Source organism: Bacillus sp. LB7, assembly GCF_030449715.1.
Taxonomy (GTDB): Bacteria; Bacillota; Bacilli; order Bacillales; family Bacillaceae; genus Bacillus; species Bacillus paralicheniformis.
Map to the genome: position 1 here is coordinate 52680 of NZ_JASGCA010000012.1, position 57671 is coordinate 110350.

Below are 57671 nucleotides of genomic sequence, written 5' to 3' on the forward strand. Positions count from 1 at the left end.
TCCCTTAAAGTCTGTCCTGTTGATACGATATCAACGATTCGGCCGGCAAGCCCGATCAAGGGAGCGAGTTCAATCGAACCGTTGAGCTTGATGATTTCCACTTGTTCTCCCTGCTCCCTGAAGTAGCTTGACGCGACATTTGGATACTTGGTCGCAACCCGGGGTGCAACGCTGTCGGCCGCCGTCTCTGCCAAGCCGGCTACGGCAAGACGGCATTTGCTGATGTTTAAATCAAGCACCTCGTAGACATCGCGTTCTTCTTCCAGCAGGACATCTTTGCCGGCGATTCCGACATCGGCCACCCCGTGCTCGACATATGTTGTGACATCCATCGGCTTGGCGAGGATAAAGCGAAGGTTCTCTTCAGGCACTTGAATGATCAGCTTTCTCGAATCGTCGAATTCTTCAGGGAGCTGATAGCCTGCTTTTCGAAGCATATCGGCAGCTTCCTCAAATATCCGCCCTTTCGGCATCGCAATCGTCAATTCCTTACCCATGCTTCTCTTCCTTTCTGGCCCCGATAAAATAGGTCACGTTTTGAAAAGACTTTGTCATTTGGTCAATATCTCCGATTCCCGCTAAGTCCTGTATGACGACTTTTTTGCCTTTTCTTCGCTCTTCTTCGGCAAAGCTGATCGCCTCTTTTCTCTGTTCCGTGCTGAAGATGACGACATCGATTTTTTCTTGCTCTTCCGCCGGCTTCAATGCTTCCAGCAGCCTGTCAGTCCTGATGCCGAAACCGGTTGCCGGAGCGGGTGAGTCGAAGCGGCCGAGAAGCTGGTCATATCTGCCGCCGTTTCCGATCGGAAAGCCGACGTTTTCAGCATAGATTTCAAACAAAACGCCGGTATAGTAGCTCATATGGCTGACCATGCCTAAATCGAGCTTAATGTCGTCCGTGCAACCATAGTCGCCGAGCGTCTCCCAAAGCGTCTTCAGTTCTGAAACCGCGCGTTTTCCTTTTTCAGAATCGATGATCGATGCCGCCTTGCCGCACGTTTCAATACCGCCTCTCAACTCCAAAAGCTCGAGCAGCCTGCTTTTATCAATTGAGGATAAATTGAGGGATTTTACATGCTCCCGGTAGCCGACATAGTTCTTTTCGTATAAATAGCGCCGCAGGACATGAGCCCTTTCTTCATTTCCTAAAACCTCCACAAACAGAGCGTCTGAAATTCCGACATGGCCGATCGAGATTTCAAATGAAGTCAGGCCGGCTTTTTTAAGCGAAAAAATGACCAGCGCAATCACTTCTGCGTCAGCGCTTGTAGATCCATCGCCGATCAGTTCGACGCCAACTTGCTCAAATTCGGCGGCACGTCCGCCTTCACGCTCCTGTGCCCTGAACACATTTGCAGCATAGCCCACTCTGAGCGGGTGATCATCTTTATGAAGCTTTGAGGCCGCCACCCTTGCGATCGGAGCCGTCATATCAGGTCTTAACACGAGCGTCTGCCCCTCCTGATCAAGGAGTTTAAACAACTGCTGATCCAATATGGCCGACTGCACACCGACCGTATCATAAAATTCAAGGGCCGGTGTCTCCATGAACTGATACCCCCACAAAGCCATCACCTCTGTTAATGAAGAGCGCACCTTTTTCTTTGTTTCGTAAAGCACAGGCAGCGTATCCCGCATGCCATGCGGTTTTTCAAACATAAACATCTACACTTGCACCCCCATAACCGTTTGAAGGAAAATTCCGAATCCTTTAGTTCGCTAATATGATAATATGCTAACAGATAAAAGAATCAAAATCAACAGCCGCTCTTAAAATAGACTCCGGACCGTATGGGAAATGATAACTTTTATGTCATGAACATCTTGATGTTATAATGTATACGATCGCAAATCTTTGCCTTAACCAAACCAGCAAAGAGAAGACAGGAGACTTAGAATGAAATTTTTCAAAAATCTTTTTTTTATTTTTTTCGTAGCAGCTCTTATGACCACCGTTCTTATACTGTTTTCTAAAGATGCGTTAAGCCCGTTAGCCGAAATGCTGCACAGCAGCCATAAGAATGCTGCTGACAATAAAGAAGTACGTCAGCCGCTTGACGTCCCGCTGATCAACCAAATGGACTCGCCGAAGCTTTATAACGGCTGTGAAGTCGCCAGCCTGGCGATGATCTTAAACTACAGCGGATATAATGTCACAAAAAATGAGCTTGCCAATGAGGTGAAAAAAGTGCCTCTGCACTATGAAAACGGCTTAAAGGGAAATCCTAACGACGGCTTTGTCGGAGATATGGAAAACGGACCCGGACTGAGTGTCTACCATGGACCGATTTACGATTTGGCCTATTCATACGCAGGTACTAAAGCTGTCGATTTGACGGGAAGTGAGCCGGAGAAAATATATGAACAGCTGAATCAGGGAAGACCGGTTTGGGTGATCACCACTGTACATTTCACCCCAGTCAACGATATGGAAACATGGAATACACCGTCAGGCAAAGTCGATGTGACGTACAGCGTTCACAGTGTTGCCGTGACAGGCTATGATGAGGATTACGTTTATGTGAATGATCCGTACGGATATAAAAACAGAAAAACAGACAGAGAACATTTTGAAAAGTCATGGAAACAAATGGGCAGTCAGGCGATCGTGATCGCCGCCTAAAAAGGCAGTTAACCCCTGCCTTTTTTTAGTTCTTTCAACCCCTATTAAAATAAGACGCTTTACCCTTTCGTCACATCCAAAATACAGAAAACAACCCCATTTCACGTGTTTAATTTACTGTTTTTTCATAATATTCAAATTATTTGTTTACATTTCAGTAAACTCGCATATATGATAGTACCGAAATAGGTGTCTCATCTTATTGCAAATGGACCAGAAACTGCTTTCATCTACGGGAGACAAATCTGTTTTGAACAATATGTCATGAGGAGGATGAAAATGATGAAGAGATTAGCAGGTACGGTTATTTTGTCAGGTTTGCTCGTCTGCGGGTTTGGACAGGCTCTGTCCGAAAAAGCCTCAGCCGCCGAGGTCGTTCACCAAACGATCGTAGTCGAAAAAGGACAAACGTATGACGGGAAAGGCAAGCGGCTGATTGCAGGTCCGGAGCTGGGAGACGGCAGCCAGCGCGAAGATCAAAAACCGATTTTTAAAGTGGAGAATGGTGCAACGCTCAAAAATGTCGTGCTTGGCGCTCCTGCTGCTGATGGTGTTCACACTTATGGTAACGCTTCCATAAACAATGTTGTTTGGGAAGATGTCGGCGAAGATGCCCTGACTGTCAAAAGCGAAGGAAGTGTCACGATTAACGGAGGATCAGCCCGGCTTGCCGCGGACAAAATCTTTCAGATTAATAAAGCGAGCACATTTACCGTGAAAAATTTTACTGCCGATCAAGGAGGCAAATTCATTCGCCAGCTCGGAGGCTCGACATTTAAGGCCGTGGTCAATATTGATAACTGTACGATTACAAACATGAAAGAGGCGATCTTCAGAACCGACAGCAGTACAAGTTCCGTTACGATGACAAATACAAGGTACTCAAAAGTCGGAAAGAAGTGGATCGGTGTGAAGCATATTACGGAAAGGAACAATCATGAATTTTAACGCTGATTGCAAATAAAGGCCCCCGTTCCTTATTCAGCGGGGGTCTCCAATCTTTTTTCCATTTCTTCTTTTGTATAGATCAGCCGCATCGGATTGCCGCCGACAAAAGCGCCCGAAGGCACATCTTTATGAACGAGCGTACCGGCGGAAATGACGGCGCCGTCTCCGATTTCGACGCCTGGAAGGATCGTTGTATTGGCTCCGATCATGACTTCATCGCCGATGACAACCTCGCCGAGCCGATATTCTTTTATTAAATACTCGTGCGCCAAAATGGTCGTATTGTAGCCGATCACGGTGTTACGCCCGACGGAGATTTTTTCAGGAAACATGATATCCGGCATGACCATTAAAGCAAACGAGCATTTCTCTCCGATTTTCATCCGCAAAAACGTCCGGTACATCCAATTTTTCATTCCAAGAAACGGCGTATAGCGCGCCGCCTGAATGACGATAAAGTTTTTAACCACTTTAAAAAACGGAACCGTCTGATAGATGTGCCATAAGGAATTGGGACCGGACACCGGATAGCGCTTCGTTTTTCTCAAGCTTTCTCCACCTCAAGAATGCGAAGGAGATCGCTCATTTGCTGAAGCATAAAATCAGGCTCGTGTTTGGCAAGGCTTTCTTCTCCTTTAATCGTCCACGCAACGCCTGCTGTTTTCGTTCCGGCATTCTTCCCTGCTAATATATCGTGGTAATTGTCACCGATCATGATCGCTTCTTCCGGACGGCTGCCAAGCTTGGAAAGGGCGAGCAAAACAGGCTCGGGATCAGGCTTCGGCCGCTTAACGTCATCCAGCGTCACAACCGTCTCGAAAAAGGCATCAAGCCCGGTCAGTTTAAGCCCCATGGTGACGGTGTCCCGCAGCTTTGTCGTGACGATGCCGAGCTTATACCCTTCTTCCGCAAGACGTTCAAGCGTCTCGTAAACCGTCTCATACTCGGTTACCAGTTCATCATGCTTCTGATGATTAAATGTCCGGTACATGGTGATCATTTCTTCAGCCTTATCCTTTTGAATGCTTGAGAACGTTTCATAAAGGGAAGGTCCGATGAAAGCAAGGACATCCTCCCGTTTATAGCGTCCCGGTGCATAATGTTCGAGCGTGTGCAAAAATGAGGCAATAATCAGCTCATTTGTATTGATGAGCGTTCCATCCAAATCAAATAAAACCGTATTAACTTTCATACAAAGCTTCCTTTCTGCGAACGGAATAACCCGGCTTTCTCCAGAAGCGCGAAATCGCGATCGTCAGCAGGACCGCGGTCACAAGCCTGATCAACAAAAGAGGCCAGACCGGAATGCCGAGCGGGATAAATACCAATGTGTCTTCAACAACCGCGTGGCACGCGACGAGAAAAATAAACGCGAGCGTTACATCTCTTTTGCTGACACCGTCTTCTTCGACCGCTTTGATCATGACACCGGCCCCGTATGCAAGGCCGATCGTCAGCCCGGCAACCATCGTCATTGAGGTGTTCTCCTTCATTCCGAGCATTCTCGTCAGCGGTGCAAACCACTTTGAAAAAGTATGCAGCCAGCCGAGGTCTCTCATATATTGAATGATGATCATCAGCGGTATCACGATGGCTGCAAGCTGAAGGACACCAAGGCCCGCCTTGGTGACGGCTTCAAGCGCAATTTCAAGCCAGCCGGAAGGAGCGGCGCTTTTCGCAGAGATCAAGCCGTATTTAGCCGCATCCTGACCGCCGTTCCAGACAAGGTTAATGATAAAAGCCGAAAAAACGGCGAGACCGATGCGCACGAGCAATATAAGCCATATTTTAATTCCGACCCTTGAAGCAACGGTCGATTCGATAATCAAATTGTGGCAAAACGACAGCATCACCGCTAAAATAAACACTTCTTTAACCGTCAAATCAAGCGTTAAAATCCCCGCAATTCCGGCATACAAGTTCAGCATATTGCCGAGCACAAGCGGTATCGCCGCTTCCCCTGACAACCCGAAAATCTTCATCGCCGGCGTGATCAGTTTGATCAACCAGTCCATCACCGGTGTATGCTGAAGCAGGCTGACAATCAGCGTGACAGGAAAAATCACTTTTCCGAGCGTCCACGTCGTTTTCAGCCCCGCCACAGCGCCGGCTTTTAAAGTTCCCTTCATTGCTGTCTCCCCTTTGTAAAATCGCTACATCTCCTGATACCGTTTAATCTCTCTGCCTTTGAAACGTCTGTAGGCTATCAGCGCAGCCGCACAGAGGATCAGGACGATCGAAATCACCTGTGCGATGCGAAGGTTCGCCGTCAGCATCAGACTGTCCGTTCTAAGGCCTTCGATATAGTAGCGTCCCATCGAATACCAAATGACATAGATTAAGAACAGCTCGCCTCGCTTTAAATTCGCTTTTCTTAAAAGAAGCAGAACGACGACTCCCGTAAAGCTCCACAGCGATTCATACAAAAAGGTAGGCTGATAGTACTGTCCGTCGATATACATTTGATTAATGATAAAATCAGGCAGGTGGAGGTTTTCTAAAAACGCTCTTGACACCGCTCCACCGTGCGCTTCCTGGTTCATAAAGTTTCCCCAGCGGCCGATCGCCTGACCGAGCAGGATGCTTGGAGCAGCGATATCAGCCAGCTTCCAAAACGAAAGCCCTTTGACCTTCGCATAAATGATTCCCGTCAGCACGGCGCCGATCAGACCGCCGTGGATCGCAAGGCCGCCGTTCCATATTTGAATAATCTGGTCCGGGTGTTCACTGTAATAGCCCCATTGAAAAATGACATAGTACGCCCTTGCGCATAAAATCGCAATCGGGATCGCAAAAAGCACCAAATCGACAAAGGTGTCCTTATGCAGTCCCCTCCGTTCGCCTTCCCTGACCGCCAGCCACAAGCCCAGCAAAGCGCCAAGGCCGATGATAATGCCGTACCAGTGGACAGCAATCGGCCCCAGGTGAAAAGCAATCGGATTTAAAGGTTCAATCGTTTCATTCATATTGTCAGCTCCTATTCTTCAAGCTCACCATCTTCAATCACATCCGCAAGCTTATGGGTAAATTGCTCAGCGGCATTCAGCCCCATTCTCTTCAGTCTGAAGTTCATTGCGGCCACTTCGATGATAACGGCAAGGTTTCTTCCCGGACGAACCGGAATTGTCAGCTTCGGAACGTCTGTATCAATAATTTTCATCGTGTCTTCTTCAAGCCCTAAGCGGTCATACTGCTTTCCTTGCTCCCAAAGCTCCAGACTCATGACAAGAGTAATCCGTTTAAAGCTTCTGACCGCCCCCGCGCCAAATAACGTCATGACATTGATAATGCCAAGGCCTCTGATTTCCAGGAGATGCTCAATTAATTCAGGCGCGCTTCCGATCAATGTATCCTGGTCTTCCTGTCTGATCTCAACGCAGTCATCCGCCACAAGGCGATGGCCTCTTTTGACAAGCTCCAAAGCCGTTTCGCTTTTTCCGACGCCGCTCTTTCCGATAATCAGCACCCCGACGCCGTAAACATCGACGAGGACGCCGTGAATCGCAGTTGTCGGAGCCAGCTGGCTTTCAAGAAAATTCGTCAGGCGGCTCGTCAGGCGCGTCGTCTTCAACGGGGACCGAAGCACAGGCACGCCGTTTTCTTCGGAAGCCTCGACGAGTTCAGGCGGAATCGGCAAATCACGGGAAAGGATGATCGCCGGTGTAATTTCCGTACATAACGACAACATCCGCTGCTTTTTTTCTTCCTCTGGAAGCTTTTCAAAAAAGGTAATCTCGGTCTTCCCCAGCAGCTGAACCCTCTCTTTAGGATAGTATGTAAAATAACCAGCCATTTCAAGGCCCGGTCTTGATAAATCGCTCATCGTAATCGGGCGGTTGATCCCTTCTTCTCCGCTGATGAGCTCAAGCTTAAATTTATCCATCACATCTTTTGTTCGAACTTTCGGCACGATTGATGCACCCTCCTCTTCTCAGATGAAGAACTAGACATTCAGCTTTATTCTATCACTTTCAAAATGAACCTAAAACATTTTTTGAAAATGGCCGCCTTGACACTTTGATGAAGTGCTTTCTTTCAAAGCGAAAAATCAGTAGTATGTAAAGAGGAACGCAAAAAGGAAGTGAAGAACCGTTGAAATACAATATCCATGATACAACCGTGCTGAACGAAGACATTTTGACCCCGGAAGAAAAAGAGACATGGGTTCTTTATATGAAAGTACTGACCGCTGCCGGCCTGGGGGATGTCTCCGAATGGATGAAGCTCGATCTCAGCATGCCGCAAATGAAGGTTTTAATGCTTCTGAACAACCACGGCACACTGAAAGTCTCCGAAATCGCTGAAAAAATGGGCGCTTCCCTTTCAAATATGACAGGACTGCTCAGCCGCCTTGAACAAGCGAACTTCGTCAAAAGAACACATTCCGAGCAAGATCGGAGAACGATTGTTGTTGAACTAACCGAAGATGCAAAGGGGATTTTTCGAAGCCTTTACAAAAAAGGCCACGAAAAGCTCAAAAAAGCGCTCCAGAAGCTGAATGAACAGGAAAAAATCAAAGTGAATGAAGGCCTTACCATTCTTGAAAAAGCGTTAAAAGCTGACGATGAATAGACAAGCTGCCCGGAAACCGGCGCAGCTTTTTTTGTTGAAAAATTTCTTTTGACAAAACGTGTTTTTTTAAGGATGATTAAAATAGTTCACTCAAAGTGAATTATTAATTTTGAATTAATAAAAAGGAGGATAAATGGTGTGAACCAAAAGTGGGCCGTTTTATTATTTACGATCGGCGTGTTTATGGCTGCTTTAGACAATGGCATCATTTCAGCCGCACTGACGACAATCAACGATTCGTTTCAAGTATCCCCCTCATGGGGAGCTTGGGGCATCACGCTTTATACGCTCGGTTTGGCAGTCAGCGTCCCGATCGTCGGAAAGCTGTCTGACCGGTATGGACGAAAAAAGCTGTTTATCATCGAAGTCTTGCTGTTTGGCGCCGGTTCGCTGCTGGTTGCATTGAGCCAAAACTTCCCGATGTTTTTATTGGCGAGGCTGATTCAGTCGCTTGGCGGCGGCGGAATCTTCATTATCGGAAGCTCGCATATTCTCACTGCGCTGCCTAAAGAAAAACAGGGAACCGCACTGGGGCTTTTAGGTGCGATGAATGGGATCGCGGCAGTACTCGGTCCGAATATCGGCAGCTTTATTTTGGATATGACCGGAAGCTGGCACTGGCTGTTTTTGATCAACCTTCCGATTGCAGCAGCGCTGATCATTCTCATCGTTCCATTGATGAAGGAAACAAAAGGCGGAACACAGAAGCCGCTCGATCTGGCCGGAACTGTGCTGTTGTCTCTTGCGATTTTAGCTGTGATGTACGGAATAACGAATATAAACGGACAGCACATGTCTGCCGCCCTGTCCGACCCAAAAGTATACTGTTTTCTTCTGATCGGCTGCGCGCTGTTTGCGGGACTCATCTTTTACGAAAAACGCGTAGAACTGAAAGGCGGCGACCCGATACTTGCCTACAGCTTATTAAAAAACAAGGTGTTTCAATGGACGCTTTTTATCGGATTTTTATCCGGCGGACTCTTGGCAGCCGTTATTTTCATTCCTGCATATGCGGAACAATATTTGCATGTCGCTCCTGAAAAAGCGGGGTATTGGATGACGCCTCTGGCGCTGGCTTCGGGAATAGGAGCAGGGCTCGGCGGAATGCTCGCCGATCGAAAAGGACCGGTAAAGGCGGCATGGCTTTCGGGAATCATTTCGTTCGCCGGGTTTTTACTCTTATCCGTCTGGGTGACAGAGAAGTGGGAATTTGTTTTGGCAAGCATTATCGCAGGGATCGGTTTTGGTTTTCTGTTAGGCGCGCCGTTAAATATGCTTGTATCAGAGGCAGCAAAACAGGATTACGGGACAGCGCTCGGCACATTATCGCTCGTCAGGCAGATGGGGATGACCTTGGCGCCCGCGTTGTATGCAGGATATATAACGGCCGGCTACGAAAATATCGGCACACATATCAAACAAAAACTGAATGATACAGGGACGCCTTTAAAAGAATTTACAGGCGGCGAGACGGACGTATCGCGTCTGAACGAGTCACTCAGCCAGATTCCCGACCCAAAAGTCAATGACATCATAAGCGAAGCGATCCATGAAAGTGTGGGAACGGGATTTTTCAACCTCTACTTCACAACCGCCGTTCTTTCCCTTGCCGTCATCGCCTCTGTCAGCATTTTATCGCTTTATAGAAAAAAACAAACCGACACGGCAACCCATCTGGAAAAAGATGTGACAAACTAAAAAGCATTTGCTCCCCTTAGGAAAACAAATGCTTTTTACGTTCACAAATGAATACCGCCGCCAGCCAAAAGCCGATTACAGCAATTGGGAGATTTTTTATACTTGACGGCTCAAGTGTCGCTTGCTTTACCATCATGCCGGCCGGCGGAAGGCTCCCCCACAATTGCCGCCGGGCTGATGCCGGCCCGGCTGTTTGATCTATCAAAAAGGATTTCATGCCGTCATCTTTTGTCGTCAATTTCCACATCTGAGACCTGCTTTTGCCGCCGTATTGATCAGAAGCTGCAGCGTACCAGAAATAGGTTGTATTCGGCTGTAAATCCTTCCATGTCACTGAAGCCGTCCTTCCGCTTTTTACCGTTTTTGCTTTCCCAATTTCCTTGTTCGAAAAGACATTCAGCTCAAAATAATCGGTTTTAACCTTTTTCTTCCGCGGTTTCAGATCCGTTTTGATGTTGAACTCGTCTTTCGGGCCGAATTGGTGCGGATCATAAAAATTATAGTCGTCAAGATATGGCGAATACGTTTTGACATGGATCGTGTCATGCTTCGGATCCACATGAAGAATTCTTAAATAACCTTGGCCTCCTTCAGGACCGCCCTGATAGTCGGCAAGCATTTGATACACTTTGCGATCCGGCTTGCCGTCTCCGTTATCATCATGCCTGTCGACTTTTAAGTTGGAGCTGTGATAATGGCCGCTCAACACGGCGATCACATTCGGATTCCGCTTGATGATCTGTTCAAATATTTTCTCCCCGATTGGACTTCTGCTTCCGCTGACAAGCAAAAACTCGTGAAATGACAAAATCGCTTTTCGGTCGGGATGGCGTTTCAGAACATCATCTATCCACTGCAGTTCTTTTTTTCCGATTCCCCACCCCATCGACACCATGATATAGTCGTTTCCTCCGCTGGAAATGAGGTCGTAATGCCCTTTGTTATTCTGATAAGACCCGCCGAAATGCGGTTTTTGTTTAAAACGTCTTTCCCCGAAGTACTTGCTGAATTTCAAATAAGACCGGTCTTTATGGCTGACATCGTGATTGCCCGCCAGCACGCCGTAAGGAACTTGATTGTCGTCGAGAACTTTCATGAACTGGTCGGCACGCTTCCATTGCAGCGGCTGATCCGCTTCATCCACAAGATCCCCCGTATGAAAGACGTACTGAATGTTCAGCTTGTCCTTTTGTTCGGCGATCCACTTGACCTGACGTTCAAAAATGTGCGGATAGCTTTCCGAATAATATTGCGTATCAGACATCCACACAAATGTATAGTCATGTTGCGAAAGCTGAATTTGATCCTGAATGATGATGCTCGCCTTGGATTGTCGGACATAATCGGCAGCTTTTATGTTTCCTTTGAGGGTAAAAGGTTTGTCATCCTTTGCAACATGGAATGTCAGCGTCTCCCATCTCTTGCTGGTCCAATTCCAGGCGAACATGGAGACTTTTCTGCCCGGAAGCGAACTCCCGCGCCACCGCACTTCCACCTTGTCGTTCGGCCCCGTATTTTCATCCACTTTGACATCAAAGCGATGGTACGGAAACTTTGTTGTTGATGACGTTTCAAAACCTTTTCCGTCAAGTGCGGACATGCCGCTGCGCTCTTCTTTTGTCAGCGCCTTTTCCCCGCTGACCGCAAAGCTTTGCGGAGGTTCCGTCACGCTTTCGTTCGCTGACACATCAACATGCTCTTCGTCTTTTACAGTGTACTGAAACCCTTGATGGAATGACACTTTCATCTTATCTTTTGTCGGGTCCTTGACGCGGACGGCCAGCTTAGCCTGTGTGCTGCCGGGGGAATTTTTGACTTGGGCGGGCTTGTCCGGCTTTTCCTCTTTAATATAAAATGCCTTTTTCACGATTGACAGGTTGCCGGCGCTGTCCTCCGCTTTTATTTTCAGTTCGTGCTTTCCCGCATCCAGGCCGGCAGAAGATATAAAATAGGGAAGCGCTATTTTTTTGCCGTCAAGAACGGCTTTTATGCTTTTCACACCGCTCCATTTATCGTGTGCGGCCGCATTGATCTTAAACGAACCTTTATACGTCCTGCCGTCTTTTAATGACGTTTTGATCTCAGGGCCTGTGTTATCGACCGTCACCCTGCGGATGAGCCTTTCTTGGCCATTTTCCGCTTCAACGATGTGCGGCCCTTCATCCCAGGCGCGTGTATGCCATTGATTGGCAAGCGATGTAAACTTGGCTTCCGGAATCGAAAAACGGAATTCATACCATTCGCGCGCCCCTGGACCGTCTCCGGCCGGAAGCTCGGCTTTCGGATCGTCATACCGCTCATCGCGGATGATGGTTCCATCCGCTAAGATAAGGCGGGGGTTCTTGAGGACAAAATCATCCCTGTTTTCTTCTGCAGACTGTTCAAATGGGGTTGACTTTGTGCCTGAACGAACTTTAATCGCAAACGGCTTTCCTTTTTTAAATTCCTCCGGAGAAACCGGAACCGTAATTGTCGTATACCGGCGGCGCGAATCGTCAAAAACTTTTTGAACCCTCCTGCCGATCGTTACAGCATTTTTAAAATACAGATTTGTTTGATTGACATCGAAGGCAAAGTAGGCTTTTTTTTCAAGCGCCGATTCACCTTTTTTTTGTTCAATTCCGTCAATCCGAATTGTCGTTTCAGAAGGCGGCTTTTCTGATGTGGCTTTCAGCAGCATTTTTCCGGAAACGGTTCCGCCTTCGCTTACATTCAGCCTGAGCCCCTTCAAAATCCGCTGATCAAGCGGTATCGTTTTCTTTTCAGTCGCGGTAACGTTTGATCCATCACCAGCCCGCATATAGTACTCCACTTTTTCTTTGCCAATGAGCTCGGCAAAATAGATATTGTGACGGTACAGGCCGTCATTGCGGCTTTTTTCAACACGGACTTCAGTAAACGGCTCATCATCATTCATACGGTAGAAAAACTGCGCCTGTTTCACTTGCCGATTGTCTTTCATGTCAGCTAAGAGCTGGATCGTTTCACCCGGTTTTACCGCTTGATGATCCGTCATATCATGGATCTCCGGCTTTTCTCTGTCGGGCATAACCGTCACCGTCTGTGAAGGAACCTGCGCCTTCAGGAGCGAACCAGGAGACGGTTTTTCTTCCCCGGCCGATATCATTTTCATATGCTTCGTTCCGTCCAGCGGATATCGATAAAGAAGCGCTTTATTTTTAGTGACATCGGTTTTATCCGGCTCGTTTTGATAACGGGCGGATGCGACCTCTTCCCCGCTGTTTGTAGAGATGATCACTTCCCTCGGCCCGGTATTCGCCAGGCCGCTCCCTTTGAGAACAGAAAGCGTTTTGCCTTCACGAAGGTGAACACCGTAATGCTGATTGAAGTCATCTTCCGTCAAATGCCCGTTTGAGCGGTTTTTTACCCAAAACACGTGTGTTTGACCGGAAGGAATCATCACATCATCGTGTTCAAAAGGCCAGGTGGTGTCTGATTCCTTGCCCTTTTCAGGATGTCTGTATTTCATTTTGTAGCTGTTCAGATGAACAGCTTTATTGGTATTGTTATAAACTTCAACAAATTCATAGCCGTCCTTTGCACCGGTGTTTGACGTGTCAACAGCCATTTCCGTGATCAATAGTTCCGGAAGCTTTTGTATATCCGTACGCATGCCTTTCAGGGCGACAGTATACACATCCGTCTTCACAGAGGAACGACCGGCTTGAGCTTCAATGTAATACTGGACTTTGTCGGATGCTATGGATTCGCTTTCCAATTTGGCAATATAGCCGTTCTGTTTGCCCGGCTCCACTTCCATCGGAATCGCCCGATACGGCAATTCGTCATGCTGCTTGTAATACAGAATGACTGTGTCGGCGGCCGCCTCCGCGGAAAAATACAAGTCGTCTCCTTTTTTTACTTGTTCAACAGAAGTATGCCTGATGGCTGGTGAACCAGGCTGAATGTGTTCTTTTCCCGCCGCGGACGAAATCGGCATCTGTAAGGCAAAAAGCAAAACTGCGGCCAGAAACAAAAGGGTTTGGCGATTTCTGTACTTTTTCATCGTCTACCTCCCTTTCGTATTTTGCCTTTACAGATCATTTTTATGAAAGAGACATCCGTGCAAAAAAAAGAAGCCTGATGATTCATCAGACTTCAGTTTATTTTTTGGACATCGGTTCGATAATTGCTTTTTGAATGAGCAAGTGGAAAACCGACAGGACGATCGACGCAAAAATGGCTGTCCCAAAGCCGTCAAGGTCAAAACTGTCCCCCATAATGGACGCGGTCATATAAAGAGTAATCGCATTGATGATAAACAAAAATAAACCTAACGTAATCACTGTGACAGGCAGCGTCAAAATCACGAGCACCGGCTTCACAAACATATTTAAGATCGACAAAATCACGCTTGCCGTAATGGCTGCCCCGATGCTTCTGACGTGAACCGCATCAAAGTAACCGGCAATGACGATTAATAATAAGGCATTGACAAGAACGTTTATGATCCATTTCATCATCTGTCGACTTCCCCTTCATTCGGCACTAGGAATACCCAAACTATATAAATCAGCAGGACGGGAAATCCGGTCGAAAATATAAATAATAGAACCGTAATGATTCTCAGCAACGACGCATCCATATTTAAATACTCAGCAAGACCCCCGACGACCCCGGCAATCTTTCTGTCTGTTTCGGATCGAAATAGCCTTTTCATTGTATCACTCCTGTGTATGGTTTAAATGGATCGATCCTGTCTTCGATTCCAAAAAAACAGTCATGCTATGATCATGATTTTGATTTGCTTTTAGATACATTTCTTTCTGGATTGTCTCGTTTTTTTCTTTTAAAATTTCCGCATCTGACAGATCATGAGACAGAGAACCGAGATTGCTTTTCAGCTCCGCTGTTACAGCGCAGTCCCGGGGAACATTCAGCTCTACGCTTCCAGTCGTTGTTTTCACATATGCCGTCCGGCAGTGCGGATTTTTGACTGTTGCAGCAATATTGCCGTTAAAGCTCTGCAGGTCAAGCGCATCGCATGAACCTTTAAGATCGATCAATCCATTTATGGTTTCCGCTTCAATCTCTCCGCAAGTATGGTCGGCGAGTTTGATTTGTCCATTTGCAGTTTCCAATGAAGCTTTTCCTGCCGTGAGAGCAGAGAACGACAGCACACCGTTCGTCGTTTTGGCGGACAGCTCTTTTACGTTTAAATGTTCCCCTCTGACCGGGCCGTTAAACAGCTTAAAGCGGATTTTGCCGTACTCTTTGTCCGGTATATAGACGGTAAGGTTGGTCTTCATTGTTTTTTTCTCCGTACGGATCGTGAACTTATCGCCTTCCACACCGCAGTCGATATGCTGAAGAAAAGCCTGCCTTGCTTCATCCTGATTTTCGGCGCGGTACACTTTTGCCTGGCATTCGACTCTGATGTCGGAATCGCTCCATGGTACAAGGTTGACGCTGCCGTTGGCAAGCTGAATATCCAGAGTCGAAAAATCGGAGTCTTTGAACTGAAATATATGCTGAACCTCGAACGAGTGCCCAAAATTCAAATCCAGGTCTGCTTCTTTCACTTTTTTTACAGCGGTATCAATCCATTCGAACAGTTTGGAACCGATCGATGGCTTCGGTTCTTTTTTCTTTTCGCTGTAGAAGTCCTCCGAATCAATGACATTTTCAGACAGAGCTGTCACCTTGCTCTCTGTTTCCCTGTAGTCTTCTTCAAGTTTTTCGATCAGGATCAGCGCCTCTTTCGCAGACAGCTTTCCTTCCTCGACCAATTTTAAAATTCGCTCTTTCTCCTGTTTCATGAAAAGCTCCCCCGTTCTCCTTCTTTTAGGCCTGAGTCAGCATTTTAATCCCTTGGACAACGTTCCAGACCACAATAATCAAACTGATGATCCCGAAAAAAACGAAACCTCCGATCATGAAAATGACCGCCAAATAACCGCCATCATTAAAGATAAGCGTACCGCTGATTGCGCCTGCTGCCAATATGACTACGCTTATAAACGGAATAATATGCGAAATAAGCGAACGCATCGCATGCTTTTTTGTTTCTTGATCATCTGTTATAAAATACGCAGCGATTGGCAAAATAAGCGGGGCAAAAAAAACGCTAAAATAACAAATTGCAGAAATCAGTGCGTTGTTTCTCGTCATACAAAACACTCCTTATCGATGTAAAGCGTTCTTGTGAGTCTAATGTACAGTGACCTTATACTCAGTTTACGTGTATCATGGCCTTTAAGTTTCATTTTCATTCGATCGGCGTGCGTCAAACTTCGCGAATTGATTTTTTTAGATTTTATGAATAGATTCTTTTTTTATAACCCTTTAAAATATGTGGCAAAGCCAATGAAAAGGAGCGAGCGTTATGAAACAGAAATCGGAAGTACACGCCTCATCCGCCTCCCAGCTTCTTAGTCTGATTCAAGAACAAAAAAGGATGAATCAGGAAATCGTGAACCGATTGGAAGCGATCAATTCGGCTCCTCCGCTTTCCAGCGAAATCCGCTATTTAAAGGTTCTGCTGAACAGCAGCAGCACACACATTTTAAACAGTATGATTGAATCGGCCAAACACATCAGCCGGACTGAACGTTAAACGTTCTCATGAAGTTCGTTTGATATTTCAAGCAGATTTCCGTCGGGATCTCTGATATAAACCGAAATGATCGGTCCTTCAGCGCCTGTCCGCTCTGCGGGGCCTTCTTCAATCTGAATGGACAGCCCTTTCAGATGACGGATCACATCATCAATGCCTGTATTTGTGATGAAACACAGGTCCAGGGAGCCCGGCACCGGGTGCTGTGCCTTCGGCTCAAATTCTTTTCCGGCTTCGTGGAGGTTTATTTTTTGCCTGCCGAATGTCAGCGCTTTTCTTCCTTCTCTAAAAGTGACCGCATCCATTTCCAACACACGGCTGTAAAATTCGCATGTCGCATCAATGTCTTTTACCGTCAGGACCAGATGATCCATCCGATCGATCTTCATCACCCCATCCCCCTTTATGGTTTGTTTTTTTACGTTATAACAGCTATTGAATAAAAGAGCAATGAAAATCTTTTGAACAAAGCTTGCCGCTGATCATTCGCCCATTGAAAAAGCTGCCGACGTGACATCGGCAGCATGTTATTTACGGTCTGACAGCTTCTTTTTCCTGAAGCCGCCTTTTCATTCTGTTTTTGTCACGTTCAATGATCGGTTTTAAATAGCGGCCGGTATATGACCCTTCGACTTTCATGACTTCTTCGGGCGGTCCGGAGGCCACGATCGTCCCCCCGCCGTCTCCTCCTTCAGGGCCCAAATCGATCAAATAATCAGCTGCTTTTATAATATCGAGATTGTGTTCGATTACAAGCACGGTATCTCCATTATCGACCAGGCGCTGCAGAACGGCCAAAAGCCTTGCGATATCATCGACATGCAGTCCTGTCGTCGGCTCGTCCAAGATATAAAGTGATCTTCCCGTTGAACGTCGATGAAGTTCAGATGCCAATTTGACCCGCTGCGCTTCTCCCCCGGAAAGCGTTGTAGCCGGCTGTCCGAGCGTAATATAGCCAAGACCGACATCATAGAGGGTCTGCAGCTTGCGCTTGATTTTCGGGATGTTCTCAAAAAATTGAACGGCATTTTCGACTGTCATCTCAAGCACATCAGAAATGTTTTTACCTTTGTATGTGACCTGAAGCGTTTCACGGTTGTACCTCTTTCCGTGGCAAACCTCACAAGGAACGTATACATCTGGCAGGAAGTGCATTTCGATTTTGATAATTCCGTCGCCTTTACAGGCTTCACAGCGTCCGCCTTTGACGTTAAAGCTGAAGCGCCCTTTTTTGTATCCTCTGACTTTCGCTTCATTCGTCTGGGCAAACACGTCACGGATATCATCGAACACGCCGGTATATGTGGCCGGGTTTGACCTCGGCGTCCGGCCGATCGGAGACTGGTCGATGTCGATCACTTTATCGAGGTGCTCGATTCCTTTTATTTCTTTGTACTCTCCCGGTTTTGCCTTCGCCCGATGCAGCTTCTGAGCCAGCGTTTTGTGGAGAATTTCATTGACGAGCGTGCTTTTCCCTGATCCCGATACCCCGGTGACAGCTGTGAACACGCCGAGCGGAAACTTCACGGAAACATTTTTCAAGTTGTTTTCCTTTGCGCCTTTTACCTCGATAAAACGGTTGTCAGGCTTCCTTCTCTCGGCAGGAAGAGGAATGAATTTTTTCCCTGAGAGGTACTGCCCTGTCAGCGATTGATCATCGTTCATCACTTCTTCCGGTGTTCCGGCGGAGATCACTTCTCCCCCGTGTACGCCCGCGCCGGGTCCGATATCAATTAAATAATCGGCGGCAAGCATCGTATCCTCGTCATGCTCGACGACGATCAAGGTGTTTCCGATATCCCTCATATTTTTGAGCGTATCAATCAAGCGGTCGTTATCGCGCTGATGAAGACCGATTGACGGCTCATCAAGGATGTAGAGGACACCGGTCAGCCTTGAGCCGATTTGCGTTGCAAGCCTGATCCGCTGCGCTTCTCCTCCCGACAGAGTGCCGGCTGCGCGGCTGAGCGTCAAATAGTCAAGCCCGACATTGTTCAAAAATCCAAGGCGCTCTTCAATCTCCCGCAAAATGAGGTTGGCGATCTTCATGTCTTTTTCCGAAAGTTCAAGTTCACGGAAAAATTGAAGGGCGTTAGAAACCGACATTTCGGTTATCTTGCCGATGTGAAGGCCGTTTATCAGCACGGCGAGGGATTCCTTTTTCAGACGGTAGCCTTTGCATGAAGGGCACGGCTGATTGGCCATGTATTTTTCCATCAGTTCCCGAACGTAATCCGAGCTCGTTTCTTTATAGCGCCTTTCGATATTGCGGATGACGCCTTCGAATTCAATGTAGTTTTCCCGGACCTGTCCGAAGTCGTTTTCATATCTGAAGTAAATCTGCTCGTCTCCGCTGCCGTAAAGGATCTTTTCAAGCTGGTGCTTCGGCAGCTCCCTGACCGGAACATCCATATCGATTCCATAATGGCTGCATACCGCTTCAAGCAGCTTCGGATAATACTGGGAGCTCTGCGGTTCCCAAGGTGCAATCGCATTTTCCTTTAGCGACAGCTCATCGTTTGGAATGACGAGCTCTACATCGACTTCCAGCTTGGACCCGAGGCCGTCGCAGCTTGGACACGCGCCGAAAGGGCTGTTGAAAGAGAACATTCTCGGCTCCAGCTCGCCGATTGAAAAACCGCAATGCGGACAGGCATGATGTTCGCTGAAAAGCAGCTCTTCCTGTCCGATCACATCGATGATCACGCGGCCTTCACCGAGGCGGAGCGCCGTTTCGAGCGAGTCTGTGAGACGGGCTGTTACGCCTTCTTTTATGACGATACGGTCGACGACGACTTCAATCGAATGCTTTTTATTCTTTTCAAGCTCGATGTCTTCTGAGAGATCGTTCATTTCGCCGTCGATCCGGACTCTCACATAGCCTTGTTTTCTGATTTGATCGAGCACTTTCACGTGCGAACCTTTTCTTCCCGAGACGATCGGCGCGAGCACCTGGAGCTTCGTGCGCTCGGGATATTCCAAAATTCTGTCCGTCATCTGTTCGATCGTTTGCGAGGTAATTTCAATGCCGTGAACCGGGCAGACCGGCTTTCCGATTCTGGCAAACAGCAGCCGGAGATAATCGTAGATTTCCGTCACCGTTCCGACTGTCGACCGGGGGTTCCGGCTCGTCGTTTTCTGGTCGATGCTGATCGCCGGCGACAGACCTTCGATCGCATCGACGTCGGGTTTGTCCATCTGTCCTAAAAACTGGCGGGCATATGCGGAAAGAGACTCGACATAGCGCCGCTGCCCCTCTGCATATATCGTATCGAACGCAAGGGATGATTTCCCTGATCCCGAAAGACCTGTCAGCACGACAAGCTGGTCCCTCGGAATAGAGACATCGATATTTTTCAGGTTGTGGGCCCTTGCACCTTTCACCTCAATTCGTTTCGTTGCCATTCTCTATTCATCCTTCCGATTTTAACTCTAGGAGCAAGTCGCGAAGCTCAGCGGCACGTTCAAAGTCAAGCGCTTTTGCGGCTTCCTTCATGTCGTTTTCCATTTGAGCGATCACTTTTTCCCGCTCTTTCTTCGTCATCTTCGAAAGCTTCGGCTCCTCTTTTACTTGATATTCTTCCTGCTCTTCAGCAGCATGAGTTGCCCGGATGACGTCCCTGATCTTCTTGTTGATCGTTTTCGGCGTAATGCCGTGTTTTTCATTATAGGCCTCCTGCTGTTCGCGGCGGCGCTTCGTTTCATTGATTGCGATTTCCATCGAATTGGTGATCTTGTCGGCATACATGATCACGCGGCCTTCGGCATTTCTGGCGGCGCGGCCGATCGTTTGGATGAGCGAACGCTCAGACCGCAAAAAGCCTTCTTTGTCTGCGTCAAGGATGGCGACAAGTGAAACCTCGGGAATATCGAGTCCTTCCCTCAGCAGGTTGATGCCGATGAGAACGTCATGCTTGCCGAGGCGAAGATCGCGGATAATCTCGATCCGCTCCAGCGTTTTAATCTCGGAATGCAGGTACGTGACCTTGATTCCGATTTCCTTCAGATAATCCGTCAAATCCTCGGACATTTTTTTCGTCAGCGTAGTGACGAGGACGCGTTCATTCCGCTCGATTCTCTGCTGGATTTCTCCGATCAGATCATCGATCTGCCCTTCAATCGGCCTTACCTCAATGATCGGATCGAGGAGCCCTGTCGGCCGGATGATCTGCTCTACCATTTCAGGCGTATGCTCAAGTTCATAAGGGCCCGGCGTAGCCGACACATACACGATGTTGTGAATGTGCTTTTCAAACTCTTCAAACCTGAGCGGGCGGTTATCCAAAGCGGAAGGGAGCCTGAATCCGTGATCGACGAGAACCTGTTTTCTCGCCTGGTCTCCGTTGTACATTCCTCTGATCTGCGGCATGGTGACATGCGACTCGTCTATGACCATCAGGAAATCGTCCGGAAAGTAATCGATCAGCGTATATGGAGTCGAACCTGCCGGACGAAGCGTCAAATGTCTTGAATAGTTTTCGATGCCCGAGCAAAAGCCCATTTCGCGCATCATTTCCAAATCGTATCTCGTCCGCTGTTCCAGACGCTGTGCTTCAAGGAGCTTGCCTTCTTCACGAAGCGCTTTAAGGCGCTCTTCCAGCTCCTCTTCAATGTTTATGATCGCTTTCTTCATCTTTTCTTCCCGTGTGACGAAGTGGGAAGCCGGGAAGATCGCGACGTGTTCCCTCTCCCCTAAAATTTCGCCTGTCAGGGCATCCACTTCCCTGATCCGTTCGATTTCGTCCCCGAAAAATTCAACCCGGATGCAGTGCTCATCCCTTGAAGCCGGGAAAATCTCGACGACATCGCCGCGCACCCTGAATGTTCCGCGCTGAAAGTCGATATCATTCCGTGCATATTGGATGTCAACGAGCTTTCTGAGCAGCTCATTCCGCTCGATTTCCATTTCCGCTCTGAGCGAGAGCACCATTTCCCTGTATTCCTCAGGAGAACCCAAGCCGTAAATACAAGAGACACTCGCCACAATGATCACATCTTTGCGTTCAAAAAGAGCAGACGTGGCAGAGTGCCTTAATTTATCAATCTCATCGTTAATGCTGGCATCTTTTTCGATAAATGTATCAGTCTGAGGCACGTAAGCTTCAGGCTGGTAATAGTCATAATAGCTGACAAAATATTCGACTGCGTTGTTTGGGAAAAATTCCTTAAACTCGCTGTACAGCTGTCCGGCGAGTGTTTTGTTGTGGGCGATGACGAGAGTCGGTTTGTTGACTTCTTTAATCACGTTTGACATCGTAAACGTCTTTCCTGTACCGGTCGCCCCCAAAAGCGTCTGATGCTTTCTGCCTTCATTAATTCCTTTGACAAGCTGATCAATCGCTTTCGGCTGATCCCCCTGGGGCTGATAATTCGAGACTAATTCAAAGCGGTCTTTCACAAAAAAGCCTCCGTTTCTTTACGAAATCTTCCTGCTTATTATTTTAACACACCCGAAGTAAAAATACGAACTAAAGTTCGGTTTCTGTGTTTTCCCACAAAAGCCGGTCCTTCCTGATCTATCAAAAAACCCCTCCTTTTTGTCATCAAAAGCAGGGCTTCACGGCAATCATTCTTACGGTTTCTATGAGTCTTCCTTCTTTTCGCCCGCCTTTTTCGCCGCATAGAGCGAACCGGCTACGAGCGATACAATATCAAGTCCTACAATAAAAAAGGTTTCCGTATAACCTTTTAAATATGAAGCAAACAACAGCGCTGCGGTCAGCGCAATCCCGACGTAATGGTTATAGGTCACCCTTGTAAAAAACAAGACAAGTAGGAAAGGAAATATCAGTGCAAAAACGGCTTTTGTAAACACAAAAACCCTCCTCACGTTTCTTGATCTTATTCGATTATATTAAAGAACAAAGAAACGGACAAACATAGACACTCATTCATTTTGTCCATCATCATGCCGCGTTATTCGGAATCAGACGTTAAAAGGCGAAAAAGAACGAGATTCCGGCGGCCAGGAGGTTCGGCATGGCAAAAACGGCGAACGTGTTTGCCAGTTTGCCGTTCCACTCCCTGTGCTCTTTCGTTTCCGAATCGTGATTTCCCCTGAACCGGTCACCGCTGACAAATACGCCGGAACATAAAGCAGACAGCAGAATCGTGCCTAGTCCAGCGGCTCCCGAAACTTTGAAAATCAATGTCCAATCCCCGGCCACAGCCGAAATCAATACAGCTATCAAACAAACAAAAACACCGGCGAGAAAAGCCTTTTTCATCAATCATTCTCCTTCAATCAGTTCTATCCATCATCCTAGCGGAACGTTTTGTAAAAGACAACCCAAAATTTCCCCAAAAGGAAAAGCAAAAGCGCCCGAAAAAGCGGCGCTTTATTAACATCAATTATTCTGTTTCTTGTGAGGCGGCTGCCTCAGCATGCTTCATCGCCGCATCCTCTTCTTTTACAAAGATGATGCCAAGCTCATGATGCTCTCCTTCATATGAAGCTCTTTGTTCAAAACGAATTTCATTGTTTAAACCGACGACTTCAAGTTTGAAGAAAGCACGGTTCTTCTGAAGCGCTTCGTAGAAATCCGCCGCATTTTTCACTGCAATCCCGTTGACCTTCGTGATGATTTCGCCGATCTTGAGACCGAGATCGGCTGCCGGCGTGTTCGGAATAACCCCGAGCACCACGAGCCCCTGGTCTCTCTTTGAAAAATGGAAAGGGGCGGAATTATCGTTCATCCGCTGTTTCCATGATAAAAAGGCCCTTCCTGCGATCGCCGTTCCGGCGGCAAGGGCGGCAAGCGGCGTCCACCATACGCTTCCGGCCGCGACCAGCAGAATGATGATACCAAGCACGCTGATGCGCTTCGCTGTAATTTTAATGCTTTCAATCGGAAGCGATCCTTGAACTCTTTGGCCGAAGCCGATGAAATAAGGAATCCACAGGAGCTCAAAGCCGCCGTTAAATGACAGAACGGGCCACCACGGAACCGATGATTCGATCGCATGTCCCGGAATGAGAATAAACAACGGCAAAAGCCAGGTTCTGCCCGCAATCTGCTGGCCGATCGGGAGCCCCCTTTTGCTCATGACGATCGCAGGGGAAGTTTTGATATGTGCCGTTTTGTAGACGAGCACTCCTTCCGCTACCAACAGAAGTCCGAGCAGGACGGCAGCAGCCGGCCAATTCGCGAGGGGCAGCTGCGGAAGAAATGCGTCAAGCGCTCCGAAACCGGTGTATTCAATACATAAACCGGCGACGATGCTCACGCCCAGCGTATATGCCGCTGACAGCAGACTCTGTCTGAAAGTTAAAGCTGCGGCAACGCTGACCGCCGCTATTAAAACCAGCATACCCATCGGGAGAGACAGCCCTAAGCCGAACGAAACAATGGACAGCACGAGTCCTGCCAAGAGTCCTTTGGAATATGTAAACTTAAACTCGTCATAAATATCTTCAATACGCGTATGAAACGTCTTTCTTTCACGTTTGATCCGGGCATAGCCGTAAGCAAGACTCATGATCATCATAAAATAGAAGAGCGGGTGCAGAAAAAACAATCCTGCTCCTTTTAAAAGTTCAATTAAGCTTTCTTCAACTGACAAGGGAACGTTCACCGCCTCAGCCAAGCATTTCAGGCCGCCTTAAATACAGCAGCTTTTTAACGTTGGATATTTTAGGGAAACCCAGCTTGTCTAAAGCGTCGGCTCGAGGAAATGACGGGCGGCCGTTCAGGCGGGATGCCTGAGCCGTCAGCCGCTGAAACTTTCGTCATGATGCTTTAACGCCGGTGCTTTTCAAGCGCATTCGTGACGACAAATGCTGGCACCTTTAGGCAAGCTGGTGCATTTTATTATTATTCTAACAAATAATAAAATGCTTGGGTATGGTAAACGTGAGGTTTATTTCTCCTGGCTCATCCAAAGCGTCACATTCGACAAAGAAAAGTCTTTCAGGTAATGATTGACTTCGACATCTAGAATATCTCCTATCAGCTGCATTGACCGCTTGATATCGGTCAGATTGATGCCGAGCCGCTTGTGGTTGTCCATCAAGTAGTTGAAATAAAGTTCCGCGCAATCCTCATTGATATCCTCCACACTTTCGACCGAAGTGTAGTTTACGAGGTATCTGCTGAACAGCATAAGCAATCCTACTGCCTTTGTAGCGGAAAACGTAACGTCTTGTGATCGAACTTTTAACTGCTCCACTAATTCATAGTATTTTTTCTCTCTCACAATACTTGCCCTTTTCAATCGTGTACCCCCATTTATTATTTATATATAAGAAAAGCGCAAGCGTCAGACGACTCCACCAACAGAGACGAAGAACGCAAACAGCGCTAACATTCTCCGCAAAAAAAATGCACACATTATAATTCTTGAAAAAGCTTTGGTTCTATTTTAAAAAGTTTTCCTTAGTTATACAACTTGCAAAAGTTACATTTTTACTGCATCTTTACATCCTTATAAAGTCTCCCATACACTTATGTTATCGGGTCAATTCTATTCATTATGAATGTTTTTTTTATGAAAAAACAAAAATTTTAGGTAAAAAGGTTGAGAATTTACTTTCTGAGAATAAAAAAAGTGAGGACATCCTGTATCCTCACTTTTTGTTAAACAGCATTTTTAATGCGGTTTGCAGCTGAAGGTCGTTCTTTTCTTTCATCTTTTTCTCTTCAATCCGCAGGTTCATTGTATTTGCCGTTTTTTGGTCAATAATGCCCGTTTGTTTCAGCTTGTTTTCTGCCTGAAACGCCATGACAGCTTTTTTTGTGCCTTCACTGTAATAGCCGTCTTCCCTGCCAGGGACAAACCCGAGGCCTTTCAGGAGGTGCTGCGCCCGCTTAATTTCATTGTTGTTCATATCCGGCTTGAGAGGCTCCTTCAACTGTACAGGCCCCACTGAGAAATATGCGGGCTGGGCGACTGGAACGGTCGGCTGAATTCCCTGCTTATGGATCCAATTTCCTTTAGGTGTCAGCCATTTGTACAGCGTCAGCTTAATATTGCTTCCGTCTCCCATCGGAACCGCCTGCTGGACGGTCCCCTTTCCAAAGGAAGGATCGCCCACCACGTCGTAGCCCTCGGCTTCTTTTAATGCACCAGCAAGAATTTCCGACGCTGAAGCGCTGCCCTTGTCCGTAATCACGCTCACAGGATATGGTTTTTTCTCTTTTAATTTTGAGAAGTATTGTTTTTTATTTCCGTTTCTTTCGGCGATTTGTATATACGGATGATCTTTTGTCACAAAATGTTTTAAAATGTCTTCAACGCTTTGCAAGTACCCGCCCGGATTGCCTCTTACATCCAAAACGAGCCCTTTTATTCCCTTTTTCTCAAGCTTTTTCAGTTCAGCAGTAAAATCTTTTGCCGTATGTTCGGAAAAGGAAGATATTGCGATATAGCCGACAGGTTTGTCCTGTACTTTTTTAATGGAAGCAAATACCGTTTCCAGCGGAATTTCATCGCGCTTAATCGTAAATGTCAGCTGATCTCTCATGCCGGGGCGGTGAACTTTCAGCGTAACCGTCGATCCCTTTTTGCCCCTGATCTTTAATACGACGTCATTCAAATCCATTCCGGCCATGGAATCGCCGTCGATGCTGATGATTTCATCGTTCGGCTTTAATCCGGCTTTCTCTGCCGGAGACTGTTTAAAAGGAGAAACGATAATGATTTTTCTGTCTTCCATTCCGATTTCTGCGCCGATTCCTTCAAAAGAGGAATCAAGGGAATCTGAAAACCGCTTTGCCGTCTGTTTATCCATATAAACCGAGTATGGGTCATTCAATGTTGAAAGCATGCCCTGTATGGCTCCTTCCAACAGCTTTTCCCTGTCGACCTGCTCCACATATTCATTTGAAATCAGGTCATATGCTTTCTCAATTTTCTCCAATTCGTTTCTGGCGGCAGCCGCTGATACTTTTGGAACGACATCATGAAACGGAATCGGGCCGGCGCCTGTTACCAAGCCGCATAACAGGCTGAGCGCAATGATGAGCCGTGCAATCTTCTGATTCATCCTATACCTCCTCTTCTGCCTGCACTATGTTTTGTTGCTTGAAGTAGTATGCGCCAAAACCGCCCGTATCATGTAATCGTTTTTCCATTCACAGCAAAAAAAATGCCGGATTAACCGAGACCTTTTGCTTATATGGACCTCACCCGCTTGATGATTTCTTCTGTCACTTCATCCGTCGTACTTGAACCGCCGATATCAGGCGTCAAGTAACCGCTTTTTAGAACGTCTTCGATCACGTCAAGCAAGCTGGCACCGAGTTCTTCTTCTCCAAAATGATCAAGCATCATTTTAGCCGTCCAGATTTGGCCGACCGGGTTTGCAATTCCTTTGCCGATAATATCCGGAGCAGAGCCGTGCACAGGCTCAAACATGGACGGATATTTGCCGTTTACATTGATATTGGCGGCCGGCGCCACGCCTATGCTTCCCATAATCGCCGCCCCGATATCGGTCAAAATATCGCCGAATAAGTTGCTGGCAACAATGACGTCAAGCTTCTCTGGCTTCGTTACAAAAAAGGCCGACAGGGCGTCAATGTGCTGCGAATCAGCGGTAATATCGGGGTAGTCTTTTGCAGTGTTCTCAAAGACTTCATCCCAAAAAGGCATTGAATAAACGATTCCGTTCGATTTTGTTGCGCTTGTAACATGCTTTTTCCGTTTAGCCGCCAACTCAAACGCAAAGCGCATCGCCCTCTCCGCCCCTTTTCTTGAAAAAACGGCATTTTGAATGGCGATTTCATCTTCCTCTCTGAAAATTCTGCCTCCGATCGAGCTGTATTCCCCTTCACTGTTTTCCCTGACGACAAGCAGATCGAAATCTTTTGGATTGGCCAGCGGAGACTTGATACCTTGCAAATATTTCGCAGGTCTAATGTTGATGACCTGTTCAAATTCGCGGCGGATTTTAATGAGCAGCCCCCATAGGGAAATATGGTCGGGGACAAACTTGCTGTTTCCTACCGCCCCAAGGAAGATGCTGTCGAACTCTTTCAGCTGCTCCAAGCCGTCATCAGGCATCATTTCCCCGTGTTCCAAATAATACTCACAGCTGTATGGAAACTCCGCAAATCGAAATGAGAGTCCCCCGTGAACATCCGAAACCGCTTTCAAAACTCGTTGTGCAGCAGGCACGACTTCTTTTCCTACACCGTCACCGGGTATGCTGGCAATGTTGAATACTTTCATTGGATCATCCCCCATTTAAATAGTCGACTGTCGACAGATGTCACTTTCATTCTATACCTTGTGTTATTTTCTGACAAGATGATTTTAAGAGAGTAAAGGAGGGGATTGTTTATTTTCAGTGTAACAATAGCTTTGTTGGCCTTCACTGGATGTACACGCAGCCTTGGATGGTGAAGAAATACCATAAAAACACGAAATAAAAAAAAGCTGCACTCTTATCGCAATGCAGCTGCATGAGGCTGGAAAAGGTACACGTTTTCAAGTCTCACTTCAATACCATGACCCCAGCCTTATTAAAAAGCCCAATTAATCGTCTGTCATCGTCTTCTTAAAACAAACATACATAAACAGGGCTGCGCCTAGAACCCAAACAGCTATAATACCGAGCGGCAGCCAGGAGTTGGTTTCGTGTATTTCAATCGCTTGCATAATTGGAAAAGTATCGGCAACTTTGATGATGATACTGTCTTTATCCAAGCCAAGAAATTCAATCATCGGTGTAAACCCGAACAGAAACATCACTGGCATGATATATGCAGACGTTGCAGCGATTGACTTGGAAAATAGGCCTATACCAATGCCAAGCAATAAAAAGTATGAGAACAATAAGATCAACCCAAGAAGCGCTCTGACATTAAGGAACGGGTCAAAACCAACGATGATGAGTGATACGACAAGGGAAATCACAGTCATCAATCCGATCACAAGACTTTTGCCGACAATGATATCCAGAAACGACGCTGGTGACTGAATCAGACCGCGTAATGTCTTCTTTTCATTTTCCTCCGCCATCATTGTCATCATGCCGCTTGAAGTAACCGATGTATACGTTACCCCTACAATGATATACATGACAAAAATAGGGAGCTCTTTACCACCACTCATCCGCCCATATAAAAGCGATAATATAATCGGGATTACCGGCATCATCAATAGCATCATATTTTTCATAAAATCTTTTATATCTTTTTCAAAGATGGCACTTATACGTTGAATATTCATTACACCAACTCCTCCCCAGTCACTTTCAAAAAGATTTGACCCAGCGTCGGATGGTCCGTATGCATTGATTTCACTCGATTGTTGATCATCAATTCCTTAATATGATCCGCATTCTCTGGTTTATTTTTGATGACGATCTGTTCTCCATCAAATGTTTCAACATGAAATGCGTGCGTCGAGTACTTGTAACGGATTTCATCCGGACGATCCAGTTCCACTATTTCACCTTTGTGCAAAAACGCAACACGGTCACACAATTGATTCGCTTCTTCCATATTGTGAGTTGTCAGGAAAATGGTTGTTCCCGCTTCATTCAGCTTCTTTAGTCCCCGGTGAATGTGCGCCATATTTCCCGGGTCCAATGCAGATGTTGGTTCATCCAGAAATACCAGTTCAGGTTTATGAATAAGTGCTTTAGCCAGTAGTACACGCTGTTTCATCCCTTTTGACAACTTCGAGACCGTTTTCGTTCGCTGATCGTGCAGGTTAACCTCACGCAAAATCACATCGATTTGACTTAACGGAGCATGGTACAATTTACAAAATAATTTCAGATTATCATAGATCGTCAGGCGCTCATATAGTGAACTGTTATCAGATAATATCCCGACCTTGGATTTAAAATCGGCTGTTCCAATCCGGGATGAATCCATCCCGAGTACCTTAACTTTACCCGCCGATTGTCCAAGTTCTCCCGTTAAGATTTTAATCGTTGTTGTTTTGCCAGATCCGCTTGGTCCAAGCAATCCAAAAATTTCACCCTTTTTCACATGAAAACTGACATCTTTTATAGCTGTGTGTCGTCCAAACGATTTCCGCATTCCTGTTACTTTCATTGCATATTCCAACTGAAAACCCCCTTCGATTAGCTGCTCTCATCGTAACGGATATAACCAGCTGATGCCGTAATATGAGAACGGAATGTACCATCACGAATGTAAACTGTACCTGTCTTCAGTTGTAAAATACGTGCAAATGCTGTTTGTTTGGGGTGAACGGTACCTATTTCAGACTGAATTTTTCCTGAATGTCTTGTATTTTCGTTCGTGACAAAGGAATCGTCGACTGGGATTTGTTATCGATTCGCAGTGAATATGTATTTTTAGACCATGTAATGATTTCACGGACTTTTTGTAAATTGACGATATATGAACGATGACATCGATAAAATCCATAAACCGCTAATTTTTTCTCGATTTCTGCCAGTGTGGAATCCATCGCATATGATTCATCCTGAACAACGATCATCGCTTTGCCATCCTGACTTTCGATGTAGTCAATCTCCAAGGGATCAAATAATATCATCTTGTCATCGACTTTTGCCGGAACCTTGAAAAAATTTGCAGTCGCCGCTGTTCCAATGTTTTTAGCTTCCGACGCACTTTCTTCTGCTTCGATGATTTCGATTTGCTGTATACCATTTTTCTGAAGTTTGTATGCGATATCCCCAAGCAGCAGAGCGTGCTCCATATTGGATACTAAGATCATGACAGGTATGTGATGATCCCTCAATTTTTGCAGCATGTTCATAAAAGTATTCATTGTTCTGACATCAGCGCCATGGATCGGCTCGCGGAAAATCATCGGCTGAACACCGCTCATGAAATACTTTGCAAAATAGACACGGCGAATGTCAGATTCCGAACATTTATGCAGCGTTTTTTTGGCACAGTTTTGTAATTCAAACAGCACAAGAATTTCAGGCAATGGCGTTTCACAGCCGAACCATTTATGAAAAAAAGTGATATTCTCCTCCACCGTCAGGCGCTGATACAAACCTTCCTGTTGATCAAAAACGGTCCATTTGCCATTGTTTTCGAGCACCTTTACCAGTTCGGCCTGCATCTCCGTATCACTATATACTGTCGCGGCATACGTATCCTCGATCGTAAGCGTAAATGGCGGTAGCGACTCGCTGTTTATCATCTCTTCATGAATTGTAAATTGTGTCATCATGTAAACTCCTGTTCAAACAGATCTTCTTTTTTAAGATTAATTTAGTATACCATGAAGTGCTTTGGAGTTTATTCTACTTTTTGGCTTAATGATTCCATAGCAAAATCTCCAGAAAAAAAGATGAAGCCACTTTTTAAATGACAAAAAGCCGATTCGGTCCATTTCCGGACGAATCGGCTTTCATTTTTAAAGCGGTATATAATTGGCCGGGTCAACAGCATTGGATTTCGCGTTGTTCCAAAGGCCTTTATGCATTTCAAAGTGAAGATGCTGCCCGTAGGATTGGCCTGTATTTCCCATCGTTCCAATCACTTGCCCCTGTTCAACACGCTGGCCTGTCTGCACTTTAATTGAAGACATGTGAGCGTAGACCGTCTGATATGTTTGCCCGTTGATGTTATGGGTAATAAACACAACATTGCCGTAGCTGGACGAGTAATGGGCGTTATAGACCGTTCCGGCGGCTGCCGCATAAATTGGAACACCTGAACCGTGCTTGGCAATATCTACGCCGAAGTGATTCCCGAGCGAACGATTCCCGAACCCGGAAGTAAATGTGCCGGAAGCAGGACGGATAAAGCCTGAGCTGCTTGGTGCCGACGGTTTAGATGAAGAGGCTTCCGATTGGCCGCTTGAAGCCCGGCGGCTCGCTTCCGCTTCCTGCTTTTTCCGATGCGCCTCTTCGGCTTTGATCGCTTCATTCTGACGCTTTAAAATTTCTGCTTCATTTTCAAGTGAACCAAGTTCTTCATGTGCGTGATCTTTATCTTGCTTCACTTTTTTCATGACGTTTGCTTTTTCTTTTTGCTGCTTGTCGAGCGTCTTTTTTAAATCTTCCAGGTCTTTAAGCGCTTTTTCAAGGCTTTCAAGGTCCTTGCTCAGCTTTGTTTCCTTTTCCTCAACAAGCTGAAGATCGCGCTTTTGTTCTTCCATCAGATCTTTATCAGCTTCAACAATTGTCGAAACCGCACCCGCGCGGCTGATGAAATCCCCAAAGCTTTTCGAGCCGAGAAGCACGTCTATGTATTGAACGGAACCGCCGTTTTCCTGCATGGAGCGAACCCGGTCTTTCAATATTTTATTGCGTTTCTCAATCTTTTCTTTAAGCTTTTTGATTTGCTTTTTCAGCTCTTCGATGCTTTTCTTTGTTTGATCGATTTCTTCATTTTTCTTTTCCAGCTTTTCATTCGTGTCCGTCATCTGACGGTCGATTTTCTCGATCTCGCTTTTCAGGCTTGCTTCCTTTGATTCAAGCTCTGAAAGCTCCTGTTTCTTTTTTTCGAGCTTTGATTCGTTTTCAGATTTTTTGCTTTGAACGTCGCTCTTTTTTTTCTCCAAGTCTTCATAAGCTAAAGCATGGTTGCTTTTTAGGGGGATCAGCAATGCCGACGATCCGAGCACAGCGGTCAGCCCCAGCGTCATAAGCTTTTTTTTCAACCTTGGTTCCTCCTTGCCTTTAGAATCAAGGGAGCCCGGCGCTTTGCAGGCATCCCAGCTTTAAACATGATACAACCGGCGAAAACGCCGGTTTAAACTTTTAAGAATTTGCGAATCGACATCAAGCTTCCCCATACACCGATAACGGCTCCGATCAGCACCAAGATCGCTGAAATCTGAAAGACGAACGGATTGTACGGCAAGAGCTGTATGAATGTGCCCTGAACTTTCGGAGCGATCCACTGAACGGCATGATGATACGTTCCGAGCAAAATAGCGATCGGAATGATAGAACCGCATACGCCCAAGAGCAGACCTTCAATGAAGAATGGCCAGCGAATGAACCAGTTTGTTGCGCCTACAAGTTTCATAATCTCGATTTCTTTGCGTCTTGCAAAAATCGTGATTTTGATCGTATTAGAGATTAAAAACATCGCCGTAAACAGCAGGCCGACAACCAATGCAATCCCGATTACTTTGGTGACACCGCTGATTTTAAATAAGCGGTCTACCTGCTCCTGCCCGTATGTCACTTTATAGACGTTGGTCAGCTTCTCTAGCTTCTTGGCAGCTTTCGGCGTGTCTTGAGGGTCTGTTGTCTTTACGACAAACGCATCGTTCAGCGGGTTTTCCTGCTCGAACATCGCAAAGAATTTCCCGTCTTCGCCAAAGCTGTCTTTCAGGTTTTTCAGCTCTTCATCTTTAGATGAGTATTTGACACTGCTGATTTCCGGTATTTGTTTAATTTCTTTTTCCAATGTATTTTTTTGATCCTGGTTGGCCGTCAAGTCAACAAGCACTTTGACTTCGACTTCCTGTTCGGCTTTTAATGTCATATTGTATACGTTCAGCATGATGACCATGAACACGCCGACCAAGATAAGTGTAACAGTTACAGCACTGATGGATGCGAAAGTCATCCACGCGTTTCTCCCGAGAGATTTTAAGCTCTCGCGCAAATGCCGTCCGAGAGTTCTAATCATAAGAACCATACTCCCCTCTAGCTTCATCACGCACAATGACCCCGTCTTCGATTGCGATGACCCGTTTCTTCATGGTGTTTACGATTTCTTTGTTATGAGTCGCCATAACGACTGTTGTTCCGCGGTTGTTGATTTCCTCGAGCGTCTTCATGATTTCCCAAGACGTCTCAGGGTCAAGGTTTCCCGTCGGCTCGTCAGCGATCACGACATCAGGATCGTTGACGATTGACCGTGCAATTGAAACCCGCTGCTGTTCTCCTCCGGACAGCTGATCAGGGAATTGCCTTGCTTTGTGCTTCAGCTGAACAAGGTCAAGCACTTCAAGCACTTTTTTTCTGATCGCCTCTGGGCGCTCCCCGATGACCTCTAAAGCAAATGCAACATTTTCAAACACGGTCAGCTTCGGCAGCAGTTTAAAGTCTTGGAATACAACGCCGATTTTCCTTCTGATGAAAGGAATCTCTTTTTCTTTGAGGTCCGCCAAATTTTTATTGTTTATGACAATCTTTCCTTTGGAAGGCTTTTCTTCGCGGTATATCATTTTAATGAAGGTTGATTTACCTGCTCCGCTTGGTCCTACAACATAAACAAATTCTCCGGGATATATAGAGATGCTTATTCCGTTCAGCGCTGATACCCCGTTGGAATAAGTCTTATATACATCTTTTATTTCGATCATGTAATCACCTAATCTTTTATGTATGTTTATACGGTCATACTCTTCGAAAGGGCATGTCGTTTTGTGTCCCTGCCAAATTCACGGTAAGTAATATAATACAAGCCCTTTTTCAACAACACCCATTATACGTCAAGATTAGACAAAATGATATTACAGTTTTGTTTCAATGCCGACATAAGTTATAGGAAAAACGTAAAATCAGACAAAAAATTTGTACTTTGGGCCTTTTCCGAGATATAAGAACTTGTTTTTCTTCGTTTTTCAATAGGTATAAAGGCCTTTTCAACAAAAAAAGAACCTTTTTCACCCGAATGTGAAGAAGGTTCTCATCGCCTCCTGACTGGCAAGGCATTCTTATTTTTTCTCTGAAAGCCACTTCGCGACCGCCTCAGCTTCTTTTTCGTCTACAAGATTGCCAGGCATTCCGCCGCGGCCGTTGACTACGATGTCCTTAATTTCGCCTTCCTTATACTTGCCGCCAACTTCTTTCAAGCTCGGGGCCGAACCGCCGGCCAAATCCTTACCATGGCAGCCTGTGCAGTTTTGCTGGTAAATCTCTTCCCCGTCCGTTGCAGTTGCTTGCCCGCCTGTGTTTTTCTCTTTGCTTTCGTTGTTATTGCCGCCGCAGGCAGCCAGAACAAAAGAAACAGCCATAAACAGAGTAAACAGCTTCATTTTCATTTTTTTAAGTCAGCTCCTTTAACAAGTCAACCTTTATTATAACCTCGATTACGCGCGTTTAAAACCCTCGCCAAGCACCTCTGAAGCATCCATCGCAATGACAAATGCAGACTCATCAATGTGTTTCACAAGTTGTTTCAGCTTTGTGAACTCGGTCTGGCCGACCACGCACATCAGAATTGGCCGCTCATCATCTGTATAGCCTCCGACCGCTGATATTTTCGTAATCCCTCTGTCAATTTTATTCAGTACCGCATGTCGAACTTCCTCTTCCCGGTTGGTAATGATCATCGCCATTTTGGAACGGTTCAGCCCGACCTGGATGACATCGATGGTTTTGCTTGATATATAAACGCCAAGCATAGCATACAGTCCCTGTTCGATGTTAAAAACAAACATCGCCGACAGGACGATCGTTCCGTCGATCAGCGCCAAACATTTGCCTTGCGAAAGCCCGGTGTACTTATGAATGATTTGCGCAGCCAGCGCAGTCCCGCCAGTCGAACCCCTTCCGAGAAAGACCATCCCGATTCCGACTCCGATGCCGACACCGCCGAAAATGGCGGCTAAGAGCGGATTCTCTGTCGCCGAAGCAATGTCCCGTGTCATATATACGACAAACGGGAGAAAAACAGACCCGACAAGCGTCTTAATGCCGAATTTTCCTCCGAGTATGAGAACCCCGGCAATAAATAAAGGAATATTAAATGCCCATTGCACATAGGCGGCTTCAAAGCCGAACGATTGCAAAATGGTGCTGATGCCGCTGACGCCGCCGGCTGCAATCCGGTTGGGAAGCAGAAACATATTAAATGTCACAGCGACGACGGCTGATCCAAACAGGATATAGCCGTAGTCACGCAGCGCCGTAAACAATTGATATCTCGTTTTGTTCATCTTCATGTCTGTCATCCTCCGCACGATTCGTTACCAATCGAGAGTATAGCATTTAGCTTATTGTAAGTAAATAACAGCCAAATAACGTATTAATCGGATAAAGCGGCAGAGGGACAAAGCTTCTTACGGCTTAGGCTGCACATATCCAGGAGGATTTACCCGCAAAAAAAAAGACACATCTCACAATATGGATGTGTCTTTCTTCAATTTAGGAAAGCTTGGAACGCAAATATGCGTCGATGAAAGAGTCAATGTCTCCGTCCATAACCGCCTGCACGTTCCCCATTTCCGTGTTGGTTCTATGATCCTTCACTAGGGAATACGGATGGAAAACGTATGAGCGGATCTGGCTTCCCCAGCCGATTTCTTTTTGTTCGCCGCGAATTTCGTCAAGCTGTGCCTGCTGCTCTTCGATTCTGCGCTGATACAGCTTCGACTTCAGCATTTTCATGGCACGTTCGCGGTTTTTAATTTGGGAGCGCTCCGTTTGGCAAGTGACAATGACGCCTGTCGGCAGGTGGGTGATTCTGACGGCGGAGTCTGTCGTATTAACGTGCTGGCCGCCGGCGCCGCTTGCCCTGTACGTATCGACTTTAATATCTTCCGTGCGGATCTCAATGTCGATTTCTTCGTTAAATTCAGGCATGACATCACAAGACACAAACGACGTGTGCCTGCGCCCTGATGAGTCGAACGGAGAAATTCTGACGAGCCTGTGCACGCCTTTCTCGGCTTTTAAATAGCCGTAGGCATTGTGGCCTTTGATCAGGAGAGTGACAGACTTGATTCCCGCTTCATCCCCTGGGAGGTAATCAAGGGTTTCCACCTTAAATCCGCGGCGCTCTGCCCACCTGGTGTACATTCTCAGAAGCATTGAACCCCAATCCTGTGATTCGGTGCCGCCGGCTCCCGGGTGAAGCTCAAGGATCGCATTGTTTTTATCATACGGCTCGCTTAACAACAGCTGCAGCTCAAATTCGTTAAACTGCTTTGTTAAGCTTTTCAGCTCGCTGACCAGTTCATTTTGCAGGTCTTGGTCAGGATCTTCTTTTAAAAGATCGTGCGTCATTTGTAATTCTTCATGAGATTCGCTCAATTTGTTGTACGTGTTGACATAGTCTTTTAACGCATTCGCTTCATTAATGATCGTCTGCGCTTTTTGCTGATCTCCCCAAAAATCAGGGTCAGCCATCTGCTCGTCTAGTTCGCTGATTCTTGCTTCCTTTGTTTCGAGGTCAAAGAGACCCCCTGAAGTCCGCTAACCGAGTAGCCATATTTTCAAGTTCCTGTCTGATTTCTGCCAATTCCATTATTCTTTCACCTCATCATATATTTCAGCCGGTTCAAAATAAAAAGAGGCTAAGCACCTCTTTTTATTCTGTTCTTCCGCAGCAGTTTTTATATTTTTTTCCGCTTCCGCAGTAGCAAGGATCATTGCGTCCGATATCCACCGCTTTGCGGACCGGTTTTTTCTTCGCTTGTTTTTCCTCATCGCCTTCTTTCGGCTGATGAGCTGTTGTCTGTCCTTGAATGACCTCTTCGCGCTCAAGGTTGTTTTCGATTTCAGCCTTCATGACGAATTTGGCTACATCATCTTCGATGGCCGCGATCATGTTTTCAAACATTGCAAAGCCTTCCATCTGATACTCGCGGAGCGGGTTTGTCTGAGCGTAAGCGCGCAGATGAATTCCTTGACGCAGCTGATCCATCGCATCGATGTGATCCATCCATTTCGTATCCACTTCGCGGAGAACGATGACTTTCTCAAATTCGCGCATTTGTTCAGAGCCGTAGCGCTCTTCTTTCTCATCGTATTTCGTCTTGATGCGGTCGTAAATGAGCTCTGTGATTTCCTCAGGCTCTTTTCCGAAAATATCGCTTTTCTCCACTCCGCCCTCATCAAGGAAATTCGCATTTACAAGCTCGACAAGGCCGTCAAGATTCCACTCTTCAGGCAGATCTTCCTTTGGCGTGTATGAAGCAACAGCCCTCTCAAGTGAAGCTTTAATCATAGTTTCGACGATGGAGCGGAGGTTGTCGGAATCGATGACCTCAAAGCGCTGTTTATAGATGACTTCACGCTGCTGGCGGAGCACGTCATCGTATTGCAGAAGCTGCTTACGGGCATCAAAGTTGTTGCCTTCCACACGCTTCTGTGAAGATTCGACCGCTCTTGAAACCATCTTGCTCTGAATCGGCGTCGAATCGTCCATTCCGAAGCGGTCAAGCATCGCCATCGTCCGTTCTGCGCCGAAGCGTTTCATTAATTCATCTTCCATGGAAAGATAAAATTGGGTGATACCAGGGTCCCCCTGACGGCCTGAACGTCCGCGCAGCTGGTTGTCAATCCGCCGTGATTCATGGCGCTCAGTACCGATGACGGCCAGTCCGCCAAGCTCTTTTACGCCTTCGCCAAGCTTGATGTCCGTACCGCGGCCCGCCATGTTCGTCGCGATGGTCACCGCTCCTTTTTGCCCGGCATCTTCGATAATCTGGGCTTCCCGCTCGTGGTTTTTCGCGTTTAATACCTGATGCGGAATTCCTTTATTTTTAAGCAGCTTTGAGATCAATTCAGATGTTTCCACCGCAACCGTACCGACAAGAACCGGCTGGCCGACCATATAGCGCTGGGCGACATCCTCTGCAACAGCTTTAAATTTCCCTTCCATAGTCCGGTAAATTAAATCCGGGCGGTCATCGCGGGCGATCGGCTTGTTGGTCGGAATCGATACAACCTGCATGTTGTATATATTGCGGAATTCTTCTTCTTCCGTTTTTGCCGTACCCGTCATTCCGGCTAATTTTTCATACATGCGGAAGTAGTTCTGGAAGGTGATCGTCGCGAGCGTCATGCTCTCATTTTGGATCTCAAGCCCTTCCTTCGCTTCAATGGCCTGGTGGAGCCCGTCGCTGTAGCGGCGGCCTTTCATCAGACGGCCTGTGAAAGAGTCGACGATAACGACCTGGCCGTCTTCGACGACGTAGTCGACGTCTTTATGCATCGCCGCATGGGCTTTGAGCGCCTGGCCAATATGATGGTTTAAGGCGACATGGCGGACATCAAACAAGTTTTCGATGCCGAATGCCTTTTCGGCTTTTGTCATCCCTTCTTCAGTCAGCTGAACGCCTTTTGTTTTCACATCGTATGTGTAGTCCTGATCCGCTTTTAATGTGCGGACAAACGCATTGGCCTGAACGTACAGTTTTGTGGATTTGGCCGCTTGTCCGGAAATGATGAGCGGCGTTCTTGCTTCATCGATCAAAATCGAGTCGACTTCATCGATGACCGCAAAATGCAGCGGACGCTGAACCATCTGCTCTTTATAAAGCACCATGTTGTCGCGCAGGTAGTCAAAGCCAAGCTCATTATTCGTAGAGTACGTAATATCGGCTGCATAGGCTTCACGCTTCTCGTCTTTTGAAAGGCTGTTCAGGTTTAAGCCGACAGTCAGCCCGAGAAATTCATAGATTTTTCCCATCTCTTCAGCATCGCGGCTCGCCAGGTATTCGTTGACCGTCACGATGTGAACGCCTTTCCCTGACAAGGCATTCAAATAAACGGGCATTGTGGAAGTCAGCGTTTTACCTTCCCCGGTTTTCATTTCGGCGATATTCCCTTCATGAAGGGCAACGCCCCCCATCAGCTGAACCTTAAACGGGAACATGCCTGTCACACGCCGGGAAGCTTCCCTGACAACGGCAAACGCTTCAGTCAAAAGATCGTCAACTGTTTCGCCTTTTTCGAGGCGCTCTTTGAACTCGATTGTCTTTTGTTTCAAAGCTTCGTCTGAAAGCTTCTCTATATCTGCCTTGAGCGCATCAATCTCGTTCGCTTTCTTTTCATAACGGCTGAGCGTGCGTTTTGTCGGATCAAACACTTTATTTAAAATTCCAAGCATAGAATAACGCTCCTCTTTAATTTCCTTGTTTAAGTATGAGTAAACAGTAATTTTTATATATGCAATATCATATCATACCTTTTGTCATTTCCAAACAATTTACCGCGGGGAAACGGAAAAAATCCCCTCTGCGGAAGATCCGGGAGGGGACTTGATATATTTATTCGTTCGGCTCGATCAAACCGTATTTTCCGTCGTTTCTTCGGTAGACCACATTGGTCAGATTGGTTTCGGCGTTCGTGAATACAAAGAAGCTGTGTCCAAGCATATTCATTTGTAAAATCGCTTCTTCATTATCCATCGGTTTTAAATTAAAGCGCTTTTGACGGACAACCTGCGGCTGTTCATCCTCAGTGTCATCCTGCACGGCCGTTCCGATGCCGTTTCCTTCGGCAAAAACATACTTCGGAGAACCTTTTTCGCGGAATTTCCGGTTCACTTTTGTTTTGTGCTTGCGAATTTGACGTTCCAGTTTGTTCGTTGCGAGATCGATTGCATTGTACATATCTTCGTGGTGAACTTCCGCACGGAGAGAGAGGTCTGTCATTGGAATTGTCACTTCCACCTTAGATTCCTGATCGTTGTAGAATTTCAAGTTAACGTGAACAATCGCATCAACGTTATTTTCAAAATAACGCTCAAGCTTTCCAATTTTTTTCTCGACGTGTTCTCTTAACGCTGGTGTTACCTCAATGTTTTCTCCTCTGACGTTGTACTCCATCAAAAGAACGCCTCCTTTATATTAAGGATATGTAAATACATTTCGTCTTTTCCCTGCTGAATTCCTGCATAAACGTAAAAATTATGTGAAAAATCCGTGAATTTTGACGAAGATTGTCTCCTGTCATCTGAACCCCTTTATTAAATCTTAAATATATTCACATGCGCATAAAATCAGAACGCATTTTTGCTTTATAAAAAAATATGGCATACACCTGCGGAAGCCGGTCCGGTGTATGCCGTCAATGGATAACGTAAGGTCTCATACATTGTTGGATCGTTTTCATCCATTCCCGATAAAGCGGTAAAAAATGATGGGTTAAGTCATGCTGAAACTCAGCAGACGGATAATTGTAATAAATCAGACTGTCAAACTCATGGAAGACTCTGTCAAAAAAACGGATCGAAGATTTGGCACAGCTTGTCTCCAAAATCGACAGCAATACAGCGTGCGACGAATCCAACTGAAAAAAAGCATAGATTAAATCGTTAAAAATCCGCTCTCCTTCTGTCTTCTCCAAATCTTGATTCGCTTCTATTAAATAGCAAAACCCCTCTTCAATCGTAAACAAAAGCTGATAATAAGTCGTTAAGAGCATGTAATCGTCGGTGCTTGTCAAAGCGATCACCTATTTGCGCTTGTCATAATATGTGCCGTCAATCGTCATGTTGGCGTACGGATTGATATAGGAATGATGCATGGCACGCTTCTGCTTCACCTGAAGCAGCTCCTGTTTGACAGACTGCTGCAGCCTTTTCAGTTCGGCCATGAGCAATGGCTCCATATCCGTCACTTGCCGCAGCTGCTGTTTTTCTGTCTCAGAAAGAGGCGGCTTGATCTCTTTGATCAAGCCATCGCGTTTTTCAAGAAAATCTTCAATTGCCTGAACCAGCTCATCGCTTTCGGGGACGTCTTTTATTTGAGCAAGCATATGTTTTGTTTCGCTGTACAGCAGCTCAATCTTTTCCATTACGCCAGCCCGCCTGATCCGAACCGGCCCTGCCGTTCGATTTGAAGCGCCTGCTTCCAGGCATCGCGTAAATCTTTGACATACCCTTCGAGTTCAGTCACGATATCTTTGTCATTGCGAATGTTGGCTTCAACCAGGCGGCGGTGGATATACTCGTACATTGCCCCCATTGATGCGGCCAATTCGATTTTCCGGTCAAGGGTGATATTGAGCTCTTGGATAATCTTTTGAGCTTTGACAAGGTTCGTATTTTTCGTTTCCATATCCTCTTGTTCAATCGCCTGTTTCGCCAGCTTCATAAATTTAAGGCAGCCGTCAAATAGCATAAGCGTCAATTCTCCGGGAGTCGCCGTGTTGATTGAATTTTGCTGATAAGCTGCATACGGGTTGTTTAAAGCCATTCTTGATCCTCCACAATATTATTGTCCAAGCATTTGTAATAAGTATGTCGATTGTTCGTTCGCTTTTTGAATCGCTTTTTCCATCGCCGTGAATTTTGTGTAGTAGCGATTTTCGATCTGTGTCAACCGGTCGTTCATTGACAAAATATCAGATTCAACTGTATTTAAATTTTTTCCGATCGAAAACTGATTGTTTGCCATCGTCGAATTTCCTGCTTTGCCTTCAATCTGCTTTTTCGTATTGGTCAACACAGTCTGAAGTCTTCTCATGATACCTTTTTCATTATAGTTTTCAGTGCTGCTTGTTCCTGCCATAAAGAGATTTGCCACACTGTCCGGATCTTCTTTAATTTTCGCTTTCAGCTTTTCTTCGTTGATTTCTAAATGACCGCGCTGACTGTATACGCTTGAAGTCGATATTCCAAACTGAGTAAGCTGCAGCGATTCTCCATTTACAGACACGTTGGAATAGAAATCTGTCCGCATTTGGTTGGTGGCACCGCTTAAAATCGTGTCGTTTCGGAGCAGTCCGCTTTTCGCTTTTTCTTCCCAAAGCTCAATCTGCTTTTCTGTCATATCTTCTTTTTGTTCGTCTGACAGCGGTGTGTAGTCCCGATATTTCTTCTCAACCAACTTTCCGTTGACCATATCGATCAGTTCATTGTACTGTGTGACAAAATCTTTGATCTTCTCGTAAATCCCGTCAACATCAGTGGATACGTCAATTGAAACAGGGCTTGTTGTCGTGTTTTTCAGCTGATATGTCACATTATTAACAGTAAAGTTGTTTGATGTTTTCTCCATCTGCAGCCCGTTGATGACAACTTCCGCATTTTCCCCCACTTGGCTGGCCGTTAGTTTGTTGTCGGCATCAAGCGCAAATCCGAGCTGGTCTGTCATAAAGCTTGCTGTCGCAGCATCATCAGCCTGAATACTGCCGCCCGCTCCTGTGGTTTTTGATGTTAAAGCGATGGTTTCCACATATTCAGTCCCATTGTAGATCTTATCTTTTATAGCTGATACGCCTAAACCCGATTTATTGATTTTAGAAACGATGTCATCCAGAGTATCTGTACTGCTGACACTGATTTCAACCTTTTTCGCAGTTGTCTCTCCAGGAGCTGTCACTTGAAAGGTTAAGGTTTGATCGCTCCCTGTATATCCTGAAATATCAGAAGATTTATAGGTAGCTGCGGTTGCCAATCTGTTGACTTGGATTGTGCTTGAAGCAGAGCCTGTCGTCGCTGTCGCTGTCACTGCGGATTCATTGGAGCTTACCACCTTTTTCGCACCGTATGTACTCGGACGAAGCATGGTGTAGATCGACTCCTGCATCTCCTTGATTTTCGTATTGATTTCACGATAGCTGTCACGCTGCCATTCCAAAAGCTGCTTCTTTTGCGTCAGCTTATCAAGCGGCACACGCTCTGTTTTCATTAATTTGCTGACAATGTCGTCAATATCCATTCCTGAAGCTAAACCAGATATTCTCATTACCATATCATGAAACACTCCTGTTCTATGTTGTTTTATCGACAATTAATCCCATAAACTCTGCCATCGCCGCATAAAAATCGAGCCACTCCTTAGGCGGGATTTCGCGGATGACTTCCTCTGTATGATTATCTACTACTTGCACATAATATTCACCCAGTTTTTCATGAAGCTCAAACTGGAGATGGACTTGTGAAGGCTCCAACAGGTTGTTGGCCCCTTGCACCGTCTTTTCGAGCTGCACAAATGAAAATTCAGCCGCCTGAATCTCCTGCACATGTTCTGAGCCTTCATGCTGCCTATTCATCATCTGCGTCCTGTAAGCATCAATAATAGGTTCTAAAGATGTCAATTTACCAATCGACAATTTTCACCATCCCCTATGCTATGATCTAAAATTTATATCGGCATATCGTTAAAGAGATTCAATATATTTATGGAAAAAACTTATGGTAAAGCTAAAATGATATTTTACTACGATTTAAGATAAAAAAGGAATCCCTGTAAAGGATTCCCGCCTGAACATAAAAAAGATCTTGGCAAAAAGCCAAGATCTTTTGTTGCCAATTAACGTAACAATTGAAGTACGTTTTGCGGCTGTTGGTTTGCTTGAGCAAGCATCGCTTGAGAAGCTTGAGAAAGAATGTTGTTCTTCGTGAACTCGCTCATTTCTTTCGCCATGTCAACGTCACGAATACGAGACTCAGCAGCTGTCAAGTTTTCAGAAGAAGCACCTAAGTTGTTGATTGTGTGCTCTAGACGGTTTTGCACTGCACCAAGTTTCGCACGCTGAGAAGAAACTTGATTGATGGCCTCATCAATACCTGTAAGTTGATCATCAAAAGAAGTAGTAGCAAAATCTGTTACGTTAAGTGCGCTAACTGTTACAGTAGTACCTAATTGTGCTGATGCCATGCTGTCGATATTAACTGTTAGTTGTTGGCCAGCATTCGCTCCAATTTGGAATGTAAGATCAGCTGTTCCACTTGCATAGCTACCATCTAACAACTTCTTACCGTTAAATTCAGTACGACTTGAAATGCCGTCAATTTCAGTGATGAGCGCATCCATTTCCTCTTTGATCGCAGCAAGATCTTCAGTTTGCTGTGTACCTGTGTTTCCAGCTTGAACAGTAAGTTCACGCATACGTTGAAGGATCGCATGTGTTTCAGTTAATGCACCCTCAGCTGTTTGAATAAGAGAGATGCCGTCTTGAGAGTTTTTAGAAGCCATTTCAAGACCTCTGATTTGTCCTCTCATTTTTTCAGAGATAGCAAGACCAGAAGCGTCATCTCCAGCACGGTTGATGCGAAGGCCAGAAGAAAGCTTCTCCATGTTCTTTTGGCTTGCGTTGTTGTTTGAAGACAAACGGTTCAGCGTGTTAAGCGCTGCAATGTTGTGGTTGATTCTCATTGTGTATTTCCTCCTTGAAATGTGTTTGATTGCACGTCCATGTGCATATTTTGGAGCATTCAGGCTGTACTTCCTGCTACATACTTTATATCGGAACTCCCTTTCATTTGTTTATAGCAAAAATAAAAAAATCCTCACTTTTTTTGTGAGGATAATTTCTCAAGCAAATCGTTTGAGATGGAAGCGGCCCGGCTGTTTTCTTCCTGGATCGCCAAATAGATTTCCTTGCGGTGAATGTCGATATGCTTCGGCGCGTCAATGCCGATTTTCACCTGGTCTCCGTCAACGGAAATAATTTTCACTTCGATATCGTCTCCGATTTGAATCGCTTCATTGAGCTTGCGGGATAAGACTAGCATGCTTCCCCTCCTATCGGCTGCTTTGTCTGATAAGGAGAGTCATGTAAAATCACTTGTTTAGCAAGCATTTTTCTGCGGTTCACGACAATCGGCGCCATCAAATTGGCCGTTGATTTCTCGAATGGTTCTTCGATCGTTAAAATCGCCATCACTTCAACGTCTTCGGCAGACTCGATTTCAAGAAGCTCAACCGTTGTTTCATCAAGATCAAAACCGTAATCTTTGAAAAAGACGAACGGACTGGCGACAATGAATGCCAGCTCTTCCGACTGCACCGACTGAAGGACGACGAACGGCGAATCCTCGGACAGCGGCAGAATGACAAATTTCTTTTCGCCTGTAAATCCGGGCAGGCCGTTTTTAAACACGATTGTCTGGTCTTCTTGAATTTGCGTTTCTCCGTGATACTTCGTTTTTATGATCATCATTCACGATCCTTTGCTGAATTACTTTTGTTTTGGGTACTCCACCTCTATTTTTACCTCCGGATATTGGAGCATGTCAACCTTCACACTGCCCGGCGTATAGTTAACAACCGGTTTATTCGGCGTTGCTTCGATAACAGGCTTGCGCGGCGTCGCTTCAATGTTCACTTTAGCCGGTTCATATGCGATCTTCACCCTGTCAAATGACGGCGTAAAGTGAACACCGATTTGAATCGGTTCAGGTTCGCTGTTCCGCCTCGCCTGGTCTGCAAGCGGATTGCCTTCGATTTCAATCCGCATCATCTCGTCCCCTTCTTCAGCGGTTCGAGCCATTCCGGCAAGCCAATCTTGATAGCCCTGCTGCGCCCCTTCTTCAATCCTTTTAAAGATATGCTTTCTTTCTAAGTCTTCCCAAGCTTTCGTCTGATCAATCGTGAGCTTCGAAGGGGTAGTTGTAATCTCCAGTTCAGCCGGCGGCTGCTCGATTTTCAAGTCGGCGCGCGGCTGTTCCATTTTCAAATCCGGCGGCGTTGTTGTTAAACCGATGCGGCCGGGGATATTTTGCATGATCAGCCTCGGCATCTCCATTATGTTATCCTCCTTTTGCTGAAAAAAAGCAACTCGGATAGAGTCGCTTTTATCTTAAAAAGTCAACCAGTGTCGGCTGAACGATTTTCGCGTTTACGGCAAGTGCAGCTCTGTGAACCGATTGCTGTGTAATAAATTCAGTAATGATTTCTTCAAGCTCAACATCTTCATTGTCTGACAAAACTTTTGTCGCCGTCTCTTCCTGCTCGCTCAGCCGTGAATTGATCAATTCGAGCCGGTTGTAGCGCGCTCCGATATCAGACCGCTCATTACTCATCTGATTGGAGAACTGGTCTATATCTGATAGGACGTTTTCCATTCCTTCCATTGTTCCCGCTTTTAAGGCGCTCTCGAGAGACTCAATCATTTCAAACACATTTTGTCCGCTGCCTGACTGCCCGCCGAAAGCCGAAATTGGATTTGAGTTTACATTTAAGGTTGCGTTTGGCGAAACATTGATGTTGACGTCAGAACTGCTTGTATAGTTTTCAAAGTTGTATGTGTAAGTGCCATCGGCGTTTTTTGTGATCGGAGCGACGTCAGAGTTCGTACCGTTAAAGAGGTAGCGGCCGTTGACCTGCGTATTGGCGATCTGAATCAGCTGGTCTTTCAGCTGGCCGATTTCGACTCCGATCGCATTTAGTTCATCCCCGCCGTTTGTACTGTTTTGAGCCTTAACGGTCAGCTCCCTGATTTTCCCCATTATATCAATGCCTTCTGTAATGTTCGTTTCGGTGTTTTCAAGCCATGTAAAAGCTTGGGAGGCATTGCTTTGATATTGTTTAACCTGGGACAACTGTGTATTATACTTCAGGCTTTTCATTGCGACGACGGGATCGTCGGACGCCTTTGTAATCTTTTTTCCTGACGAAATCTGGGATTGAAGCTTATCCAGCTTTCCATAGCTTGAATTGATGTAGCGCAAAGAGTTTTTTGCGATCATCCCTTGGGTTACCCGCATGAATCTTCACCTACCTTCCTACGACACCCATGCCGTTAATAATTTTATCGAGGACTTCGTCCTGCAGCGTTATCATTCTCGCAGCTGCGTTATAAGCATGCTGGAATTGGATCATATTCGACATTTCTTCGTCTAATGATACGGCGCTTACAGACTGCCTGTTCAACTCAGCAGTGTTTACAAGCGTTTCTGTATTTTTGGCCAGTCTGTTTGTTTCCTGAGCTTTTACACCCATTTCACCGATAATGCCTGCGTAATAGTCTAAAACGGTCGTCGTTTTGTCGCCGATTTGAATTTTCTTGGTGAAGACATTAGCGAGATTTGTCGCGTTGGCGTTGTCGCTCGCTTCACCATTCAGCGATGCGGCAATTTTATCGCCTTTTGAATTAAGGATGTCATCGGCTACTTTGATTTTTCCGGCGGCTCCCTTTGCAGGCTCAGCCTCTCCTCCGGTAAATTCAAAGAAGATGCCTCCCGGTTCTCCTGATGAAGTAAACCCGCTTTGGTGGACTGCATTAAACTCTTTCGCAAAAGCAAGCGCCAGCGTATCCAGGTCTGCGAGCATTTCAGGATATAAACCTTTTTCTGCACCGTTTGACATATATCCGAAGGACTCGATTAAACCGCGCAGCGATCCTTTACTAGTAAACGAATCAATGCCGATGTCCGTCCCGCCGAGGGAAACGCCTGTCACAAGGCCGGTATCGTTGTCGTAATTCACTTTGACCGTTTCAGTCGTGAAGTTTGGGCCGTCAAGAACCTTGCCCATAGACTGGCCGTTTATATCAAGGACTTCTATTGAAACAATGCCTTCAGCGGTTGCGAGTGGATTGCCGCCGGTTTTCGTATAGCTGACTTTGATATTAACCATTGATGACAGTTCATCAAGAAGCTGATCACGCTTATCGTACAAATCATTCGGGAGATAGCCGTTCGGCTCGACTTTGGCGATTTGCTCGTTCAAGCTGTTCAACTGTGACAGAAGCGAGTTGATCGTCATCACATTTTGATCAATCTGGTCGCCTAAATTTGATTGAACGGTTGTCAGCGATTCATACAAAGTGTTAAATGTATCGGCGACCGCCTGCCCTTTTTGTGCGACAACAGAAGCAGCGCTCGGTTCGTGGGCGTTGTTCGTCAATTCCTGAATGGAATTCCAGAATGAATTCAGAACTTTGTTTAGTCCGGTGTCGTTCAGTTCATTCATAATCCCTTCCATTTGGTTAAAAGCGTCCACTTTTGCATTATAATAGCCGGCCTTTGTATTCTGCGTCCGGTATTGATAGTCCAAAAAGCTGTCTCTAACCCGTTCAACCGAACCGACTTCAACGCCTGTACCCATCTGGCCGGCAAGCCCGACAGAGTCTCTTGATACGGACGGATAAGGGGTTGACGCTTTAAATGTAACACGCTGTCTTGAATACCCTTCGGTATTGGCGTTGGATATATTGTTCGCTGTCACGCTCAGAGCTGATTGCTGCGCGGACAAGCCTCTTTTGGCGATTTCCAGCCCTAAAAAAGTTGGGTTTGTCATCTTTTTCACTCCGTTCTAAGCTTTTGAGTCGAATAAAGAAAGCCGTTTTGCCCCGCCTGTCTGATTTGACTGCTGCTCTTTTCCGTAATTCGAACCGCTTTCTTGCGGAAGGAGCATATCAAATGTAAGCGAGATAAATTGAAGCGACTGAAAAGTCAGCTGCTTGTTCAAATCGTTCACATCCTTTAAACGGATGACGAGCTGTGAGAGCTTGGCATACAGCTGTTCCAGCACCTTTTTCTCGCCGCCCGCAGCTCTGCTGATACATGCGCTGATGGTCGCGTCCGAGCTGCCGATACAGCTTTTAGTTGCTTCAATGCGGGACTGCTCCGTTTGTTCAATGGCCTGCACATATTTTTGTTCTTTCGTCACGATTTCTGAGAGTACCTTTATTTCGTTCGTCTTCAGCGCCTCCGTTTTTTGTTCCGACAGAGACAGCAGATGTTCATGCAGCACGCATAAGCGCTCCAGCTCTTTTATCACCCGTTTCACTGAACTGACTTCCTCCTTTTATTGCTGTTTATAAAAATTGACCATTTTTTCAGCTATGCCTTTGCCGTCCACTTTGTACGTTCCATTCTCAACGGCTGCTTTCAGCTGGGCAATTTTCTCCTGACGCTCCTTCATTAAATCAGGACCTTTTTGCAGCTCCTTTGCTTTCGCAGAAATCTCAACTTTATCTTCCGGCTGTGCTGCAGCCTGCGAAGAAGGTGTTTGTTTTTCAAATGATTTATGATAAGGATTAACAGGTTGTGTTCCATATTGGTTGATCTTCATGGGATTCCTCTCACTTTCCGCCATAGTTATCTATGATCATACTCATTTTATCGTCTGAGCTTCAAGTTAGTTTAGGGAATCAGTCATTTTTAGGCTTAAAGGTATAGTACGTGCCTTTAGAACTATTATTTCTCTCTTTTTCAAGCTGCTCCAGCTGGTCTAATTGACTCATTTGCGATGCTAAATCTTGATCGCATGACAGGCAATAACGCCCTTCCCGAATAAGTGTGCCGCACCTTTCGCACGGATAGCCGAGATTCGGGAAATTGGAAATTTGAATGCGTTTCTGTCTAATAAACTTCAATATTAACTCTTCTTCGACACCTGTTTTTTCTACAATCTGAAACATTTTAGACTGGCGGTTTTCCTGTTTTTTCAGAAATTTATAAACAGTTTCAAACGCACGCTCTTCTTCTTTCAAGCATGAAACGCAAACGGTTTGAAAACTGCTTTTCATAAACAATGCATTACATCTTGGACAATTCGCCAATTGACTCATAAATTTTGACCCCTATCCTTAAATTCTATCTTTTATATCGGCAGGGAAAAAAAATGATTTAGCTTCGAATTAATGTAAATGATGATACAGATTCTGCCTCACCGGATGTCATCAGACAATCAGCGGCATGATGAAGCGTCGCCCCTGTCGTATACAAGTCGTCGATCAATATGATATCCAGATTCTTTACTGATCCCTTTTCGGTTCTAAAAACCGTTTTGGGCTTGATCCGATCTTTTCTGCTTTTTTTGGATTGTTTTTCATTTTCGATTCTGATCAAAGGATGCATAACGGGTCTTTTTAATAAGGAAGCAAGCCGCTCCGCCTGATTGAATCCCCGCTCCGCTTTACGTTCTTCACTGAGTGGTATCGGAACTAAAACAGCAGGAGTGCAGCGGCAATATTGATGGAAAGCATTGATAAATGAGGGAGCAAAAGCGAAGACCAGTTCAGCATCACCTCTGAACTTAAAACGGGCAAGGACTTCTTTCATGAAGGTATTGTAGATATAGACAGAGCGGTTTTGCCTCAAAAGAGAGCGGGTTAACGGATCAGCTTCCCATTTTACGCAGTCACCGCACAGCTCTTCGCTCTCTTGGGGGCGCCCGCACTTAGGGCACACGGTTCCTTCGATCCTGATAAAATTGTCTTTACACACCCTGCATATTTTCTCTTCTGATCGTAAAAAGAAAAAAGCGCGCCATGAAAGAGAATGTAAAAGAGGCGCTTCACAAATTAAACAATACAGTTCATTCCCTCCCTTTTCGATTGCTTTCGCAAAGCGGGTTATCATTCACCTTTCTGGCAGCTTCAGCCAAGGTGACGAGCATTGATGTATTTTTTTGTTTGTCAACGAGCTCTGCTTTTATGTAAGCCAGCTTTGACTCATCTGTTACATATTGCGGTTTTACTGCATTTAAAGCCAAGGCGAGCACATCCTCCCTGCACCTGCTGCACATACAGCTCATGTGCAGCTGTTCGATATACTGATCAAACAACTCTTCCAAAACAGCCTCTTTAGCATTGACTAGCATCCGGCACCGCTCCTCATCTTATATTCATAGGTATACTTTACCATGAATATGAGACTAGTCAATCAACATTTCCTTTTTAGACAGTTTATTCATATGTTGAATATGACGTCGTGCCGCATTCATCGCCTTTGTCCTGCCGTGATGAAAGAAACAGACGTCACCATCTGTGTGCTCGGGGTGCCTGCCGGCTCTTCCGGCCATTTGGACAAGAGCGCTTTCCGAAAAAATCGCCGACTCTGCCCCCAATACTCCAACCTGCACTTTTTTGACGGTCACTCCTCTTTCCAAAATCGTTGTCGTCACGAGCACCTCAAGCTTACTTTCCCTAAACCGGTTCACTTTTTCATTTCTCTCAGGGTCTTCGGCATAAACTCCTTCAGCGAGAAATAGTTCCTTTTTCAGCAGACTGACCACGGTTTTAAGAACAGGGACAGAGGGAACGAACAAAAAAACCGGATGCTGTAGTTCTTTGTGCTTAAAAAGCCATTTTTTGAGGCGAGAAGGAACTTTTTTTCGTTTCAAACCCCTTTCCCAATTTCCGCACCAAATCAATGTAGGTTCAGGCAGCGGGCTGCGGTGGAATCTTGCGGGAATACGGACGGTGTGCGGCTTTCCGCTCTCAGCCCTTTTCTTCATATCCTCAGAAGGCGTGGCGGTTAAATAGATGTGTGCGCTTTGCCGTTTTGCCGATTTTTTAACAGCGTATTGCAGCGTGTTATCAATAGAATACGGAAAAGCATCCACCTCATCTATGATGATCACGTCAAATGCTTCTTTATAGCGGAGCAGCTGGTGGGTAGTTGAAATGACAAGCGGCGAGAGAGTTCCAACGTCTGAGCTCCCTCCGTATAAAGCGGCGATTTCCACCCCTGAAAAGGCTTGGCGGAACCGCGGAGCAAGCTCGAGCACAACGTCTGTTCTCGGAGTGGCGATACATACTCTCAAACCGTTGTTCAGCGCGAATTCGATCCCTTGAAAAAGAAGTTCTGTTTTTCCCGACCCGCAAACCGCCCAGATCAACAGCTCTTCTTTCCTGCGTATAGCATCAATAATAGATTTGGCCGCTTTTTCCTGACCGGCTGAAAGTGCGCCTTTCCACTCCGTGTAAACAGGCGCCCATTCATGTATGCCATGCCCACGCCAAGTCAACAGAGGGGTACACTCGCTCACCCTGCCCATCATGACGCAGGCTCGGCAGTACACGCAGGATTTATTGCACCTATAGCAAGGATATCGAGCGAAACATGAGCGCTCATGCTGGCCGCACCTCAAGCAAACAAAGCCTCTCTTCGTTTTTTTAATGCCTTCCTCCGTTTTTATCAGGCCTTCTTGGATATGCCAATCAATGACAGGTTTCGGAAAAGGAAGTTCGCTTTTCAGAAGGTGGCGCTGCTCCATACACGACCGCAATTCACGGGAATAGGATGCCGGATGTTCGATGTGAATCACCTCCAGTCTGCCATTCAGTATCTATCATCCATGTTTTCTTGTAAAACAGTCAAAATCTAAAAATCTCCCTCAAAAACCGTTGAAAAAGAAAAAATCTCCGTTTTGCAAAACGGAGATTGGCTTTTATACTGTATACCAGGCGATACCCATTGCTCCTTCACCAAGGTGGGTGCCGATCACAGGCCCGAAATAGCTTTTATAAAATTCGACATGTGCGTATTGCTGCGACAATTCTTCGATTATTTGATCGGCTTCTTCTTCACGGTTGGCATGAATCACAACCGCTCTCAGCGGCTTTCCTTTTTCTGCATCTTCGCCAAAAAGCTCAAATAAACGGTTCATCGCTTTTTTTCTCGTCCGGATTTTTTCGTAGGGAACGATCAGCTTGTTCTCAAAATGCAAAATCGGCTTTACTTTTAAAAGGCTTCCGACAAAAGCCTGGGCGCCGCTCAAACGTCCTCCCCTTTGCAAATGCGAAAGATCGTCAACCATAAAATAAGCCCTCATTGAGGTTTTCATATGATCCAAGTGGCGAATGATTTCTTCCGGAGCCGTTCCTTTTTCCGCCATCTCAGCCGCTTCGATCGCATAAAAACCTTGAGCCATGCAGCTGATCTCTGAATCAAACGGATACACTTTAATTCCTTCAAGCATACCGCGTGCTGATACAGCGCTGTTAAATGTTCCGCTGATGCCGCTGGACAGGTGGATGCTGATGACCGCATCATATGTTTCCCCGAGCTTTTCATAGAGAGAAATCAGCTCGCCGTACGCGGGCTGGGAAGTCGTCGGGAGATTTTCGTGAGCTTTTACTTCTTTGTAATAGTCCTTCCAGCTCATATCGATCTCTTCCCTGTATGAAGTCTCTCCAAAGATCACATTGAGAGGTATCATATAAATATTGTAGCGGTCACGCAGGTCTTTAGGTATATATGCCGTACTGTCTGTTACTACTGCTGTTTTCATGAAATAAACCTTCCTTATGAAAGATACTCTTTTCTATTCTAAAAGAAAAAGCAGCTTTTTTCATTATAAAGTTTGATTTTCTGCTAAAAGAAAAGACCTGCCTTATGGCAAGTCCACCTTTATCTCATTTCTACCCAGCCGTTTTTAATGGCTACAACGACAGCCTGCGTTCTGTCGTTTACATTCATTTTTTGAAGGATGTTGCTGACATGGTTTTTAACCGTTTTTTCGCTGATAAATAATGATTCGCCGATTCCTCGGTTGCTTTTTCCGTCCGCCAGCATCTGCAGAACCTCGCATTCCCTTCTTGTAAGAATGTGAAGAGGTCTCCGGATTTCCGGATACACTTCATGCTGAGCGTGAGATGATACACCGCTTGTTGCAAGACGGCGGAATTCATTCACAAGATTATGCGTAACCTTAGGATGCAGGTAAGATCCGCCTTCAGCCACAACTTTCACGGCTTCGATCAGCGTGTCGGCATCCATTTCTTTCAGCAGATAGCCGCGTGCTCCTGTTTTTAATGCATGTGTAACATAGTTTTCGTCGTCATGGATAGATAAAATAATAACCTTTGATTCCGGATACAAGTCGACCAGTTGTTTTGTCGCTTCTACGCCGTTTACATTCGGCATATTAATATCCATGATTACCACATCAGGATGGTAGTGCTCGACAATGCGAGCCGCTTCATCTCCGTCGTCTCCTTCGGCCACTACCTCAAAGGTAGGTTCGAAATCCAAAATCCGTTTGACTCCTTCACGGAATAACTGATGATCGTCAATAATTACAATATTTACTTTAGTCACAAGCTACGCCTCCCCATTCTCATTGTTAAACACACCGCTTTTATGGTCAATATGTCTTTTGTCTCTATTTTACAATTATCTTTACAAAGACAGCGGAACTTTAATCAAAATAAATGTCCCAAGACCTATTTTCGAATCGATTGTCATTGAGCCTTCGAGCAAATCGACTCTTTCTTTCATACCTAGCAGACCGAAAGATTTGTTCTTCTTGCCTTTAACTTCTTTTAAGTCAAAGCCGTTTCCATTGTCTTTGATAATCAGCGTCACAAAATCTTTTGTCACTTCTACTTTAACATGAATTTCAGTTGATTCGGAGTGTTTTAAGGCGTTTGTCACTGCTTCCTGTGCAAGCCGGAAAAGTGCAACCTCAAACCGCGGTGCTATTCTTCTATCTTCGGATTCTCCGATGCATTGGAAATGGATCTTTGCTTTTCCATGATAATCTTCGATCGTGTTCAAGTATTTTCTGAGCGTCGGTATCAATCCTAAATCATCTAAAGCCATCGGCCTTAAATCATAAATGATTCTTCTGACTTCATAAAGAGCATTCCTGACGTTTTGCCGGAGGTTTTTAATTTCCTGAAAGCCTTCTTCTGTTCCTTTGTCTCTGAAGATGCGTTCGATCAGCTCAGATCTCATCATGACGTTGGCCAGCATTTGCGCAGGACCGTCGTGGATTTCTCTCGAGACCCTTTTTCTTTCTTCCTCTTGGGCTTCGATAATCCGCAGTCCGAAATCCTGTTTGGCCTGCGCATCTTCAAGAAGAACGCCGACCTGGCGCAGATCCTGATTTAAATAGTTTAAGACGACGGTAATCTGGCTGACAAGCCCTTCTGAACGCTCGATGATTTCCTGAAGCCCTAAAAGGCGCCGTTCCAGATCATCACGCTTCTCTCTCAGCTGCTTTTCACGCTGCTGGATCATCGTCAGTTCAACCTGCAGTTTGTGGGCTTTTTCATAAGCTTCGCGAATCTCTTCTTCACTGAATTTATGAAAGTTTCTGCTGACCTCAGACAAGCGGTTTCGCGCATGGCGGGCATGCACTTCCAACGTGTCTCCAAGATCGATGACTTCGTTGACCTGCTGTTTAATTTGCTTCAGCTCTTCTACCAAGCCTTCGTATTGCTGACGGGACTGCTCTCCGATTTGAAAGACCTCGTCCTTGCTCCCGTCAACTGTTTTTAACATCTTCATAATGATTGAATCTAAAACTTTGGAGTCCATTTTGGAAACACTCACCCATTTTCCCTCCGTAACAGCATTGTCATTTAGTTTTATCATAAATTTCATTGAACTGAAATTCGTGTCGAATTATAATGAAAGAATGCGTATTCTGGTTTTTTGGTCTTTTTATGGTTACCGATCCATTTCTATTTAATCATAACAAAATACGCGCCAAAATTCTAAGTCTGTTCGATTTTTAGGAGAACAGCCGCATGGCTTGTCAGGAGGTAAGCAGGCATGCTGCAAAGTTATCTCACTGTTGCAGGTGAAGGGACCCATGAAATCGTGATTGAAAAATCCCGGTTTATATGCCACTTGAGCCGCGTCAGTACTGAAGAAGAAGCACAGAACTTTATCAATCACATAAAAAAGCAGCATTGGAATGCGACGCATAATTGCTCGGCTTACGTCATAGGAGAAAATGATCAAATTCAAAAAGCGAATGATGACGGAGAACCGAGCGGGACAGCTGGAGTTCCGATGCTTGAAGTTTTGAAGAAACGCAACCTTAAAGATACGTGCGCCGTTGTGACGAGGTATTTCGGCGGTATTAAACTCGGCGCAGGAGGGCTGATACGGGCTTACGGAAAATCCGTGTCAGAGGGGCTGAACCATGTCGGCGTTGTCGAACGAAAGCTGATGCGGGTGATGCACACGACGGTGAACTATACATGGCTCGGCAAGCTTGAAAACGAGCTTCGCGAGTCCCCTTATCAAATAAAAGACATTCATTATGCCGACGATGTCGAATTTGAAACGTATGTCAAGGAAAGTGAAAAACAGGCATTTACGGAATGGATAACCGAATTAACAAATGGCAAGAGTGAGAATAGAGAAGGCATTCAAGTCTATTTGGAAGAAGCTTTTAACAATTAAAGGAGAATTATTATATGGCTGAGCGTATTAAAGTGAAAGTGCGAAAAAAAAGGAGTAAAAAGAGAAAGCTGATTAAACGGTTTATAGTCCTTATGCTGCTCGCACTTCTCGTAGTCGGCGGAGTGGGCATATATAAAATTATTAACACGATTTCCGCTGCTGACGGCACTTATGATGAGCTTGAGCGCGGAGAGAAGTCAAAGCTCAGGGACGATGTCGTTAATATTCAAAAAAAGCCGTTTTCGATTCTTTTTATGGGTGTTGAAGATTATTCGACAAACGGCGAGCACGGACGGACGGATTCCCTGATTGTCGTGACGCTTGACCCTAAAAAGAAATCGATGAAAATGCTGAGCATTCCGAGGGACACAAGGGTTCATTTGGCCAGCGACACAACCGGCACAAAAACAAAAATAAATGCGGCCTATGCAAAAGGCGGCAAGGATGAAACAATCGAGACGGTCGAGGACTTCCTCGGAATCCCGATCGACTACTATGCAACAGTCGATTTTGACGGGTTCAAAGATGTCATCGATGAAATCGGCGGAATCGATGTTGACGTCCCGTTTGATTTCAGCGAAAAAAGCGATGTCTCCAAATCGAAGAGAATCTATTTTAAAAAAGGGAACATGCATCTAAATGGAGAGGAAGCTCTTGCCTACGCAAGGATGAGAAAACAGGATAAGCGGGGAGACTTCGGGAGAAACGACAGACAAAAGCAAATCTTAAAAGCCGTTCTTGATCAAATCTCAAAACCGCAAAACCTCGCTAAAATTGATACAATAGCCCAAAAAGCAAGCAAAAACATTCAGACCAATTTCAGAATCACACAGGCTCTGGCGCTTCAGCAAATCTACAGCGGCTTTGCTGGCGATGATATTAAAACATTAAACATCACAGGACAAGATCTTACGATTGCCAATGTTTACTACTTTGAGCCTGACCAGCAAAACCTGGCAAACGTGCAAAATGAATTGACCCATCATTTATACCCGGACTCAACCGCTGATTCGAGTGGAACATCGTCTGAATCTTCTGCAACCGCTGACGGGACAGACAGCTCAGCTGAATCGTCTGCTTCTTCTTATTGATCGGCTCTGCTGAATGTGAAATTCATAAGCGAATAAAATGAAGGGGAACTCTTTATATATTAAGGGTTCCCCTTTCTTTTGAAAAAGACAAATGATTGATAACACTTTGTTTTAAATAGTTATACTGTTTTTCGTTGGTATCTGAGAATGCCTCGTTTCTATTTGAGGGAACATCCATATACAGGATGTCTTCTTTGAATTGGGAAACCGTTAAATCATATCTTTTACCATTGATAAAATTATAAAAATGCCACCCTTCAGGCAGCCTTGTTTTCCTTATTTCTCTACCTAATAGATCATTTACAATTAAGGCGGTTACACCGCATTGTCCCTTTGCAGGGTTATCCTGACTCCATTTTGAACTCGAATCTGAAGACCAGGATTTATACAGTGCGTTCATTATTTGTTCGAACTGTCCAAGGTGATGATCATCCATAAAAAACCCTCCTTTTCATCGAGTTTTAGTTAATCAACCAACCGCTTGTGAGGCTTCCTGAGATGCAGCAATAATAAAACCCCTGGAATCCAGGGGTTTTTGTGCACATTAATTCCTCTTCACCATCCGCCTGTAAAACTTCGTAAAAGGCTTGTACTGCTCATTTACAAGGCCTGTCACTTCTGCGATGATCTGCATGAACAGGATTAAGCCGAAGATGATGAAGATGGACACCCAGAGCGTCGCGGTTTTTAAAAGAATGGCGCTCAGGCTAAAGACGACGCCAATTAAATAAATGACGATGACGGCTTTCCGATGGGACAGGCCAAAGGCCATCAGCCTGTGGTGAATATGCGATTTGTCGGGCGCCGAAATCGGCTGCTTGTTTAAAATCCGCCTGATGATCGCGAATGTCGTGTCAAATATCGGCACTCCTAATATAATGATCGGAATAACGACGCTGAACAGGGTCACGCTTTTATACAGCCCGAGCAGCGACAGAACCGAAATCACATAACCC

The 57671-nt window shown here is 45.7% G+C and carries 61 protein-coding genes (2 of these 61 cut by a window edge); 7 read left to right on the forward strand and 54 right to left on the reverse strand.

Going from position 1 to position 57671, the window contains the following annotated elements:
* Both hisG and QMZ64_RS15880 read right to left on the reverse strand, forming a co-directional pair.
* On the reverse strand, window positions 1-497 hold the 5' portion of the coding sequence (gene hisG, locus QMZ64_RS15875) for an ATP phosphoribosyltransferase (protein ID WP_020453070.1). It extends 145 nt beyond the left edge of the window; the window shows 497 of its 642 coding nt (coding positions 1-497); it begins with the start codon at window positions 495-497; the stop codon falls past the left edge of the window.
* Window positions 490-1665, reverse strand: a complete 1176-nt coding sequence (locus QMZ64_RS15880) for an ATP phosphoribosyltransferase regulatory subunit (RefSeq protein ID WP_265625541.1) — start codon at window positions 1663-1665, stop codon at window positions 490-492. The genes hisG and QMZ64_RS15880 overlap by 8 nt, the downstream gene beginning before the upstream one ends.
* Window positions 1666-1897: 232 nt before the next feature.
* Between QMZ64_RS15880 and QMZ64_RS15885 the strand changes: the two genes are divergently transcribed.
* Complete coding sequence (locus tag QMZ64_RS15885; RefSeq protein ID WP_265625540.1) at window positions 1898-2623, forward strand: C39 family peptidase; 726 nt, start codon at window positions 1898-1900, stop codon at window positions 2621-2623.
* Window positions 2624-2902: 279 nt separating this feature from the next.
* Complete coding sequence (locus QMZ64_RS15890; protein ID WP_409365376.1) at window positions 2903-3571, forward strand: pectate lyase; 669 nt, start codon at window positions 2903-2905, stop codon at window positions 3569-3571.
* 29 nt (window positions 3572-3600) lie between these two features.
* On the opposite strand, the gene QMZ64_RS15895 is transcribed toward QMZ64_RS15890, so the two are convergent.
* Genes QMZ64_RS15895 through hprK form a run of 5 tightly spaced genes read right to left on the reverse strand, consistent with a single transcriptional unit; the run spans window position 3601 to window position 7481 of the window.
* Window positions 3601-4119: an acyltransferase gene (locus QMZ64_RS15895; RefSeq protein WP_265625538.1), complete on the reverse strand. Its 519-nt coding sequence runs from the start codon at window positions 4117-4119 to the stop codon at window positions 3601-3603.
* On the reverse strand, window positions 4116-4763 hold the full coding sequence (ppaX, locus tag QMZ64_RS15900; RefSeq protein ID WP_265625537.1) for a pyrophosphatase PpaX: 648 nt from the start codon (window positions 4761-4763) through the stop codon (window positions 4116-4118). Before ppaX ends, QMZ64_RS15895 begins: the two co-directional genes overlap by 4 nt.
* On the reverse strand, window positions 4753-5700 hold the full coding sequence (locus QMZ64_RS15905; protein ID WP_265625536.1) for a nucleoside recognition domain-containing protein: 948 nt from the start codon (window positions 5698-5700) through the stop codon (window positions 4753-4755). The genes ppaX and QMZ64_RS15905 overlap by 11 nt, the downstream gene beginning before the upstream one ends.
* Before the next feature lie 24 nt (window positions 5701-5724).
* Window positions 5725-6537 carry a prolipoprotein diacylglyceryl transferase gene (lgt, locus tag QMZ64_RS15910; protein ID WP_059230982.1) on the reverse strand — a complete coding sequence of 271 codons (813 nt, stop codon included), beginning with the start codon at window positions 6535-6537 and terminating at the stop codon, window positions 5725-5727.
* 11 nt (window positions 6538-6548) lie between these two features.
* Window positions 6549-7481 (reverse strand): HPr(Ser) kinase/phosphatase, encoded by a 933-nt coding sequence (gene hprK, locus QMZ64_RS15915; protein ID WP_043926653.1) that lies wholly within the window; start codon window positions 7479-7481, stop codon window positions 6549-6551.
* A 182-nt stretch (window positions 7482-7663) separates the two neighbouring features.
* Here hprK and QMZ64_RS15920 point away from each other — a divergent pair, with 182 nt between their 5' ends.
* Window positions 7664-8143, forward strand: coding sequence for a MarR family transcriptional regulator (locus QMZ64_RS15920; protein ID WP_145685818.1), 480 nt, complete (start codon window positions 7664-7666; stop codon window positions 8141-8143).
* A gap of 138 nt (window positions 8144-8281) precedes the next feature.
* Window positions 8282-9841: an MFS transporter gene (locus QMZ64_RS15925; protein WP_301441454.1), complete on the forward strand. Its 1560-nt coding sequence runs from the start codon at window positions 8282-8284 to the stop codon at window positions 9839-9841.
* Between the two features lie 16 nt (window positions 9842-9857).
* Here the strand turns inward: QMZ64_RS15925 and QMZ64_RS15930 are convergent, their stop codons facing one another.
* The 5 genes from QMZ64_RS15930 to QMZ64_RS15950 form a co-directional block, all read right to left on the reverse strand.
* The gene (locus tag QMZ64_RS15930) at window positions 9858-13868 is read right to left on the reverse strand and encodes a lamin tail domain-containing metallophosphoesterase family protein (protein ID WP_265625535.1); all 4011 of its coding nucleotides are present in this window, start codon (window positions 13866-13868) and stop codon (window positions 9858-9860) included.
* A 97-nt stretch (window positions 13869-13965) separates the two neighbouring features.
* Window positions 13966-14325 carry a phage holin family protein gene (locus QMZ64_RS15935; RefSeq protein WP_065644276.1) on the reverse strand — a complete coding sequence of 120 codons (360 nt, stop codon included), beginning with the start codon at window positions 14323-14325 and terminating at the stop codon, window positions 13966-13968.
* Window positions 14322-14522, reverse strand: coding sequence for a PspC domain-containing protein (locus QMZ64_RS15940; protein WP_145651223.1), 201 nt, complete (start codon window positions 14520-14522; stop codon window positions 14322-14324). The genes QMZ64_RS15935 and QMZ64_RS15940 overlap by 4 nt, the downstream gene beginning before the upstream one ends.
* 4 nt (window positions 14523-14526) lie before the next feature.
* On the reverse strand, window positions 14527-15621 hold the full coding sequence (locus QMZ64_RS15945; RefSeq protein WP_165428197.1) for a DUF4097 family beta strand repeat-containing protein: 1095 nt from the start codon (window positions 15619-15621) through the stop codon (window positions 14527-14529).
* A 25-nt stretch (window positions 15622-15646) separates the two neighbouring features.
* The gene (locus tag QMZ64_RS15950) at window positions 15647-15973 is read right to left on the reverse strand and encodes a DUF4870 domain-containing protein (protein WP_043926660.1); all 327 of its coding nucleotides are present in this window, start codon (window positions 15971-15973) and stop codon (window positions 15647-15649) included.
* A gap of 214 nt (window positions 15974-16187) precedes the next feature.
* Between QMZ64_RS15950 and QMZ64_RS15955 the strand changes: the two genes are divergently transcribed.
* Window positions 16188-16418, forward strand: coding sequence for a hypothetical protein (locus QMZ64_RS15955; RefSeq protein WP_165428198.1), 231 nt, complete (start codon window positions 16188-16190; stop codon window positions 16416-16418).
* Here the strand turns inward: QMZ64_RS15955 and QMZ64_RS15960 are convergent.
* The 40 genes from QMZ64_RS15960 to degS form a co-directional block, all read right to left on the reverse strand.
* Complete coding sequence (locus tag QMZ64_RS15960) at window positions 16415-16807, reverse strand: VOC family protein (RefSeq protein WP_265625534.1); 393 nt, start codon at window positions 16805-16807, stop codon at window positions 16415-16417. The two genes, QMZ64_RS15955 and QMZ64_RS15960, sit on opposite strands and share 4 nt — an antisense overlap.
* Window positions 16808-16949: 142 nt before the next feature.
* Window positions 16950-19823 (reverse strand): excinuclease ABC subunit UvrA, encoded by a 2874-nt coding sequence (gene uvrA, locus QMZ64_RS15965; protein ID WP_265625533.1) that lies wholly within the window; start codon window positions 19821-19823, stop codon window positions 16950-16952.
* A gap of 7 nt (window positions 19824-19830) precedes the next feature.
* A complete protein-coding gene (uvrB, locus tag QMZ64_RS15970; RefSeq protein ID WP_165428201.1) occupies window positions 19831-21816 on the reverse strand; it encodes an excinuclease ABC subunit UvrB in 1986 nt (661 codons plus the stop codon).
* A 183-nt stretch (window positions 21817-21999) separates the two neighbouring features.
* Window positions 22000-22233: a CsbA family protein gene (locus tag QMZ64_RS15975; RefSeq protein ID WP_020453089.1), complete on the reverse strand. Its 234-nt coding sequence runs from the start codon at window positions 22231-22233 to the stop codon at window positions 22000-22002.
* A gap of 118 nt (window positions 22234-22351) precedes the next feature.
* On the reverse strand, window positions 22352-22645 hold the full coding sequence (locus QMZ64_RS15980; protein WP_301441455.1) for a DUF5316 domain-containing protein: 294 nt from the start codon (window positions 22643-22645) through the stop codon (window positions 22352-22354).
* A 124-nt stretch (window positions 22646-22769) separates the two neighbouring features.
* Window positions 22770-24005 (reverse strand): PDZ domain-containing protein, encoded by a 1236-nt coding sequence (locus QMZ64_RS15985; protein WP_409365375.1) that lies wholly within the window; start codon window positions 24003-24005, stop codon window positions 22770-22772.
* Window positions 24006-24278: 273 nt separating this feature from the next.
* On the reverse strand, window positions 24279-24632 hold the full coding sequence (gene swrA, locus QMZ64_RS15990) for a swarming motility protein SwrAA (protein ID WP_003185659.1): 354 nt from the start codon (window positions 24630-24632) through the stop codon (window positions 24279-24281).
* A gap of 352 nt (window positions 24633-24984) precedes the next feature.
* Window positions 24985-26403, reverse strand: coding sequence for a carboxy-terminal processing protease CtpB (gene ctpB, locus QMZ64_RS15995; RefSeq protein WP_265625530.1), 1419 nt, complete (start codon window positions 26401-26403; stop codon window positions 24985-24987).
* 128 nt (window positions 26404-26531) lie between these two features.
* Complete coding sequence (locus tag QMZ64_RS16000) at window positions 26532-27590, reverse strand: tartrate dehydrogenase (RefSeq protein ID WP_265625529.1); 1059 nt, start codon at window positions 27588-27590, stop codon at window positions 26532-26534.
* A gap of 306 nt (window positions 27591-27896) precedes the next feature.
* A complete protein-coding gene (locus QMZ64_RS16005; protein WP_265625528.1) occupies window positions 27897-28592 on the reverse strand; it encodes an ABC transporter permease in 696 nt (231 codons plus the stop codon).
* The gene (locus tag QMZ64_RS16010; RefSeq protein ID WP_265625527.1) at window positions 28592-29440 is read right to left on the reverse strand and encodes an ABC transporter ATP-binding protein; all 849 of its coding nucleotides are present in this window, start codon (window positions 29438-29440) and stop codon (window positions 28592-28594) included. The genes QMZ64_RS16005 and QMZ64_RS16010 overlap by 1 nt, the downstream gene beginning before the upstream one ends.
* 154 nt (window positions 29441-29594) lie before the next feature.
* The gene (locus tag QMZ64_RS16015) at window positions 29595-30548 is read right to left on the reverse strand and encodes a LytTR family transcriptional regulator DNA-binding domain-containing protein (protein WP_301441456.1); all 954 of its coding nucleotides are present in this window, start codon (window positions 30546-30548) and stop codon (window positions 29595-29597) included.
* 186 nt (window positions 30549-30734) lie between these two features.
* Entirely contained in the window at window positions 30735-31985 is a 1251-nt protein-coding gene (locus QMZ64_RS16020; protein ID WP_301441457.1) for a murein hydrolase activator EnvC family protein, read from the reverse strand.
* A 92-nt stretch (window positions 31986-32077) separates the two neighbouring features.
* Window positions 32078-32968 carry a permease-like cell division protein FtsX gene (ftsX, locus tag QMZ64_RS16025; RefSeq protein WP_065644265.1) on the reverse strand — a complete coding sequence of 297 codons (891 nt, stop codon included), beginning with the start codon at window positions 32966-32968 and terminating at the stop codon, window positions 32078-32080.
* Window positions 32961-33647, reverse strand: a complete 687-nt coding sequence (gene ftsE, locus QMZ64_RS16030; protein WP_154997343.1) for a cell division ATP-binding protein FtsE — start codon at window positions 33645-33647, stop codon at window positions 32961-32963. Before ftsE ends, ftsX begins: the two co-directional genes overlap by 8 nt.
* A gap of 354 nt (window positions 33648-34001) precedes the next feature.
* The gene (gene cccB, locus QMZ64_RS16035) at window positions 34002-34328 is read right to left on the reverse strand and encodes a cytochrome c551 (RefSeq protein WP_043926672.1); all 327 of its coding nucleotides are present in this window, start codon (window positions 34326-34328) and stop codon (window positions 34002-34004) included.
* 48 nt (window positions 34329-34376) lie between these two features.
* Window positions 34377-35231 (reverse strand): YitT family protein, encoded by an 855-nt coding sequence (locus tag QMZ64_RS16040; protein ID WP_265625524.1) that lies wholly within the window; start codon window positions 35229-35231, stop codon window positions 34377-34379.
* Window positions 35232-35433: 202 nt separating this feature from the next.
* Window positions 35434-36535, reverse strand: a protein-coding gene (prfB, locus tag QMZ64_RS16045) for a peptide chain release factor 2 (RefSeq protein WP_096748347.1) whose coding sequence is annotated in 2 segments (ribosomal slippage) — window positions 35434-36462 and window positions 36464-36535 — 1101 coding nt in all. Because the reading frame shifts where the segments join, the coding sequence is not laid out codon by codon here.
* A 63-nt stretch (window positions 36536-36598) separates the two neighbouring features.
* Complete coding sequence (secA, locus tag QMZ64_RS16050) at window positions 36599-39124, reverse strand: preprotein translocase subunit SecA (protein WP_243941956.1); 2526 nt, start codon at window positions 39122-39124, stop codon at window positions 36599-36601.
* A gap of 160 nt (window positions 39125-39284) precedes the next feature.
* Entirely contained in the window at window positions 39285-39845 is a 561-nt protein-coding gene (hpf, locus tag QMZ64_RS16055) for a ribosome hibernation-promoting factor, HPF/YfiA family (protein WP_165428209.1), read from the reverse strand.
* Between the two features lie 241 nt (window positions 39846-40086).
* Window positions 40087-40464, reverse strand: a complete 378-nt coding sequence (locus QMZ64_RS16060) for a DUF8042 domain-containing protein (protein ID WP_301441458.1) — start codon at window positions 40462-40464, stop codon at window positions 40087-40089.
* Window positions 40465-40473: 9 nt separating this feature from the next.
* Complete coding sequence (fliT, locus tag QMZ64_RS16065; protein ID WP_265625522.1) at window positions 40474-40815, reverse strand: flagellar protein FliT; 342 nt, start codon at window positions 40813-40815, stop codon at window positions 40474-40476.
* Window positions 40815-41216, reverse strand: a complete 402-nt coding sequence (gene fliS / locus QMZ64_RS16070) for a flagellar export chaperone FliS (RefSeq protein ID WP_265625521.1) — start codon at window positions 41214-41216, stop codon at window positions 40815-40817. The genes fliT and fliS overlap by 1 nt, the downstream gene beginning before the upstream one ends.
* 18 nt (window positions 41217-41234) lie before the next feature.
* Complete coding sequence (locus QMZ64_RS16075) at window positions 41235-42716, reverse strand: flagellar hook-associated protein 2 (RefSeq protein WP_265625520.1); 1482 nt, start codon at window positions 42714-42716, stop codon at window positions 41235-41237.
* Between the two features lie 19 nt (window positions 42717-42735).
* Window positions 42736-43077, reverse strand: a complete 342-nt coding sequence (gene flaG, locus QMZ64_RS16080; RefSeq protein ID WP_265625519.1) for a flagellar protein FlaG — start codon at window positions 43075-43077, stop codon at window positions 42736-42738.
* Window positions 43078-43277: 200 nt separating this feature from the next.
* The gene (gene hag / locus QMZ64_RS16085; RefSeq protein ID WP_265625518.1) at window positions 43278-44123 is read right to left on the reverse strand and encodes a flagellin Hag; all 846 of its coding nucleotides are present in this window, start codon (window positions 44121-44123) and stop codon (window positions 43278-43280) included.
* A 134-nt stretch (window positions 44124-44257) separates the two neighbouring features.
* A complete protein-coding gene (gene csrA, locus QMZ64_RS16090; RefSeq protein WP_265625517.1) occupies window positions 44258-44482 on the reverse strand; it encodes a carbon storage regulator CsrA in 225 nt (74 codons plus the stop codon).
* Entirely contained in the window at window positions 44476-44907 is a 432-nt protein-coding gene (gene fliW, locus QMZ64_RS16095) for a flagellar assembly protein FliW (protein ID WP_265625516.1), read from the reverse strand. Before fliW ends, csrA begins: the two co-directional genes overlap by 7 nt.
* A gap of 21 nt (window positions 44908-44928) precedes the next feature.
* Window positions 44929-45495 carry a DUF6470 family protein gene (locus QMZ64_RS16100; protein ID WP_265625515.1) on the reverse strand — a complete coding sequence of 189 codons (567 nt, stop codon included), beginning with the start codon at window positions 45493-45495 and terminating at the stop codon, window positions 44929-44931.
* Window positions 45496-45544: 49 nt separating this feature from the next.
* Entirely contained in the window at window positions 45545-46456 is a 912-nt protein-coding gene (gene flgL, locus QMZ64_RS16105; RefSeq protein ID WP_265625514.1) for a flagellar hook-associated protein FlgL, read from the reverse strand.
* A gap of 10 nt (window positions 46457-46466) precedes the next feature.
* Entirely contained in the window at window positions 46467-47990 is a 1524-nt protein-coding gene (flgK, locus tag QMZ64_RS16110) for a flagellar hook-associated protein FlgK (RefSeq protein ID WP_265625513.1), read from the reverse strand.
* Window positions 47991-48005: 15 nt separating this feature from the next.
* Window positions 48006-48482, reverse strand: coding sequence for a flagellar protein FlgN (locus QMZ64_RS16115; protein ID WP_265625512.1), 477 nt, complete (start codon window positions 48480-48482; stop codon window positions 48006-48008).
* Between the two features lie 18 nt (window positions 48483-48500).
* Window positions 48501-48767 carry a flagellar biosynthesis anti-sigma factor FlgM gene (gene flgM / locus QMZ64_RS16120; protein ID WP_265625511.1) on the reverse strand — a complete coding sequence of 89 codons (267 nt, stop codon included), beginning with the start codon at window positions 48765-48767 and terminating at the stop codon, window positions 48501-48503.
* A gap of 79 nt (window positions 48768-48846) precedes the next feature.
* Window positions 48847-49266, reverse strand: coding sequence for a TIGR03826 family flagellar region protein (locus tag QMZ64_RS16125; RefSeq protein WP_265625510.1), 420 nt, complete (start codon window positions 49264-49266; stop codon window positions 48847-48849).
* Between the two features lie 58 nt (window positions 49267-49324).
* Entirely contained in the window at window positions 49325-50059 is a 735-nt protein-coding gene (locus tag QMZ64_RS16130; protein ID WP_265625509.1) for a double zinc ribbon domain-containing protein, read from the reverse strand.
* Complete coding sequence (comFB, locus tag QMZ64_RS16135) at window positions 50016-50300, reverse strand: late competence protein ComFB (protein ID WP_243941932.1); 285 nt, start codon at window positions 50298-50300, stop codon at window positions 50016-50018. Before comFB ends, QMZ64_RS16130 begins: the two co-directional genes overlap by 44 nt.
* 54 nt (window positions 50301-50354) lie before the next feature.
* Window positions 50355-51749 (reverse strand): ATP-dependent helicase ComFA, encoded by a 1395-nt coding sequence (locus QMZ64_RS16140; protein WP_301441459.1) that lies wholly within the window; start codon window positions 51747-51749, stop codon window positions 50355-50357.
* Between the two features lie 123 nt (window positions 51750-51872).
* Entirely contained in the window at window positions 51873-52715 is an 843-nt protein-coding gene (locus QMZ64_RS16145; RefSeq protein ID WP_243941930.1) for a DegV family protein, read from the reverse strand.
* A gap of 119 nt (window positions 52716-52834) precedes the next feature.
* Entirely contained in the window at window positions 52835-53524 is a 690-nt protein-coding gene (gene degU, locus QMZ64_RS16150) for a two-component system response regulator DegU (protein WP_003185730.1), read from the reverse strand.
* 81 nt (window positions 53525-53605) lie between these two features.
* Window positions 53606-54763, reverse strand: a complete 1158-nt coding sequence (gene degS, locus QMZ64_RS16155; RefSeq protein ID WP_165428224.1) for a two-component sensor histidine kinase DegS — start codon at window positions 54761-54763, stop codon at window positions 53606-53608.
* A gap of 222 nt (window positions 54764-54985) precedes the next feature.
* Between degS and QMZ64_RS16160 the strand changes: the two genes are divergently transcribed.
* The gene (locus QMZ64_RS16160) at window positions 54986-55624 is read left to right on the forward strand and encodes a YigZ family protein (RefSeq protein WP_023856394.1); all 639 of its coding nucleotides are present in this window, start codon (window positions 54986-54988) and stop codon (window positions 55622-55624) included.
* A gap of 14 nt (window positions 55625-55638) precedes the next feature.
* Window positions 55639-56715, forward strand: a complete 1077-nt coding sequence (locus tag QMZ64_RS16165; RefSeq protein WP_301441460.1) for an LCP family protein — start codon at window positions 55639-55641, stop codon at window positions 56713-56715.
* A 52-nt stretch (window positions 56716-56767) separates the two neighbouring features.
* Here QMZ64_RS16165 and QMZ64_RS16170 read toward each other — a convergent pair whose 3' ends face one another.
* Window positions 56768-57151, reverse strand: coding sequence for a YunG family protein (locus tag QMZ64_RS16170; protein WP_265625507.1), 384 nt, complete (start codon window positions 57149-57151; stop codon window positions 56768-56770).
* Between the two features lie 108 nt (window positions 57152-57259).
* Window positions 57260-57671, reverse strand: the 3' portion of a protein-coding gene (locus QMZ64_RS16175; protein ID WP_043926700.1) for a glycosyltransferase family 4 protein. 653 nt of this gene lie beyond the right edge of the window; only the last 412 of its 1065 coding nucleotides appear in the window; its start codon lies beyond the right edge, outside the window — the gene reads right to left on this strand; it ends in the stop codon at window positions 57260-57262.

Coding starts and splice junctions, on each gene's coding strand:
- QMZ64_RS15880 (WP_265625541.1), bottom strand. CDS start 1,665: ATGTTTATGTTTGAAAAACCGCATGGCATGCGGGATACGCTGCCTGTG.
- QMZ64_RS15885 (WP_265625540.1), top strand. CDS start 1,898: ATGAAATTTTTCAAAAATCTTTTTTTTATTTTTTTCGTAGCAGCTCTT.
- QMZ64_RS15890 (WP_409365376.1), top strand. CDS start 2,903: ATGATGAAGAGATTAGCAGGTACGGTTATTTTGTCAGGTTTGCTCGTC.
- ppaX (WP_265625537.1), bottom strand. CDS start 4,763: ATGAAAGTTAATACGGTTTTATTTGATTTGGATGGAACGCTCATCAAT.
- QMZ64_RS15905 (WP_265625536.1), bottom strand. CDS start 5,700: ATGAAGGGAACTTTAAAAGCCGGCGCTGTGGCGGGGCTGAAAACGACG.
- lgt (WP_059230982.1), bottom strand. CDS start 6,537: ATGAATGAAACGATTGAACCTTTAAATCCGATTGCTTTTCACCTGGGG.
- QMZ64_RS15930 (WP_265625535.1), bottom strand. CDS start 13,868: ATGAAAAAGTACAGAAATCGCCAAACCCTTTTGTTTCTGGCCGCAGTT.
- QMZ64_RS15935 (WP_065644276.1), bottom strand. CDS start 14,325: ATGATGAAATGGATCATAAACGTTCTTGTCAATGCCTTATTATTAATC.
- QMZ64_RS15940 (WP_145651223.1), bottom strand. CDS start 14,522: ATGAAAAGGCTATTTCGATCCGAAACAGACAGAAAGATTGCCGGGGTC.
- QMZ64_RS15945 (WP_165428197.1), bottom strand. CDS start 15,621: ATGAAACAGGAGAAAGAGCGAATTTTAAAATTGGTCGAGGAAGGAAAG.
- QMZ64_RS15950 (WP_043926660.1), bottom strand. CDS start 15,973: ATGACGAGAAACAACGCACTGATTTCTGCAATTTGTTATTTTAGCGTT.
- QMZ64_RS15955 (WP_165428198.1), top strand. CDS start 16,188: ATGAAACAGAAATCGGAAGTACACGCCTCATCCGCCTCCCAGCTTCTT.
- QMZ64_RS15960 (WP_265625534.1), bottom strand. CDS start 16,807: ATGAAGATCGATCGGATGGATCATCTGGTCCTGACGGTAAAAGACATT.
- uvrA (WP_265625533.1), bottom strand. CDS start 19,823: ATGGCAACGAAACGAATTGAGGTGAAAGGTGCAAGGGCCCACAACCTG.
- QMZ64_RS15980 (WP_301441455.1), bottom strand. CDS start 22,645: ATGAAAAAGGCTTTTCTCGCCGGTGTTTTTGTTTGTTTGATAGCTGTA.
- ctpB (WP_265625530.1), bottom strand. CDS start 26,403: ATGAATCAGAAGATTGCACGGCTCATCATTGCGCTCAGCCTGTTATGC.
- QMZ64_RS16000 (WP_265625529.1), bottom strand. CDS start 27,590: ATGAAAGTATTCAACATTGCCAGCATACCCGGTGACGGTGTAGGAAAA.
- QMZ64_RS16005 (WP_265625528.1), bottom strand. CDS start 28,592: ATGAATATTCAACGTATAAGTGCCATCTTTGAAAAAGATATAAAAGAT.
- QMZ64_RS16015 (WP_301441456.1), bottom strand. CDS start 30,548: ATGATGACACAATTTACAATTCATGAAGAGATGATAAACAGCGAGTCG.
- ftsX (WP_065644265.1), bottom strand. CDS start 32,968: ATGATTAGAACTCTCGGACGGCATTTGCGCGAGAGCTTAAAATCTCTC.
- ftsE (WP_154997343.1), bottom strand. CDS start 33,647: ATGATCGAAATAAAAGATGTATATAAGACTTATTCCAACGGGGTATCA.
- cccB (WP_043926672.1), bottom strand. CDS start 34,328: ATGAAAATGAAGCTGTTTACTCTGTTTATGGCTGTTTCTTTTGTTCTG.
- QMZ64_RS16040 (WP_265625524.1), bottom strand. CDS start 35,231: ATGAAGATGAACAAAACGAGATATCAATTGTTTACGGCGCTGCGTGAC.
- secA (WP_243941956.1), bottom strand. CDS start 39,124: ATGCTTGGAATTTTAAATAAAGTGTTTGATCCGACAAAACGCACGCTC.
- hpf (WP_165428209.1), bottom strand. CDS start 39,845: ATGGAGTACAACGTCAGAGGAGAAAACATTGAGGTAACACCAGCGTTA.
- fliT (WP_265625522.1), bottom strand. CDS start 40,815: ATGGAAAAGATTGAGCTGCTGTACAGCGAAACAAAACATATGCTTGCT.
- fliS (WP_265625521.1), bottom strand. CDS start 41,216: ATGGCTTTAAACAACCCGTATGCAGCTTATCAGCAAAATTCAATCAAC.
- QMZ64_RS16075 (WP_265625520.1), bottom strand. CDS start 42,716: ATGGTAATGAGAATATCTGGTTTAGCTTCAGGAATGGATATTGACGAC.
- hag (WP_265625518.1), bottom strand. CDS start 44,123: ATGAGAATCAACCACAACATTGCAGCGCTTAACACGCTGAACCGTTTG.
- csrA (WP_265625517.1), bottom strand. CDS start 44,482: ATGCTAGTCTTATCCCGCAAGCTCAATGAAGCGATTCAAATCGGAGAC.
- fliW (WP_265625516.1), bottom strand. CDS start 44,907: ATGATCATAAAAACGAAGTATCACGGAGAAACGCAAATTCAAGAAGAC.
- QMZ64_RS16100 (WP_265625515.1), bottom strand. CDS start 45,495: ATGGAGATGCCGAGGCTGATCATGCAAAATATCCCCGGCCGCATCGGT.
- flgL (WP_265625514.1), bottom strand. CDS start 46,456: ATGCGGGTAACCCAAGGGATGATCGCAAAAAACTCTTTGCGCTACATC.
- flgK (WP_265625513.1), bottom strand. CDS start 47,990: ATGACAAACCCAACTTTTTTAGGGCTGGAAATCGCCAAAAGAGGCTTG.
- flgM (WP_265625511.1), bottom strand. CDS start 48,767: ATGAAGATCAACCAATATGGAACACAACCTGTTAATCCTTATCATAAA.
- QMZ64_RS16125 (WP_265625510.1), bottom strand. CDS start 49,266: ATGAGTCAATTGGCGAATTGTCCAAGATGTAATGCATTGTTTATGAAA.
- QMZ64_RS16130 (WP_265625509.1), bottom strand. CDS start 50,059: ATGATAACCCGCTTTGCGAAAGCAATCGAAAAGGGAGGGAATGAACTG.
- comFB (WP_243941932.1), bottom strand. CDS start 50,300: ATGCTAGTCAATGCTAAAGAGGCTGTTTTGGAAGAGTTGTTTGATCAG.
- QMZ64_RS16145 (WP_243941930.1), bottom strand. CDS start 52,715: ATGAAAACAGCAGTAGTAACAGACAGTACGGCATATATACCTAAAGAC.
- QMZ64_RS16160 (WP_023856394.1), top strand. CDS start 54,986: ATGCTGCAAAGTTATCTCACTGTTGCAGGTGAAGGGACCCATGAAATC.
- QMZ64_RS16165 (WP_301441460.1), top strand. CDS start 55,639: ATGGCTGAGCGTATTAAAGTGAAAGTGCGAAAAAAAAGGAGTAAAAAG.
- QMZ64_RS16170 (WP_265625507.1), bottom strand. CDS start 57,151: ATGGATGATCATCACCTTGGACAGTTCGAACAAATAATGAACGCACTG.